This is a genomic window from Bradyrhizobium lablabi (genome assembly GCF_001440475.1).
In the GTDB taxonomy this organism is placed as follows: Bacteria; Pseudomonadota; Alphaproteobacteria; order Rhizobiales; family Xanthobacteraceae; genus Bradyrhizobium; species Bradyrhizobium lablabi.
In genome coordinates this window covers 121268-175539 of sequence record NZ_LLYB01000101.1, presented here as the reverse complement: position 1 = coordinate 175539, position 54272 = coordinate 121268, and the positions used below count along the sequence as shown (strand labels likewise).

Annotated in this window: 60 protein-coding genes (2 of these 60 running past the window's edge); 13 read left to right on the top strand and 47 right to left on the bottom strand. The window is 64.0% G+C overall.

Annotated elements, in window-relative coordinates:
• The 4 genes in view from CQ14_RS29865 to CQ14_RS29850 are tightly spaced (at most 52 nt apart) and all read right to left on the bottom strand, a layout consistent with a single transcriptional unit that may run on beyond the window.
• Window positions 1-421, bottom strand: the 5' end (the start) of a protein-coding gene (locus CQ14_RS29865) for an ABC transporter ATP-binding protein (protein ID WP_057861385.1). It extends 593 nt beyond the left edge of the window; 421 of the gene's 1014 nt are visible here — the first part of the coding sequence; it begins with the start codon at window positions 419-421; its stop codon lies off the left edge, out of view.
• A gap of 2 nt (window positions 422-423) precedes the next feature.
• Window positions 424-1320 carry an ABC transporter permease gene (locus tag CQ14_RS29860; protein ID WP_057861384.1) on the bottom strand — a complete coding sequence of 299 codons (897 nt, stop codon included), beginning with the start codon at window positions 1318-1320 and terminating at the stop codon, window positions 424-426.
• Window positions 1317-2267 (bottom strand): ABC transporter permease, encoded by a 951-nt coding sequence (locus CQ14_RS29855; protein WP_057861383.1) that lies wholly within the window; start codon window positions 2265-2267, stop codon window positions 1317-1319. The genes CQ14_RS29860 and CQ14_RS29855 overlap by 4 nt, the downstream gene beginning before the upstream one ends.
• A 52-nt stretch (window positions 2268-2319) precedes the next feature.
• Window positions 2320-3750 carry an amidase gene (locus tag CQ14_RS29850; RefSeq protein ID WP_057861382.1) on the bottom strand — a complete coding sequence of 477 codons (1431 nt, stop codon included), beginning with the start codon at window positions 3748-3750 and terminating at the stop codon, window positions 2320-2322.
• Between the two features lie 106 nt (window positions 3751-3856).
• On the opposite strand from CQ14_RS29850, the gene CQ14_RS29845 reads away from it, so the two are divergent.
• Entirely contained in the window at window positions 3857-4744 is an 888-nt protein-coding gene (locus CQ14_RS29845) for a LysR family transcriptional regulator (protein WP_057861381.1), read from the top strand.
• A 17-nt stretch (window positions 4745-4761) separates the two neighbouring features.
• Here the strand turns inward: CQ14_RS29845 and CQ14_RS29840 are convergent, their stop codons facing one another.
• From CQ14_RS29840 to phnG, 9 genes are read right to left on the bottom strand one after another with little or no spacing between them, the layout of a single operon-like run.
• The gene (locus tag CQ14_RS29840) at window positions 4762-5373 is read right to left on the bottom strand and encodes a pyridoxamine 5'-phosphate oxidase family protein (protein WP_057861380.1); all 612 of its coding nucleotides are present in this window, start codon (window positions 5371-5373) and stop codon (window positions 4762-4764) included.
• A 13-nt stretch (window positions 5374-5386) separates the two neighbouring features.
• The gene (gene phnN, locus CQ14_RS29835) at window positions 5387-5986 is read right to left on the bottom strand and encodes a phosphonate metabolism protein/1,5-bisphosphokinase (PRPP-forming) PhnN (RefSeq protein WP_057861379.1); all 600 of its coding nucleotides are present in this window, start codon (window positions 5984-5986) and stop codon (window positions 5387-5389) included.
• Window positions 5983-7137 (bottom strand): alpha-D-ribose 1-methylphosphonate 5-triphosphate diphosphatase, encoded by a 1155-nt coding sequence (locus CQ14_RS29830; RefSeq protein WP_057861378.1) that lies wholly within the window; start codon window positions 7135-7137, stop codon window positions 5983-5985. Before CQ14_RS29830 ends, phnN begins: the two co-directional genes overlap by 4 nt.
• Before the next feature lie 13 nt (window positions 7138-7150).
• Window positions 7151-7849 (bottom strand): phosphonate C-P lyase system protein PhnL, encoded by a 699-nt coding sequence (phnL, locus tag CQ14_RS29825; protein ID WP_057861403.1) that lies wholly within the window; start codon window positions 7847-7849, stop codon window positions 7151-7153.
• Between the two features lie 8 nt (window positions 7850-7857).
• Window positions 7858-8658, bottom strand: coding sequence for a phosphonate C-P lyase system protein PhnK (gene phnK / locus CQ14_RS29820; RefSeq protein ID WP_057861377.1), 801 nt, complete (start codon window positions 8656-8658; stop codon window positions 7858-7860).
• A complete protein-coding gene (locus tag CQ14_RS29815; protein ID WP_057861376.1) occupies window positions 8651-9535 on the bottom strand; it encodes an alpha-D-ribose 1-methylphosphonate 5-phosphate C-P-lyase PhnJ in 885 nt (294 codons plus the stop codon). Before CQ14_RS29815 ends, phnK begins: the two co-directional genes overlap by 8 nt.
• Window positions 9532-10635: a carbon-phosphorus lyase complex subunit gene (locus tag CQ14_RS29810; protein WP_057861375.1), complete on the bottom strand. Its 1104-nt coding sequence runs from the start codon at window positions 10633-10635 to the stop codon at window positions 9532-9534. Before CQ14_RS29810 ends, CQ14_RS29815 begins: the two co-directional genes overlap by 4 nt.
• A gap of 2 nt (window positions 10636-10637) precedes the next feature.
• Window positions 10638-11243, bottom strand: coding sequence for a phosphonate C-P lyase system protein PhnH (gene phnH, locus CQ14_RS29805; protein WP_057861374.1), 606 nt, complete (start codon window positions 11241-11243; stop codon window positions 10638-10640).
• Between the two features lies 1 nt (window position 11244).
• Window positions 11245-11658 (bottom strand): phosphonate C-P lyase system protein PhnG, encoded by a 414-nt coding sequence (gene phnG / locus CQ14_RS29800; RefSeq protein ID WP_057861402.1) that lies wholly within the window; start codon window positions 11656-11658, stop codon window positions 11245-11247.
• A gap of 174 nt (window positions 11659-11832) precedes the next feature.
• Here phnG and phnF point away from each other — a divergent pair, with 174 nt between their 5' ends.
• Window positions 11833-12561, top strand: coding sequence for a phosphonate metabolism transcriptional regulator PhnF (phnF, locus tag CQ14_RS29795; protein ID WP_057861373.1), 729 nt, complete (start codon window positions 11833-11835; stop codon window positions 12559-12561).
• Between the two features lie 111 nt (window positions 12562-12672).
• Here phnF and phnE (CQ14_RS29790) read toward each other — a convergent pair whose 3' ends face one another.
• The 4 genes from phnE (CQ14_RS29790) to phnC all read right to left on the bottom strand — a co-directional run bounded on the left by phnE (CQ14_RS29790) (window position 12673) and on the right by phnC (window position 16300).
• Window positions 12673-13521, bottom strand: a complete 849-nt coding sequence (phnE, locus tag CQ14_RS29790; RefSeq protein WP_057861372.1) for a phosphonate ABC transporter, permease protein PhnE — start codon at window positions 13519-13521, stop codon at window positions 12673-12675.
• A complete protein-coding gene (gene phnE / locus CQ14_RS29785; protein ID WP_057861371.1) occupies window positions 13518-14402 on the bottom strand; it encodes a phosphonate ABC transporter, permease protein PhnE in 885 nt (294 codons plus the stop codon). The genes phnE (CQ14_RS29790) and phnE (CQ14_RS29785) overlap by 4 nt, the downstream gene beginning before the upstream one ends.
• A gap of 76 nt (window positions 14403-14478) precedes the next feature.
• On the bottom strand, window positions 14479-15414 hold the full coding sequence (gene phnD / locus CQ14_RS29780) for a phosphonate ABC transporter substrate-binding protein (protein ID WP_057861370.1): 936 nt from the start codon (window positions 15412-15414) through the stop codon (window positions 14479-14481).
• 79 nt (window positions 15415-15493) lie between these two features.
• Entirely contained in the window at window positions 15494-16300 is an 807-nt protein-coding gene (phnC, locus tag CQ14_RS29775; RefSeq protein ID WP_057861369.1) for a phosphonate ABC transporter ATP-binding protein, read from the bottom strand.
• A 188-nt stretch (window positions 16301-16488) separates the two neighbouring features.
• Here phnC and CQ14_RS29770 point away from each other — a divergent pair, with 188 nt between their 5' ends.
• The 3 genes from CQ14_RS29770 to CQ14_RS29760 are packed head-to-tail and all read left to right on the top strand — an operon-like array spanning window position 16489 to window position 19048.
• Window positions 16489-17154, top strand: coding sequence for a transferase hexapeptide repeat family protein (locus tag CQ14_RS29770; protein WP_057861368.1), 666 nt, complete (start codon window positions 16489-16491; stop codon window positions 17152-17154).
• Window positions 17151-18338, top strand: a complete 1188-nt coding sequence (locus tag CQ14_RS29765; RefSeq protein ID WP_057861367.1) for an alpha-D-ribose 1-methylphosphonate 5-triphosphate diphosphatase — start codon at window positions 17151-17153, stop codon at window positions 18336-18338. Before CQ14_RS29770 ends, CQ14_RS29765 begins: the two co-directional genes overlap by 4 nt.
• A 20-nt stretch (window positions 18339-18358) precedes the next feature.
• The gene (locus tag CQ14_RS29760) at window positions 18359-19048 is read left to right on the top strand and encodes a DUF1045 domain-containing protein (protein ID WP_057861366.1); all 690 of its coding nucleotides are present in this window, start codon (window positions 18359-18361) and stop codon (window positions 19046-19048) included.
• Window positions 19049-19060: 12 nt separating this feature from the next.
• Here CQ14_RS29760 and CQ14_RS29755 read toward each other — a convergent pair whose 3' ends face one another.
• Genes CQ14_RS29755 through CQ14_RS29745 form a run of 3 tightly spaced genes read right to left on the bottom strand, consistent with a single transcriptional unit; the run spans window position 19061 to window position 22031 of the window.
• Window positions 19061-20560: a tripartite tricarboxylate transporter permease gene (locus tag CQ14_RS29755; RefSeq protein WP_057861365.1), complete on the bottom strand. Its 1500-nt coding sequence runs from the start codon at window positions 20558-20560 to the stop codon at window positions 19061-19063.
• A gap of 25 nt (window positions 20561-20585) precedes the next feature.
• Window positions 20586-21035 (bottom strand): tripartite tricarboxylate transporter TctB family protein, encoded by a 450-nt coding sequence (locus CQ14_RS29750; protein WP_057861364.1) that lies wholly within the window; start codon window positions 21033-21035, stop codon window positions 20586-20588.
• A 9-nt stretch (window positions 21036-21044) separates the two neighbouring features.
• The gene (locus CQ14_RS29745; protein WP_057861363.1) at window positions 21045-22031 is read right to left on the bottom strand and encodes a Bug family tripartite tricarboxylate transporter substrate binding protein; all 987 of its coding nucleotides are present in this window, start codon (window positions 22029-22031) and stop codon (window positions 21045-21047) included.
• 233 nt (window positions 22032-22264) lie between these two features.
• On the opposite strand from CQ14_RS29745, the gene CQ14_RS29740 reads away from it, so the two are divergent.
• Together CQ14_RS29740 and kdgD are read left to right on the top strand one after the other, a co-directional pair.
• Window positions 22265-23191 (top strand): LysR substrate-binding domain-containing protein, encoded by a 927-nt coding sequence (locus CQ14_RS29740; RefSeq protein WP_057861401.1) that lies wholly within the window; start codon window positions 22265-22267, stop codon window positions 23189-23191.
• 63 nt (window positions 23192-23254) lie between these two features.
• A complete protein-coding gene (kdgD, locus tag CQ14_RS29735) occupies window positions 23255-24205 on the top strand; it encodes a 5-dehydro-4-deoxyglucarate dehydratase (RefSeq protein ID WP_057861362.1) in 951 nt (316 codons plus the stop codon).
• Window positions 24206-24216: 11 nt separating this feature from the next.
• On the opposite strand, the gene mmsB is transcribed toward kdgD, so the two are convergent.
• The 11 genes from mmsB to ytfQ all read right to left on the bottom strand — a co-directional run bounded on the left by mmsB (window position 24217) and on the right by ytfQ (window position 36580).
• The gene (gene mmsB, locus CQ14_RS29730; protein ID WP_057861361.1) at window positions 24217-25398 is read right to left on the bottom strand and encodes a multiple monosaccharide ABC transporter permease; all 1182 of its coding nucleotides are present in this window, start codon (window positions 25396-25398) and stop codon (window positions 24217-24219) included.
• Window positions 25395-26957: a multiple monosaccharide ABC transporter ATP-binding protein gene (gene mmsA, locus CQ14_RS29725; RefSeq protein WP_057861360.1), complete on the bottom strand. Its 1563-nt coding sequence runs from the start codon at window positions 26955-26957 to the stop codon at window positions 25395-25397. Before mmsA ends, mmsB begins: the two co-directional genes overlap by 4 nt.
• An 87-nt stretch (window positions 26958-27044) precedes the next feature.
• Entirely contained in the window at window positions 27045-28118 is a 1074-nt protein-coding gene (chvE, locus tag CQ14_RS29720; protein WP_057861359.1) for a multiple monosaccharide ABC transporter substrate-binding protein, read from the bottom strand.
• A gap of 109 nt (window positions 28119-28227) precedes the next feature.
• Window positions 28228-29112, bottom strand: a complete 885-nt coding sequence (locus CQ14_RS29715) for an SMP-30/gluconolactonase/LRE family protein (protein WP_057861358.1) — start codon at window positions 29110-29112, stop codon at window positions 28228-28230.
• Between the two features lie 14 nt (window positions 29113-29126).
• On the bottom strand, window positions 29127-30263 hold the full coding sequence (locus tag CQ14_RS29710; protein WP_057861357.1) for an aldose epimerase family protein: 1137 nt from the start codon (window positions 30261-30263) through the stop codon (window positions 29127-29129).
• Window positions 30260-31192 carry a Gfo/Idh/MocA family protein gene (locus CQ14_RS29705; protein ID WP_057861356.1) on the bottom strand — a complete coding sequence of 311 codons (933 nt, stop codon included), beginning with the start codon at window positions 31190-31192 and terminating at the stop codon, window positions 30260-30262. Before CQ14_RS29705 ends, CQ14_RS29710 begins: the two co-directional genes overlap by 4 nt.
• Window positions 31189-31968 carry a FadR/GntR family transcriptional regulator gene (locus CQ14_RS29700; RefSeq protein WP_057861355.1) on the bottom strand — a complete coding sequence of 260 codons (780 nt, stop codon included), beginning with the start codon at window positions 31966-31968 and terminating at the stop codon, window positions 31189-31191. Before CQ14_RS29700 ends, CQ14_RS29705 begins: the two co-directional genes overlap by 4 nt.
• On the bottom strand, window positions 31965-32945 hold the full coding sequence (gene yjfF, locus CQ14_RS29695) for a galactofuranose ABC transporter, permease protein YjfF (protein ID WP_057861354.1): 981 nt from the start codon (window positions 32943-32945) through the stop codon (window positions 31965-31967). The genes CQ14_RS29700 and yjfF overlap by 4 nt, the downstream gene beginning before the upstream one ends.
• Entirely contained in the window at window positions 32942-33925 is a 984-nt protein-coding gene (locus tag CQ14_RS29690; RefSeq protein ID WP_057861353.1) for an ABC transporter permease, read from the bottom strand. Before CQ14_RS29690 ends, yjfF begins: the two co-directional genes overlap by 4 nt.
• A gap of 11 nt (window positions 33926-33936) precedes the next feature.
• Complete coding sequence (locus CQ14_RS29685; protein ID WP_057861352.1) at window positions 33937-35478, bottom strand: sugar ABC transporter ATP-binding protein; 1542 nt, start codon at window positions 35476-35478, stop codon at window positions 33937-33939.
• Window positions 35479-35614: 136 nt separating this feature from the next.
• Window positions 35615-36580 carry a galactofuranose ABC transporter, galactofuranose-binding protein YtfQ gene (ytfQ, locus tag CQ14_RS29680; RefSeq protein ID WP_057861351.1) on the bottom strand — a complete coding sequence of 322 codons (966 nt, stop codon included), beginning with the start codon at window positions 36578-36580 and terminating at the stop codon, window positions 35615-35617.
• 301 nt (window positions 36581-36881) lie between these two features.
• Here ytfQ and garD point away from each other — a divergent pair, with 301 nt between their 5' ends.
• Complete coding sequence (garD, locus tag CQ14_RS29675; protein WP_057861350.1) at window positions 36882-38417, top strand: galactarate dehydratase; 1536 nt, start codon at window positions 36882-36884, stop codon at window positions 38415-38417.
• A 36-nt stretch (window positions 38418-38453) separates the two neighbouring features.
• On the opposite strand, the gene CQ14_RS29670 is transcribed toward garD, so the two are convergent.
• The gene (locus CQ14_RS29670; RefSeq protein WP_347337163.1) at window positions 38454-38909 is read right to left on the bottom strand and encodes a host attachment family protein; all 456 of its coding nucleotides are present in this window, start codon (window positions 38907-38909) and stop codon (window positions 38454-38456) included.
• Between the two features lie 130 nt (window positions 38910-39039).
• Window positions 39040-40164, bottom strand: a complete 1125-nt coding sequence (locus CQ14_RS29665) for a DUF1236 domain-containing protein (RefSeq protein ID WP_057861349.1) — start codon at window positions 40162-40164, stop codon at window positions 39040-39042.
• A gap of 191 nt (window positions 40165-40355) precedes the next feature.
• On the opposite strand from CQ14_RS29665, the gene CQ14_RS29660 reads away from it, so the two are divergent.
• Together CQ14_RS29660 and CQ14_RS29655 are read left to right on the top strand one after the other, a co-directional pair.
• Complete coding sequence (locus CQ14_RS29660; RefSeq protein WP_057861348.1) at window positions 40356-40679, top strand: hypothetical protein; 324 nt, start codon at window positions 40356-40358, stop codon at window positions 40677-40679.
• Between the two features lie 155 nt (window positions 40680-40834).
• Window positions 40835-41266 carry a CBS domain-containing protein gene (locus tag CQ14_RS29655; protein ID WP_057861347.1) on the top strand — a complete coding sequence of 144 codons (432 nt, stop codon included), beginning with the start codon at window positions 40835-40837 and terminating at the stop codon, window positions 41264-41266.
• 334 nt (window positions 41267-41600) lie between these two features.
• On the opposite strand, the gene CQ14_RS29650 is transcribed toward CQ14_RS29655, so the two are convergent.
• The gene (locus CQ14_RS29650) at window positions 41601-41819 is read right to left on the bottom strand and encodes a DUF6496 domain-containing protein (RefSeq protein WP_057861346.1); all 219 of its coding nucleotides are present in this window, start codon (window positions 41817-41819) and stop codon (window positions 41601-41603) included.
• 75 nt (window positions 41820-41894) lie between these two features.
• Entirely contained in the window at window positions 41895-42443 is a 549-nt protein-coding gene (locus tag CQ14_RS29645; protein WP_057861345.1) for a DUF4142 domain-containing protein, read from the bottom strand.
• A gap of 425 nt (window positions 42444-42868) precedes the next feature.
• Between CQ14_RS29645 and CQ14_RS29640 the strand changes: the two genes are divergently transcribed.
• On the top strand, window positions 42869-43180 hold the full coding sequence (locus CQ14_RS29640; RefSeq protein WP_057861344.1) for a hypothetical protein: 312 nt from the start codon (window positions 42869-42871) through the stop codon (window positions 43178-43180).
• A 108-nt stretch (window positions 43181-43288) separates the two neighbouring features.
• Here CQ14_RS29640 and CQ14_RS29635 read toward each other — a convergent pair whose 3' ends face one another.
• Together CQ14_RS29635 and CQ14_RS44865 are read right to left on the bottom strand one after the other, a co-directional pair.
• Window positions 43289-43525, bottom strand: a complete 237-nt coding sequence (locus CQ14_RS29635) for a hypothetical protein (RefSeq protein WP_057861343.1) — start codon at window positions 43523-43525, stop codon at window positions 43289-43291.
• A gap of 80 nt (window positions 43526-43605) precedes the next feature.
• Window positions 43606-43776, bottom strand: a complete 171-nt coding sequence (locus CQ14_RS44865; protein WP_199805642.1) for a hypothetical protein — start codon at window positions 43774-43776, stop codon at window positions 43606-43608.
• Between the two features lie 499 nt (window positions 43777-44275).
• Between CQ14_RS44865 and CQ14_RS29625 the strand changes: the two genes are divergently transcribed.
• Window positions 44276-44503: a hypothetical protein gene (locus CQ14_RS29625; RefSeq protein WP_057861341.1), complete on the top strand. Its 228-nt coding sequence runs from the start codon at window positions 44276-44278 to the stop codon at window positions 44501-44503.
• A gap of 554 nt (window positions 44504-45057) precedes the next feature.
• Window positions 45058-45273 carry a hypothetical protein gene (locus CQ14_RS29620; RefSeq protein ID WP_156435571.1) on the top strand — a complete coding sequence of 72 codons (216 nt, stop codon included), beginning with the start codon at window positions 45058-45060 and terminating at the stop codon, window positions 45271-45273.
• 32 nt (window positions 45274-45305) lie between these two features.
• Here CQ14_RS29620 and CQ14_RS29615 read toward each other — a convergent pair whose 3' ends face one another.
• The 10 genes from CQ14_RS29615 to CQ14_RS29575 form a co-directional block, all read right to left on the bottom strand.
• Window positions 45306-46640 carry a c-type cytochrome gene (locus CQ14_RS29615; RefSeq protein ID WP_063800444.1) on the bottom strand — a complete coding sequence of 445 codons (1335 nt, stop codon included), beginning with the start codon at window positions 46638-46640 and terminating at the stop codon, window positions 45306-45308.
• Between the two features lie 12 nt (window positions 46641-46652).
• Entirely contained in the window at window positions 46653-47033 is a 381-nt protein-coding gene (locus tag CQ14_RS29610; RefSeq protein ID WP_057861398.1) for a gamma-butyrobetaine hydroxylase family protein, read from the bottom strand.
• A 14-nt stretch (window positions 47034-47047) separates the two neighbouring features.
• Entirely contained in the window at window positions 47048-47203 is a 156-nt protein-coding gene (locus CQ14_RS44860) for a hypothetical protein (RefSeq protein ID WP_199805641.1), read from the bottom strand.
• Window positions 47204-47237: 34 nt separating this feature from the next.
• Window positions 47238-48260 carry a formate dehydrogenase subunit gamma gene (locus CQ14_RS29605; RefSeq protein ID WP_057861339.1) on the bottom strand — a complete coding sequence of 341 codons (1023 nt, stop codon included), beginning with the start codon at window positions 48258-48260 and terminating at the stop codon, window positions 47238-47240.
• Window positions 48261-48329: 69 nt separating this feature from the next.
• Complete coding sequence (gene fdh3B / locus CQ14_RS29600; RefSeq protein ID WP_028348819.1) at window positions 48330-48926, bottom strand: formate dehydrogenase FDH3 subunit beta; 597 nt, start codon at window positions 48924-48926, stop codon at window positions 48330-48332.
• Between the two features lie 14 nt (window positions 48927-48940).
• Window positions 48941-51907, bottom strand: coding sequence for a formate dehydrogenase subunit alpha (locus tag CQ14_RS29595; RefSeq protein WP_057861338.1), 2967 nt, complete (start codon window positions 51905-51907; stop codon window positions 48941-48943).
• A gap of 13 nt (window positions 51908-51920) precedes the next feature.
• Window positions 51921-52136: a hypothetical protein gene (locus CQ14_RS29590; RefSeq protein ID WP_057861337.1), complete on the bottom strand. Its 216-nt coding sequence runs from the start codon at window positions 52134-52136 to the stop codon at window positions 51921-51923.
• 34 nt (window positions 52137-52170) lie between these two features.
• Entirely contained in the window at window positions 52171-52956 is a 786-nt protein-coding gene (locus tag CQ14_RS29585) for a molecular chaperone TorD family protein (RefSeq protein WP_057861336.1), read from the bottom strand.
• A gap of 127 nt (window positions 52957-53083) precedes the next feature.
• The gene (locus CQ14_RS29580) at window positions 53084-53770 is read right to left on the bottom strand and encodes a DUF3306 domain-containing protein (RefSeq protein WP_057861335.1); all 687 of its coding nucleotides are present in this window, start codon (window positions 53768-53770) and stop codon (window positions 53084-53086) included.
• Window positions 53767-54272, bottom strand: partial view of a DUF3305 domain-containing protein gene (locus tag CQ14_RS29575; RefSeq protein WP_057861334.1) — the 3' portion only. 7 nt of this gene lie beyond the right edge of the window; 506 of the gene's 513 nt are visible here — the last part of the coding sequence; the start codon falls outside the window, past its right edge; its stop codon occupies window positions 53767-53769. The genes CQ14_RS29580 and CQ14_RS29575 overlap by 4 nt, the downstream gene beginning before the upstream one ends.

Genomic DNA, 54272 nt, shown 5'->3' with positions numbered 1-54272 from the left:
CGAGCAAGGCGATGGCTTCCTTGCGTGCCGCTGCGGCCGAGCAATTGGTGTGGCGGCGCAGCGGCTCGGCAACCTGGCGCCCGATCGTGTGCATCGGATTGAGCGCGGTCATCGGCTCCTGGAAGATCATGCTGATGCGATTGCCGCGCAGCTTGCAGTAGTTCGCATCAGACAGGCCGACCAGCTCGCTGCCGTCGAGGCGGATGCTGCCGCTGACGACGGCGCTCTCAGGCAAGAGGCCCATCAGCGCCATCGCGGTGACGGATTTGCCGCATCCGGATTCGCCGACGAGACCCAGGGTCTCGCCGCGCTTGAGCGAGAAACTGACGCCGCGAACGGCTTGCGCGGGACCGCGGCTGGTGTTGAGCCTGATACCGAGATCCCTGACTTCGATCAAAGGCGCGTTGGTAGAGCCGCTCATGTTCAACGCTCCCGCGACAGCCGGGGATCGAGCAGATCGCGCAATCCATCGCCAAGCAGATTGAGGCCGAGCACGGCAACCGCGATCGCAGCGCCCGGATAGACCGCGAGCATCGGTGACTGGAACAGCAGCGTCTGCGCGTCGTTCAGCATGCGTCCCCAGGAGGGTTGCGGCGGCTGCGTGCCGAGCCCGAGATAGGACAGCGCCGCTTCGGCCAGGATCGCGAGTGCGAACTGGATCGTCGCCTGCACGATCAGGATCGGCAGGACGTTCGGCAGCACATGCTCGATCGTGATGCGGAAACCGCCCTTGCCCGAGGCGCGCGCGGCAAGCACGAACTCCCGCGCCCAGATCGCATTGGCCGATCCGCGGGTCACCCGCACCAGCGTTGGAATCTGGAAGATGCCGATGGCGGTGATCGAGGTCACCATGCCGGGGCCCGCAACGGCAGCCAGCATGATCGCCGAGAGAACGGCAGGAAACGCGAAAGTGAAGTCGCTCATCCGCATGATGAGCTCTTCGGTCCAACCCCTGCGCGCGGCGGCGAGCAGCCCAAGAGACACCCCAAAAGTGATACCGATCCCGACAGCGATGATGCCGACCATGATGGTGGAGCGGGCGCCAACCAGCAGCAACGAGACGATATCGCGGCCGAGCACATCGGTGCCGAGCCAGTGGGCAGCAGACGGCGGCCGCAGCTTGGAGGCCACGTCGATTTCATAGGCCGACCATGGCGTCCATACCAGCGACAGCAAGGCGGCGCCAAGCACCATCAGGCTGAGCGTGCCGCCGATGACAAAGCTGCGATGGCGCAGCGCGCGGCGCCAGAAGCCGGTCGGGACCTGCGGACGCACGGTGGCGGCCCCCACGTCGACCGAAGCGCTGATCGGAGTGCTCATAGGTTATGCACCTTGATGCGCGGATCGATGAAGGCATAGAGCACATCGACCACGAAGTTGACGATGACGACCACGCCTGCCAGCAGCATCACGCAGTTGCGCACCACGATCAGGTCGCGATTGGCGATCGACTGGAAGATCAGCCGGCCGAGACCCGGCAGATAGAACACGTTCTCGATCACGATCGTGCCCGCCAGCAAATTGGCGAACTGAAGGCCCATAATCGTCATGACAGGGATCATCGCGTTGCGCAGCACATGCCGCCACAAGACGTCGCGCTTGCTCAAGCCCTTGGCGCGCGCGGTGCGCACGAAATCCTCGCGCAGCACCTCGAGCACGGCGGAACGCGTGACCCGCGCCAGGATCGCCGCCTGCACCACCGATAGCGAGATCGCAGGCAGCAGCAGCGATTTGATGCCGGCGAGTATGCTTTCGTCCCACCCTGCGAATCCGCCGGCCGAGAGCCATTGCAGCTTCACCGAGAACAGCAGGATGAGCAGGATGGCGAACCAGAAATTAGGAAGCGCGATCCCGAACTGCGTCAGCGACATCACGCCGACATCGCCGAGCTTGTTGTGATTTGCCGCCGTGTAGATGCCGGCAGAGAGCGCCAGCACGACCGTCATGGACATGGACATGATCGCCAATGGAATGGTGAGCGTGAGGCGCTCCGCAATCAATCCTGCAACAGGCGTGCCATAGACATAGCTATTGCCGAGATCGCCCGTCAGCAGTCCCATGACCCAGTGGACGTATCGATAGTATAGCGGTTGATCGAGCCCGAGCTTGATCGTGAGCGCCCGCACCGCATCGGGCGAGGCATCGGCGCCCATCAGCATCTGCGCGGCGTTGCCGGGCAAGGCATCCAGAACGAGGAAGATGATCAGCGACGCGCCGAGCAGCGTCGCAATCAGCGTCAGAAAGCGGCGGAAAATGAAGACGCTCAAGTCCCTATTCCCCTGTGTTGACTATCAGGTGTAACGGCAGCCGCATTGTCACTTATCCTGCCAGGCTCGGCCACTGGCCGAGCAGATCTTGCGAGGCCTCGAAAAGCGCGCTGACGCGCAGCAATTCGATGTCTCCACGGAATTTCCCGACCAACTGGATGCCGATCGGCAGGCCATCCGCATCGAAGCCGCAGGGCAGACTGACGGCGGGATGCCCGGTCATGTTGAACGGCATGGTCCAGGGAAACCAGTTCGGCCGCACGTCGCTGAACACGCGTCCGTCGATTTCGATCGTGCCGAACAGATCCTGGTCGATCGGAAGCGCGGTGCGGTTGATGGTCGGCATCGCGAGTATGTCGGCCCGTTGCAGCAGGGTCTGGATCCGGCGGAACAGCGCCGTACGGTCAAACATCGCTCGCTGATAGTCAACACCGCTGACCTTCGTGGCCAGCGCCAGTTGCTTCATGAAGGTCTCGCTCAGCACCTCGCCATGATCGGCCGCGAGCTTCTCGAACCGCGCGCGCCACGCGGTATGATTGATGGCGCGCCAGATCGGCTCCACCTCAAACCCCTCGCCGGGCATTTCCTCGACCTCGGCCCCGAGCGCCTCCAGCCTTGCCAGCGCAACCTTGAATGCCGCGGCGACAGCGGCCGCAACCGGCCGGCCGGGCGGGGCGAGACAGAAGGCAATTTTGCGCCCGCGCAGATCGCCGTTTGGCGCCGATCCGTCGACAAAATTCCACTGCGGGAATCCGATCGACCACGGATCGGACGCGTCCTCTCCCGACATCGCCTGCATCATCAAGGCGGTATCCGCGACGGTGCGCGTCGTCGGCGTCACATAGGTCTGGTTGCCGAACGCGTCCTGCACCTGGCTGTGAGGAATGACGCCGCTGCTCTGCTTCAGCCCGACGACACCGTTGCAGGCTGCCGGAATCCGCGTCGAGCCGCCGCCATCGGTTGCGATGGCAAGCGGCGCGATGCCGCTGGCAACCGCAACCGCCGCGCCCCCGCTTGAGCCACCGCTCGAGTGCACGCCGCTCCAGGCATTGCGCGTGCGGCCGAACAACGGCGAGTCCGTCAGGCACTTGGTGCCGAACTCCGGCGTCGTGGTCTTGCCTATGAGGATGGCACCTGCTGCCCGCATTCGCGCCACAGCGACTGCATCATGATCAGGAACGTTATCCTTGTAGGGCACAGCGCCGAAGGTCGTGCGCACGCCCCTGGTGTTGACGAGGTCTTTCGCGGTGTACGGAATGCCGTGAAGCAGGCCCAACGGCTCCCCGGCCATGACGTCACGCTCCGCCTTCCGCGCCTCGGCCATCGCCTCGTCGCCGCATAGCGTGATGAAGCAGTTCAATTCCGGCTGCAGCCGCTCGGCACGCGCCAGCACGGCACGCGTAATCTCGACTGGTGAAACATCCTTGGCCGCGATCCGCGCGCGCAGGTCGGTCGCCGACAGGAAACACAGTTCGTCACTCATCGCGCCAAAGTCCTTAAGGGGTCGAATGACGTAAAGATGACATTCGGATTGACTTTCCGTCCAATACCATCGCACAACTGACCCATACGATTTCGGTATAGCAAAAATGGACCTCCGGCGTCTCCGCTATTTCGTGGCCGTAGCCGAAGAACGCAGCGTCGGCCGGGCGGCCGTGCGCCTGCGCATGGCGCAGCCGCCGCTGTCGGTGCAGATCCGCAAACTGGAATCGGAAGTAGGAACCGCGCTGTTCCGTCGGGGCGCGCGGGGAATGGAGCCGACGGCGGCCGGACGCGCCTTGCTGTCACGTGCGCGAGAAGCACTGGCCTTGACGGCTGAAGGCTTTGAGGCAGCCCGAGCGGTGGCGGCGGGGCGCCGGGGAAGATTGTCGGTCGGTTACATGTTCGCGCTTGCTCACGCGGTGTTGCCGAAGCTCATTCCGGAACTCCGTCGATCGCTTCCGAAAGTCGACCTGGAGTTCATAGAACTGAGCGCATCGACACGTGAGGCCCGGCTGCTGGATCACAGCGTGACGGTCGCACTGTGCATGCCTGCAATTCGCCACAATGAGATCGAGGCCTCCACCATCGGAACGCAGCGATTGATGCTTGCATTGCCTGCCAGCTCGTCGCTGGCGCGCGCCACGGCAGTGCCGGTGAAAAAACTGCAGGGGCGTCCACTGATCAGCCTGCCCTGGCCGGCCGAAGATCCCGCAACGTCTGTCGTGGCATCGCTCCTGAGGCGGCATCAGGTCAGCATGCCGGTTGCGAACCGGGTCGAGACGGTCCACTCCGCGCTCAGCCTCGTCCTTTCCGGAGAGGGCATGGCGATCGTTCCCGCCTGCGCCCAGCTCGGATGCCCGACCGGCGTCGTGTTCAGGCCCTTCCTCGACGCCGACGACGCCATCGACGTCGCGGTTTGCTGGCGCAGGGATTCTCTCAATCCGCTGGTCCGGAATTTTCTCAAATGCGCGGAAAAGGTGATCCGCCAGACGTGATCGCCGTCAGGCGTCCATTACCACATGGTCAGCCGCGCGCGCTCCGGCCATTCACGGTCGTATTTCTCGCCACCGACGGTGTTGTCGCTCATCTCGGCAAGGATCTGGCCGGGCGTCGGCAAGCTTTTGGGATCGACGCGCTTGTCGGGATTCCAGAGATCGGAACGCACGATGGCGCGCGCGCACTGGAAGTAAACTTCCTCCACCACCATGACGATGACGGTGCGCGGCGCCTTGCCTTCCATCTTGAACGAGGCGAGCAGATCCGGATCGGCCGAGACGTGCGCGCGGCCGTTGATGCGCAGCGTGCTGCCGGAGCCCGGGATCAGAAACAGAAGCGCCACCCGGGGATCGCGCACGATGTTGCGCAAGGAATCGCAGCGGTTGTTGCCGCGACGGTCCGGCATCATCAATGTCTTCTCGTCGTGAACGCGAACGAAGCCTGGCAGGTCGCCGCGCGGCGAACAGTCCAGCCCTTCCGGTCCGCAGGTCGCGAGCGCCGCAAAAGGTGACTTGTCCATCAAAGCGCGATAGGCCGGCGTGACCCTGTCCGCGACCTTGACCGTCGAGGCATCGTTGGGGAAACCGTAGATCGCCTCAAGCTGCTGGATGGTCGCGACAACGGTCATTTCCGGTTTCCTTTCAATCGTTCCATTTCTCGTCCTTGATCACGCGGACGAGTTGGCGGGCATGGTATTCGGCACTGCCGGTGTTGACGATGGTGACATCAGGCGCGGCCGCTTCATCCTCCACCGTACGACCCAGGCGGGCCTCGAGCTTGCCGTCGCTGCTTCGCCGGCGCATCGCAAGCCGTTCGGCCAGAACGTCCGGCGGGGCCGTGATAGAAACCACCACCACTTCGGCATAGGCGCAGCGCATCGCGCCAATCACGGTGCGCGACACGTTGGCAACGACCGTTCGTCCCGCACGGATTTCGTCGTTAATCGCGCGCGACAGCGCATAGCAGTGGCCATGGGCTTCCCAATGCATGGCGTATTCGCCGCGCGACAGCGCCTCCTGAAACGTGCCGAGGCTCACCTCGTCGTTTTCCTCCGACACTGACGCTTCACGCGTAATCGCGCGGCGCGGAAAGACGACATTGCCATCATCGGCACAGGCTGCCCTGGCAAGGCCGAGCAGCGTATCCTTGCCCGCGCCGCTCGGGCCGACCACGAGCACCAGCCGTCCCGGCCCGATCGCAGCGTTCTGACCCGTCGATGTGGTTGTCAGCGTCTCCGTCATGCGACCCGCCGCCCTTCCCGCCAGACGCTCCGCACCACCGGAATGTCGCGGGCGACATGCACCCGGATCAGATCGGCGCGCTTGCCGGGCGCGATCTCGCCGCGATCCGAAAGGCCAACGGCTTCGGCCGGCGTTTTCGTCACCGTACGAATAGCGGATGCCAGATCGATCGCGGGAACGTGCGTCGGCAATTGCAGCGCGGCCATCAAGAGGCTCGACGGGATATAGTCGGACGACAGGATATCCAGCAGTCCCTCGCGGGCGAGATCGACGGCGGCGATGTTGCCGGAATGCGAACCGCCGCGCACCACGTTGGGTGCCCCCATCAGGATGCCGATGCCCGCCTGATGCAGCCCGCGCGCGGCTTCAATCGTGGTCGGAAACTCCGCCACCGATACCCGATCCTTGATCGCGTCGGCGACGTTTTCCTCGGTGGTGTCGTCGTGGCTGGCGAGGGGTATCTCGTATTGATGGGCGAGCGCCACGATCTCGCGCATGTTGGTGGCGGCATAGGCCTTCTGATAGGCAAAACGCTTCTCGAACAGCGCATCGAGCTCGGCGTCGGTTTTCCCGCCTCCCTTGCCGCGATAATAGTCGCGCAGCTTGACCTCGTCGCGGAACTGACGCTGCCCCGGCGTGTGATCCATCAGCGACATCAGCCGCACGTCCGGCCGGTCGATCAGCTCCTTGGCTTCCTCGACCACGCTCGGCATCGGGATTTCGCAGCGCAGATGCAGGAAGTGATCGGCACGAAGCAGGTTCGCCTCGCGAGCCGATGTAATGGCTTGCGCCAGAACGCCCGCCCTGCCATCGACCTCCTCCGCCCCATCCTCGCGCCAGACCCGCAGCGAATCCAGAACCGTGGTGATCCCCGAGGTGGCCAGCTGTCCGTCGTAGGAAACCACCGCCGCGATGGGATCCCAGAATACCTTTGGACGCGGCACATAGTGCATTTCGAGATGGTCGGTGTGCAGCTCGATCAGGCCGGGCATGATCAGGTCGCCGCCGGCGTCCTCGCTGCCGGCCGGCGCACTGCCCTCGCCGAATTCGGCGATGCGGCCGTCGGCGAGAGCGACCCAGCCGCGCTCGATCACGCGGTCGGCCAGCACGATGCGGGCGTTTCCGAGGATGGTTTCGTGCTTCGAGGTCATCTCACTTCTTCCTTCATGCCGCGGCGGCAAATGACGTCACATCAACGATCCGGTCGGCGATCAGATGGCGAATTTCGTCGTCATGGACGATCGCCACCATCGCGACGCCCTGTCGCTTTTTCTCTTCAATCAATTCGACGACGACGGCGCGGTTGGCCGCGTCGAGCGAGGCGGTGGGCTCGTCCAGCAACAGGATCGGCAGGTCGGAAATGAACCCGCGCGCGATGTTGACCCGCTGCTGCTCACCGCCGGAGAATGTCGATGGCGGCAGGGCCCACAACCGCTCGGGGATGTTGAGGCGGCGGAGCAGTGCACCGGCCCTCTCGCGGGCTTCCGCGCGTGCGGTCCCGTTCGCAATCAGGGGTTCGGCTACCACATCTATGGTGGCCACCCGGGGCACCGCGCGCAGGAACTGGCTGACATAGCCGATGGTCGAGCGGCGCACGCTGAGCACCTGCCGCGGCTCGGCCGTGGCAAGATCGATCACCTTGCCCTGATGCCGGATACCGATCCGGCCGCCATCGCAGCGGTAATTGCCAAAGATCATTTTCAGGATCGAGGATTTGCCGGCGCCTGACGGCCCCGACAGCACCACGCATTCGCCCGGTTCGACATGGAACGAGACGCCGCGCACCACGGGCAGCTCGACACCGCCCTGCAGATGCATGGTAAAAGTCTTTTCGGCGTTGGTGATGTCGATCATCGCAGTCATTGGCGCGCTCATGCCGGCAGGATCGAGGAAACAAGCAGTTGGGTGTAGGGCTCGCGGGGATCGTCGAGCACTTGATCGGTCAGGCCGGTTTCGATGACGCGACCGCCCTTCATCACCATCACGCGATGCGACAGCAGCCGCGCCACCGCGAGGTCATGGGTGACGACGATCGCGGCAAGGCCCAGTTCGCTGACGAGATTGCGCATCAAATCCAGCAGGCGCGCCTGCACCGATACGTCGAGCCCGCCGGTCGGCTCGTCCATGAACACCAGCCGCGGCTCGGTGACGAGGTTGCGCGCGATCTGCAGCCGTTGCCGCATGCCACCCGAATAGGTCCGCGGCGCGTCGTCTATTCGGGCGGTATCGATCTCGACCCGCTCCAGCCAGGAGGATGCGCTATCGCGAATGCGGCCGTAATGATTCCAGCCCACCGCCATCAGCCGCTCGCCGACATTGGCGCCGGCGGAGACCGCCATACGCAGGCCCTGTGCGGGATCCTGGTGCACATAGCCCCAGTCAGTCCGAAACAGAAAGCGGCGCTCGGCCTCGCCTAACGCGGCCAGATCGCGCAATACCCCATCCCGCATCCGGTACGATACGTGGCCGGCGCTCGGCGCGAGCTGTGCCGACAATAGCTGCAAGAGCGTCGACTTGCCCGACCCGGACTCGCCGACGATGGCCAGCACCTCGCCGGGATAGAGCGCAAAGGAAACATCCCGGCAGGCGGTCAGCCGGCCGTAGTTCTTGCCGAGATGTTCGGCGATCAGCAACGGTTGGTCATCCTGCATGGTGTTGTGCGGCTCAGCCATGCGCCCTCTCCTTGTGCGGCGCTGCGCTTTCGCTGCCGCGATGCCCAGCCTGCTGACGAGACTCGCAATAATCGGTGTCGGAGCAGACGAACATCCGCCCGCCCTTGTCGTCAGTGACGATCTCGTCGAGATAGGAATCGCCGGCGCCGCACAACGCACAGGGCGCGTCGAACCGGTAGCGCGTGAACGGGTGATCCTCGAAGTCGAGCGAGACCACATCGGTATGCGGCGGGATCGCGTAGATGCGCTTTTCGCGGCCGGCGCCGAACAGTTGCAGCGCCGGGCAATTGTCCATTTTCGGATTGTCGAATTTCGGCGTCGGCGACGGGTCCATCACATAGCGCGCATTCACCTTCACCGGATAGGCGTAGGACGTCGCGATATGGCCGAACCGCGCAATGTCCTCGTACAGCTTGACGTGCATCAGGCCGTATTCGCCGAGCGCATGCATGCGCCGCGTCTCGGTTTCGCGCGGCTCCAAAAACCGCAGCGGCTCCGGGATCGGCACCTGATAGACCAGTACCTGCCCCGCATGCAGCGGCGCTTCGGGAATCCGGTGCCGGGTCTGGATCACCGTGGCATCCGCCGTAGCGGTGGTCGTCGCAACGCCCGCTGTCTTGCCGAAGAATTTCCGGATCGAGATCGCGTTGGTGGTGTCGTCCGAACCCTGGTCGATCACCTTCAGCACGTCGTCGGGCCCGAGGATCGCCGCCGTGACCTGCACGCCGCCGGTGCCCCAGCCATAGGGCATCGGCATTTCGCGGCTGGCGAACGGCACCTGATAGCCGGGGATCGCAATCGCCTTCAGGATCGCGCGGCGGATCATCCGCTTGGTCTGTTCGTCGAGATAGGCGAAATTGTAAGCCGGCGCGTTCATTCCGCGGCCTCCTGCATTTGCGGCGCCTCGTTCGCGTCGGCAAACTCCTGGCGCAATTTGCGCAAGAGGCCGAGCTCGGACTGGAAGTCGACGTAATGCGGCAGCTTGAGATGCTCGACGAAGCCGGTCGCCTGCACATTATCCGAGTGCGACATCACGAATTCCTCGTCCTGGCCCGGCGCGACCACCTCCTCGCCGAGCTCGCGGGCGCGCAGGCTGCGATCAACCAGCGCCATCGACATGGTCTTGCGCTCGCTCTGCCCGAAGGCCAGGCCATAGCCACGCGTAAAGCACGGCGCTTCGGTCGCCGAACCCTTGAACTGGTTCACCATCTGGCATTCGGTCAGTGCAATGGAGCCGAGCGGAATGGCAAAGCCGGCGTCCTCAGCGATGAACTCGACCTCCACTTCGCCGAAGCGAATCTCGCCGGCAAACGGATGGTTGCGGCCATAGCCGCGCTGCGAGGAATAGCCGAGCGCCAGCAGAAAACCCTCGTCGGCACGCGCCAGATTTTGCAGGCGCAGATCGCGATCAGCCGGGAAATTCAGCGGTTCGCGCGTCAAGTCTGCGACGGGAGCGTCAGCATCTGCCGCTGGCGAAGGCTCGATCAGGCCGTCACGGCCGAGAATGTCGGTCACGCGCGGCGTCGCCATGGCTGGCGCTTCACCTGTGGCGGGCTCATCGGGCGAGAATCCGTCTGCAAGCTGCGGGTCCAGCAGACGATGGGTGTAATCGAAAGTGGGCCCGAGAATCTGCCCGCCCGGGATATCCTTGAACGTCGAGGAAATCCGGCGGCGCACCTGCATGGTGCCGGTATCGACCGGCTCCGTCGCACCGAACCGCGGCAGCGTGGCGCGGAACGCGCGCACCAGGAAGATCGCCTCGATCAGGTCGCCCCGCGCCTGCTTGATGGCCAGCGCCGCCAGCTCGCGGTCGAACAGCGATCCTTCGGTCATGACGCGGTCGACGCCTAGCGAAAGCTGCTCGGCGATCTGGGCCAGTGACAACTCGGGAACATCACGGTCGCCGCGCCGCTCATGCGCCAGCAGGCGGTGGGCGTTCTCGATGGCGCGCTCGCCTCCCTTGACGGCAACATACATCGTCAGCCTCCCCTCACCAGCCGCGTCGTGCGCGGTATCGCAACAATGGCATCGTCATGAACCAGCACGACATCGATCCCGCGCGGAAACAGCGCGGCGTTGATGACGAGCCGCTCGAACAGATCCTGCGGCTGGATTGAAGCGCGCAGTGTCACGGTCCCGTCGATACCCGGGCCCCGCAACTCGGTTGTGGGGCCGTCGGTCAGGCTTTCGACCTGCAGAATCAGCGTCGTCGAACGGTCCGGATATTCATTGCTGCCGAACGCGAAGCGATCGAGCGCCGGCAGGCTTTGTGGGTCGCCTACCAGCGCGAAACCGGCGATCGACGAATCCGCAACGATCGGCGCGCTGGTGTGGAACTTGAGCCATTTGGCGATGTTGGCCGTTGCCGACATCCGGCCGTCGAGCCACACCGGCGTATCGTGGTCGAACAGCGTCAGCGCTATGGCGGCCGTGCCGCGCATCATCGTGTCAGGCGTGCCGGCCATTGACGCGATGCGCTGAATGCTGCCGGGGCGCGCCATGGCGTCCATCACGGACCGGAAGGTCGATTGCGCCGACAATACCTTGTCGGCAAATCCTGCGGGCAATTCGGCAACGGTCGTCATCTCAGCCCTCACCCCGCACCATCGTGTAGAAATCGACCCGCGTCGCCGCGGCCTCCGCGGCCTTGCGGCTGCGCTTTTCGATCATCGCCTCGCGCAGCGGCGCAATCACCTCGGCTTCAACCGCGGCGACAAACTCATCCGACTGCACCATCGCATCGCACAGCGCGATCAACTTCGCCTTGTGGCGGTCGCGACCGAGCGTGTAGCCGAAGCCGACTTCTCCGGTCGAAAGCCGCACCGCCGCGCGCGAAACCGTGGCCTCTCCGAGATTAAAGGGCGCGCCGTCTCCGCCGATCCGGCCGCGCACCATGACGAGCCCATTTTCCGGCTCGCGCAGGTCTTCGTGCGCCGGCAACGCAATCGCCTTGAGGTGACCAGCAATGTCGACGGCCTCGGAGTGCGCCAGCACCGCCATCGCAGCCTTGCGTCGCGCCTGACCGCCGTCTTCGTTTGCCAGCCTTTCATCGCCTGCCATCATATCGACCTTGCCTGAATCAAGTTGTCTATGATACTAGACAACTTGATAATGAAGCGCCATGACAGTTTCGTGACTATGAGGTGATTTTTCTCCGATGCCCGGTTTCGTTCCATGAGCATCCAGGATGCGCCCTCCGGCGTTGCGCTGTGGCGGCAGGTCGCCGACGGCATCGAGCGCGGCATCGCCGACGGCCGCTTTGCCGCGGGCGAAAAGCTGCCGGGCGAGATCGAGATCGCCGAAACCTATCGCGTCAACCGCCACACCGTGCGCCGGGCGCTGGCCACGCTGGCCGAGCGCGGGCTGGTGCGCGCCGAGCGCGGCAGCGGCACCTATGTCGAGACGGGACGCATCGCCTATCCGCTGCGTTCCCGGACACGGTTTTCCGAAATCGTCGGCGCTGGCGGTCGCGAACCGCGCGGCCAGTTCATAGACGCGTCGGAGCAAGAAGCCACCCGCGAGCTGGCGCGAGAACTTGGGCTAAAGACCGGAGCGCCCCTGGTCCGGATCGAATCGGTGCGGCTCGCCGACCGCGTACCGATCTGCGTCAGCACCACCTGGCTTTCGGCCGAGCGCTTCCCCGACGCCGGGAAAGTGTTCGCCAATGTCCGCTCGATGACCAAGCTGGTTGCGCACTACGGCATCCGGGATTTTCGCCGCGCGTCCACCCGGATCACCGCGGGCATCGTCGACGCAACCGACGCCACGCGGCTGGATCTCGCGCTCGGCCGTCCCGTGCTCGTGGTTGACAGCACCGACGTCGACACAATGGGCCAGCCACTGACGACCAAGCGCGCGCGCTTCGCCGCCGAGCGCGTCGAGTTTCTGGTGGAGAACGGTTAAGTGCCGTAGGGTGGGCAAAGGCGCGTTTTGCGCCGTGCCCACCATCTATCCACACGGCAAGAAAATGGTGGGCACGCTTCGCTTTGCCCACCCTACGAGATCTACGCCTGATCACGCAATCGCGCGCTGTCCGATGATGGCAAATCGCAGCTTGCCCGATATCCAGTCGATCGCGGCCACCGCGACCAAAATCATCAGGATCAGGAACGACACCTTCTGCCACTCCAGCACGCGGATCTGTTCGGCGAGCTGCAGGCCGATACCTCCGGCACCGACGATGCCGATAATGGTGGCTGAACGCGTATTGGATTCGATGAAATAGAGCACCTGTCCGGCGATAACCGGCAGCACCTGCGGCATCAGGCCAAAGCGTATTTCGTGCAGCGCCGTGCCGCCGGAGGCCCTGATGCCCTCGACCTGCTTCTTGTCGGCGGCTTCGATCGCTTCGGAGAACAATTTTCCGAATGCGCCGAAATCCGCCACCGCGATCGCCAGCACGCCGGCGAACGGCCCGAGCCCGACGACGTTGATCCACACGAGGGCCCAGATAAGCGTGTCGACGCCGCGAATGGAATCGAACGCACGGCGCACCGGAAAACGCAGAAGCTGCGAAGGAATGATGTTGCGCGCCGCCAGCAGGCTGACGGGCAGCGCCAGGACGGCGGCCGTGGTGGTGCCGAGCACTGCAATGGACAGCGTTTCGCCGAGCGCGGAGAGATAGGCCGGCAATGACGAGCCCGGATCAGGCGGGATCATCATCAAAGTGATCCAGCCGAGCTGGCTCAGGCCCGACCACAGCTTTGCCGGCGAAAAATCGAGATTGACGAGGCCGAACACGAATACGACACACGCACCGGCAATCATTGCCGGCATCGCCAGACGCGTCGCGGCCGGTCGATCGAACACGTCGGGATACTTCGCCCGCAACTGCTCCCGATCGGGCTTCGGCAACTGGCTCATGCGCTGATATCCTTGCCGAACAACCGGCCGCGCAGCCAGCCTGTGGCGATATCGATGATGAAGACCGTGACGATGATCGTCACCAGAATGGCGCTGACATCGGAGTAATAGAACTTCCGGATCGCGACCACGAGTTCCTGCCCGATGCCGCCGGCGCCCACAAAACCCATTACCGACGCCTCGCGGACGTTGATCTCGAAGCGAAGCAGGGCATAGCTCGCGTAACCCGCCGTGACCTGCGGCAGGACGGCGAAGCGCATGCAGGACATCCAGCCCGCGCCGGTCGAGCGAACGCCCTCGACAGGCTTCATGTCGGCGTTCTCGACGATCTCCGAGAACAGCTTGCCGAGCGCCCCCGTCGAATGGATGGCGATCGCCAGCACGCCCGCCATCGGACCGAGGCCGAAGGCAATGACGAAGATCAGCGCGAACACGATGCCGGGAACGGTACGGGCGAATTCCAGCAGACGACGCGTCGCAAAGCGCAGCCACGGCGCCGGCGAGGTGTTTTGGGCGGCGAAGAAATTCAATGCAAAGGCCAGCACCGCCCCGATCATGGTGCCGACATAGCTGATCAGGATGGTCTCGCCGAGCATCCACAGCCATTTGCGCCAGCCCCAGAACCATTCGGCGGGATTGGTCCACACTCTCGTCCCATCCTCCAGCGTGAGAATGCGGTCGAAATAGCTGACGAAGTTGCCGAAGAACGTGAACAGCGTGCGCAGGTTAACTTCCGCGCCGATGGCAGCGACGATCAGTACTGCGAAAAATGCGACGGCCGCCAGCGTCATTCGCAGCCGCTTGCGCGCTACCGCCTGACGATAGGCGTCGTTGAGCGCCGCCAGTTGCGGAGCCGGAAGAATGGAGACGGCGGTTGTCATCTGGGATGCCGATAGAAAGCTGAACCGAAAACGGCCGGGTCACACAGACCCGGCCCAGTTCGCATTCGCCAAGCGGTCAGGACGCCTTCTTCTTGCGAAGGTTATCCACGAACTTGATCAACTCGATCGTGCCGTCCCAATCCTTGGTCGTGGCCGGATTGAAGCCCTTCTTCTGGCCGTCGGACAGACGGTCGAACGCAGCCTTGTCCTTGGTCGGCGCTTCGGCAAAGGCCTTGGCAATCGCCGCCTTCAGATCGGCGGGAAGGTCCGAATTATAGGCGTAGGGTCCGTTGATGATCGGGGCCGACTTGTGAATGATCCGGAAGTCGTCCTTCTTCATCGGCGAGCCGTCGGCACTCTTCAGCATGCCCTTGAGCAGCATCTGGGCGAGCGTGGAATCATTGTCGTTGGTCCATTGATTGGCCGCAACCTCCACCGTGCCCTGCGACAGGGCCAGCATGGCGTTCTCGTGGCTGCCGGTGAAAACGACCTTGCCGAAATAGCCATCGGCATCGGAAATGCCGAGCTTGTCGAGCTCGAAGCGTGGCACGTTGTTGCCCGAGGTCGAGTTCGGATCGACCAGGCCGAGGTTCTTGCCCTTCAGTTGGTCGATGCTCTTGTAGGCGCTGGACGCCTTGACGAAGAACACCGAGTAATAGCCGGTCGAGCCGTCGGCATTGATGTCGTTGGCGAAGGCATCGGTCTTGACGCCGGTCAGCCGTGCCCGGGCAAACGATGCCGAGCCGTAGCTCGCGATATGGATGTTGCCGGCGCGCTGGCCTTCGATCACAGCGGCGTAGTCATTAGCGATGCGCAGCGTGACCTTGGTGCCGAGCTCCTTGGAGAGATAGGCAACGAACGGGGTCCAGCGCTCGGTGACGCCGGAAGCGTTTTCGGCCGGCACCACGGCAAACGTCAGTTCGGGATATTTGCTCTTCCAGTCCTGCGCCGAGGCCGAAGCCGTAAACGCCAGCGCAGCCGCGCCGGCCAGAACGATACGACGAGTGATCATGATGTGCCCTCTTGTTGTGGTTTAAGCCTTCGCCGATTGCAGGTTCTGCAGCGGCTACCCTGTACAGAAGTGAATGCACTCAGGCCGCGGCGGCGGCCGGAACGGTCGCTCCGTCGGGGGCCTGCGCAGGCGCCGTGCCCATGACGTCGTTGGCTTCGAGATCGTAGAGTTCACGCGCGATCCGATCGGTCAGCATCTCCGGCGCACCGTCGAACACCACGCGCCCAGCCGCCATGCCGATCAGCCGGTCGCAGTAGTTCCGCGCCAGATCGAGCGAATGCAGGTTGCAGATGACGGTGATGCCGAAATGCTTGTTGATGCGCAGCAGCGCGTCCATCACGATCCGGGTGTTGCGGGGATCGAGCGAAGCGATCGGCTCGTCGGCCAGAATGATGTCGGGCTCCTGCACCAATGCGCGGGCGATCGCGACGCGCTGCTGCTGGCCGCCGGAAAGCTGGTCCGCACGCTGGGCGGCGATCGTAGCCATGTCGAACTGCTCCAGCGCCGACATCGCCAGCGCCCTGTCCTCTTCAGGCCAGAGCTGCGTCAGCGAGCGCCAGGAGGGAATTTCGGCCAGCCGCCCCATCAATACGTTGGTGAGGACGTCGAGCCGGCCGACCAGATTGAACTGCTGAAAGATCATCGCCGAGCGCGCACGCCACTGCCGCAACTCCTTGCCGCGCAGCGCGGTCACGTCGACGCCTTCGAACAGGATGCGGCCCTCGGAAGGCTCGGCGAGGCGGTTGATCATCCGCAGCAGCGTGGACTTTCCGGCGCCGGATCTGCCAATCACGCCGACGAAGCTGCCGGGTTGAATCGAGAATGACGCATTGTCCACCGCGGCCTTGGTGCCGAACCGGCACGTCAAACCTTCCACAACCAGCATGCAATGCTCCAGAGTTCCTGTCGTGGAGCATCGCTAGCGGCTCGATCTTACAGTTGTGTGACACGACTGCTGCGGTGCGGCGTTCGTCCACAGTCACCCCTCGCGTCACGCATCCGTCATGATACCGTCATCAAGCGCATCGAAGAGGAGCAGACCGCTCCTGCCCCGATTGCTGATGGATTGTACCGATGGCCGGCAAGATGCTTTCCACCGAACCGATGATCGACCCCACTGCGTCGGTGCGCGACTGCCAGCTTGGCGCCTATACCGAGGTCGGCGCCCGAACCATCCTGCTCGAAGTCACGATGGCCGACTATTCCTATGTCGTGAACGACTCCCAGATCACCTACACCACGATCGGGAAATTCTGTTCGATCGCGGCCATGACGCGGATCAATCCGGGCAACCATCCGATGCACCGGGCCTCACAGGCGCATTTCACCTACCGCGCCAGCAGCTACTTTCCTGGCGAGAGCGACGATGCTGAGTTCTTTGCATGGCGGCGCGAGCATCACGTCCATATCGGCCATGATGTCTGGATCGGCCATTGCGCGGTGATTCTGCCCGGCCGTTCGATCGGCACCGGCGCGGTGGTCGCTGCCGGCGCCATCGTCACCAAGGACGTTCCTGCCTACACCATCGTTGCAGGCAACCCGGCGCGACCGGTCAGACGCCGGTTTCCGGAGTCCATTGCCGAGCGGCTCACGGCGCTCGCGTGGTGGGACTGGGACCACGAAACGCTTCGCTACGCCCTGCCCGATTTCCGCAAGCTTGACGTCGAAGGCTTTCTCGAAAAATACCACTCCGCCGGAGCGTCCGGCCGTCCGCAATTCAACCAGAGTGCCGCATCGTGACCGAACTGTTCATCGAAGGTGGCCGGGCCCTGCTCGGCAACGAAATCGTCGAAACCTCGCTGCGGATCGCCGGCCGCGAGATCGCCGCCGTGGACAATGGCCACGGCACAACGGGCATCGACGCCAGTCGGCTGCTGGTGCTGCCGGGCATCGTCGATCTGCATGGCGATGCCTTCGAACGGCAGATGATGCCGCGTCCCGGGGTCGACTTTCCGATTGATGTCGCACTGGTCGACAGTGACCGGCAGGCGGTCAGCAACGGCATCACGACGGTCTATCACGCCACGACCTGGTCGTGGGAGCCCGGCCTGCGCGGCGCAGACAATGCGCGGAAGTTGCTGGAGACGATCGAGCAGATGCGGCCGCAGCTCGCCGCCGATACCCGCTTCCACCTGCGCCACGAGACCTACAATCTCGACGCTGAAAGCGAAATCATCGACTGGCTGGGGCAAGGCCGTATCGACCTGTTCGCGTTCAACGATCATATGGACTCGACCGTCGCCAGCCTCGCCAAGCCACAGAAGCGCAGCCGGATGGTCGAGCGCACCGGTCTCACCAATGAGGCGTTCGATCGCCTGGTGGAGAGCGTGGTCTGCCGCGGCCACGACGTACCGGCGTCGATCAGCCGGCTGGCGCAGGCGGCGCGCGCGGCTGATGTGCGGATGCTCTCACATGACGATGAGAGCCCGGCGATGCGGCAGGCCTTTCGTGCCCGGGGTGTCGCCATTGCCGAATTTCCGGTCAACGAGGAAACCGCCCGCGATGCTGCCGAAGCCGGCGACTTCATCGTGTTCGGCGCGCCCAATGTCGTGCGCGGCGGCAGCCACACCGGCTGGACCAGAGCATCCGACATGATCGCCAAGGGCCTGTGCTCGGTGCTGGCGTCAGACTATTACTATCCGGCGCCGCTATTGGCGGCTTTCCGGCTTGCGGCTGACGGCGTGGTGCCGCTGGCCGCGGCCTGGCATTTGATCTCATCGGCGCCGGCGCGCGCCGCCGGCCTCGCCGATCGCGGCACGCTTGCGGCGGGACAGCGCGCTGACATCATTCTCGTCGATGACACGGTGCCGTCGCGACCGCGGGTAGTCGCGGTGATTGCCGCGGGACATCTGGTGCATCTGACAGAGGCTAACCGCCTCCTCCGTTCCTCCGCCATTCCACGCAAGGCAGTTGCAGCCGCGTAAGGCGGCTCTATTCTGGCGCAATGGCAAACTTTCCCCGTTACGCAATCTATTACACCTCGGCACCCGACAGCGCGCTCGACCGGTTCGGCGGCTCCCTGCTCGGCTACGACACCCATAGCGGCGAAGACCTTCCCTTTCCGGACGGTCTCCCACCGGACTGGCGCGACCTGACGCAGGATCCGCGCAAATACGGCTTTCACGCCACGTTGAAGGCGCCGATCGCGTTGGCCGACGGCAAGGGCGAGACGCGGCTTGCCGCGGCATGCGAATTGTTTGCCGATCTTGCCCGGCCGGTGCCGGTGATCCGGCCGATCGTCGATTCCATCAGCGGTTTCATCGCGGTCATTCCCGCCGAGCCGTCGGCAGATCTCGACCTGCTTGCCGCCGAGGCGACCAAGGCGTTCGATCCGTTCCGCGCTCCCCTCAATGGGGAAGATCGCGCGCGGCGAAATCCGGCAGCGTTGACGCCACGGCAACGCGATTATCTCGACCGCTGGGGTTACCCTTACGTCTTCGAAGAATTTCGTTTCCACATGACACTGACGGGGCGGTTGCCCGCGGAACGGCGCGAGCCGGTCGTGGCAATGCTGCGTGAGAGGTTTGCGGCAACCGGCATGGAGACGCTCGCAATCGACGCCATCGCGCTATGCCGTCAGGACGATGCGAATTCGCGGTTTCGGGTCATCGGCCGCTGGCAATTGCACGATTGACGCTGCCGGCCTTCACTCCGCCAACGCCTCCTTGCGCGTCTTCAGGATTGCCGGCGACAGCAGCGCCAGCAACAGAATGACAACGACGCCGAGAATGACCGCGCTGATCGGCCGCGAGACAAAGACGCTGAAATCGCCATCCGCGATCAGCATCGCGCGCCGGAAATTTTCCTCAAGCTGCGGACCAAGCACGAGGCCGAGCAGAAGCGGCGCCGGCTCGACGCCGATCTTGATGAAGAAATAGCCGAGCATGGCGCAGCCCATCATCAACCAAACGTTGAACAGGCTGTTGGCGATGCCATAGGTGCCGATGCAGCAGAACAGAACGATAGCAGGAAACAGCAATCTATAGGGAATCTTCAGCATCGAGACCCACAGGCCGATCAACGGGAGGTTGATCACCAGCAGCATCAGGTTGCCGACCCACATGCTGGCGATGACGCCCCAGACGAGCTTGGGCTGCTCGGTCATGATCTGCGGGCCGGGCTGGATGCCCTGCATCATCAGCGCCCCGATCATCAGCGCCATCAGCGCATTGGCGGGAATGCCCAGCGTGAGCAGCGGAATGAAACTGGTCTGCGCGCCGGCGTTGTTGGCGGCCTCGGGACCGGCGACGCCCTCGATGGCCCCTTTGCCGAACCGCGAGGGATCGCGCGCGAGCTTCTTCTCCAGCGCGTAGGAAGAGAACGGCGGAAGTGCGGCTCCGCCGCCGGGCAGCACGCCCAGCACGGAGCCCAGCGTCGTGCCCCGCACCATGGCCGGAAACGCCGCCCGCAAATCCTCCCGGCTCGGGATCAGGCTGCGGATCGACTGGCTGACGACGCGGCGCTCGGCGGGTCGCTCCAGATTGGCGATGATTTCGCCCAGCCCGAACAGGCCCATCGCGATCGGCACGAAATCAAGCCCGTCCGACAGCGCAGCGAAACCAAACGTCATGCGCGCAACGCCCGAGGAGACATCGATACCGACGAGGCCGAGCAACAGCCCCAGCAGCACCATCGCCAGCGATTTGGCGACCGAACCATGCGCGAGGACGACCGCAGCGATCAGGCCGAGCACGAGCAGGCTGAAATATTCAACCGCGGTGAATTTGAGCGCCAGCACCGACAACGGCACGCTGAGCACTGCGATCACGATCGTCGCCATCGTGCCGGCAAAAAACGAAGCGATGGCTGCAATGGCGAGCGCGGTACCGGCCTTACCCTGCTTGGCCATCTCGTGACCATCGATACAGGTGACGACCGACGACGTCTCGCCTGGCACATTGACCAGGATGGCGGTGGTCGAGCCGCCATATTGCGCGCCGTAGAAGATCCCGGCCAGCATGATCATGGCGCTCGCGGGCGACAGGCCGAAGGTGAAGGGCAACAGCAATGCCACCGTCGGAATCGGGCCGATGCCGGGCAGCACGCCGATCGCGGTGCCGATCACCACGCCGATCAGGCAGAACACCAGGTTGTTGAGTTCGAGGGCCGTCGAAAGGCCCATCAGCAAGTTGTTGAAGAGGTCCATATTTTTCTGCCTGCAAAGCGCGCTGCTAGCGCGGCCAGATCGGGATCGGCAGGCCCAGTAACTTGACGAACAGAAGCACCGCCGCACCTGAAAGCAGGATGGCAAACGCTATCGTTTCGACGAGCCGCCCTTCTCGCGTGGCGAGGCTGGCGAGGATCACGGTGATGACGGCGGCGATGGCGAGGCCGAGGCGCTCGGCCGTCAGCGCGAAAACGCCGACGGACGCCACGATCGCCAGCAGCGGCCTCAACTGGACCGGCGCGATGCCGACGCGCATGCGCCAGAGCCCGCGGCCGGTGAAGAACAGACCGAAGCCCATCAGCGCGAACGCGACGACACGGGGCATGTAGCCCGGTCCCATATCGGCAGCGTGCCCCACCGTCAGGTTGCGCGTGGCGACGAGCGTCCCCGTCGCCACGGCCACCAGAAACAGGCCGAACAGCAGATCCTGCAGGTCGATCCGGAGACGCGTCATTAGCCTGTCTCAGCTACCCTTGATGCCTGCCTCGCGGATGATGGTGCCCCAACGGCCCGTGGCGTCCTTGAGCCAATTGCGGAATTCTTCCGGCGATTGGGCGCGCACCACGCCACCCTGCTCGGCGACCTTCTGCTGAATCTCGGGCATCTCCAGGATCTTGCGGATTTCGGCGTTCAATCGCGCGACCATGGCGGGCGGCGTTCCGCCCGTCGTCAGGATACCCTGCCAGGTCCCGGCGTCGCCGCCGGGCAGGCCCGCCTCCTTGAAGGTCGGCAGATCCGGAGCCGACGCCAGCCGCTGCTCCCCGGTGACCGCAAGTCCGGTGAGCTGCTTGTTCAACACGAACGGCATGGTTGCGATGGCGCCGTTGATGATCACGCCACTCTCTCCGGATACGACGGCCCGCGAAGCGGCCGCGCCGCCCTTGTAGGGAACGTTCTTCCACTGAATCCCGAGTTGCTTCGCCATCGCCACCGCCGTGATGTGGGTGGCGCCACCAACGCCCGAATTGGCGATGGTAAGCTTGTTCGGGTTGGCCTTGCCGTATTCGATCAGTTCCTTCGTTGACTTCGCGGGCACCGATTCATGGACGGCCAGGACGTAGGGGCCGAACATCACCATGGAGATGGGCGCGAGGTCCTTCTCGACGTCGAACGTGAGATCGGAAAACAGGCTGGGGGCCGTCGCCAGCGATCCAACATCCATCAGCAACAGGGTGTGGCCGTCGGGCTGCGCCTTGGCGACGGCGTCGGCGCCGAGATTGCCTGCGGCGCCGGGCTTGTTCTCGACCACGACCGACTGCCCGATCGCAGCGGACAGCTTCGGGCTGATCAGGCGCGCCAGAATGTCCGAGGTGCCACCAGGAGCAAACGGCACGATCAGCCGCACCGGCCGCTCAAAATTCTGAGCCACGGCCTCGCCTGGCGCCAAGGCACATATCGACACCGAAAGGACGGCGGCGGCGATCGCCCGGGCGAGAGATGGCATGAACATCGTTCTTCCTCCGTTTCAAAGCGCAGTTCCGCGCGATCCCGCCGTTTCACCGGCCGGCTGCAGGCCTTCGAGGCTGCGTTGCACGAAATGATAGGTCATGGGCCAGGTCGCCCATGAATTAGACTGCGGATAGGTCGATACCTTTTTTGGATGGATCGGCCGTGCGCGAGCCGATAGAAGCAAGACATCCGGCACGTCGCCAGCCCTTGTTTCAGGTCGAAGATACAGATTTCATGTTTGAGTTGAGCCAGTTGCGTTGCTTCGTTGCAGTTGCAGAAGAACTGCATTTCGGGCGTGCCGCACTGCGGCTGAACATGACGCAGCCGCCGCTCAGCCGTCAGATCCAGATTCTCGAACGCGTCCTCGACGTGACGCTCCTGGAACGCAGCAACCGGGCCGTACGGCTGACGCCCGCAGGGCGGCGCTTTCTGGCGGACGCGCGACATCTGCTCAAACTGGCGGAAAGCGCCGCCGCGCTGGCTCGGCGGGTGGCAAGCGGCAAGGCCGGATCGATCAATATCGGCTTCACGGCGACATCAGCCTACAGCTACGTGCCGGCGCTGGTCGCGGCCTGCCGGCGTGAACTGCCCGATATCGAGATCTCGCTGAAGGAAATGGTCTCCAGCGACCAGCTCAAGCGGCTCGATTCCGGCGAGGTCGATATCGGCCTGCTCCGCCCGCCGATTCCGCGTGGCGGCCTCGGCGCCTTCCGTGTCACGGCGGAGCCGCTGGTCGCGGCGTTGCCGGGCGGCCACCCGCTGGCGCAGGCAGACCAACCACGCCTGGAGGATCTCGCGAGCGAGCCCTTCATCATGTACGAGCCCTATGAAGCCCGCTATTTCCACGATCTCCTGGTCGAGCTGTTCTCGCGCGCAAGCCTGGTGCCGAACTACGTGCAGCATCTTGCCCAGATCCATTCGATCCTCGCCATGGTGCATTCCGGGGTCGGCGTGGCATTGGTCCCCGAGGCCGCGTCGAATCTGCGTTTCAGCGGCGTGGTGCTGCGGCCCGTCCTGATGCAGTGGGAGCGGCCGGCCGAGTTGTTCTTTGTCTGGCGCAGCGACAATGACAATCCGCTTCTCCCCGTCATTGCCGGCATCGCCCGAGACCTTGCCGCTCAAGCGGGCTCGATCCAATCAATGGATCGATCGATACAGTGATTGGTCTCCATCTGTGACCATCTTGCATTAGTCCTTCAGCGTAAGCCGCTGAAGGATCAAAGCATGAGCAGAATGACCCCCAAGGAGATGGCCAGCCGGATCGGCGATGGCCTGCTGTCGTTCCCCGTCACACCGTTTCGGCCCGACAACGCCTTCGACGAAACCCGCTACCGCTCCAATCTGGAATGGCTGTGCGGCTATGAGGTGGCGGGTCTCTTCGCCGCCGGCGGCACCGGCGAATTCTTCTCGCTGAGTCCGGCCGAGGTCCTGAAGGTGGTGGCGACGGCGGTGGACGAGACCAGGGGACGCGTGCCGGTGCTCGCCGGGATCGGTTACGGTACGGCAATGGCGACGCAACTTGCCATTGGGGCCGAGGCGGCCGGCGCCGACGGCTTGCTGCTGCTGCCGCCCTATCTGGTCTTCTCCGAACAGGAGGGACTGGCGGCCCATGTCGAGGCGGTGTGTAACGCCACCAAGCTCGGCGTCATCGTCTACAACCGCGATAATGCGATCCTGAACGAGGACACGCTCGAAAAGCTGTGCCAGCGCTGCCCCAATTTGGTCGGCTACAAGGACGGCATCGGCGACATCGAGCTGATGACCCGAATCCATCTGCGCATGGGCGACCGGCTGACCTATATCGGTGGGCTGCCGACCGCCGAGACCTTTGCGCTGCCCTATCTGGAAATGGGCGTTACCACCTATTCCTCGGCGGTATTCAATTTCGTCCCTGAGTTCTCGACCAAGTTCTACGCCGCCGTGCGGCGGCGCGACCGCGAGACGGTGCAGGCGGGGCTGCGCGACTTCATCCTTCCATTGATCGCAATCCGCAACCGCAAGCGCGGCTATGCCGTCTCGATCATCAAGGCGGGCATGAAGGTGATCGGCCGCGACAGCGGCCACGTCCGTTCGCCCCTGACGGACCTGACGCCGGCCGAGACCGAGGAGCTGACAGCACTCGTCGCACTTCTTGAAACCAGCGAGTTCGCGAAACGAGAGCTGGCCGCCGCGTAGCGGCTACGGCCCTAGCGCCGCTGGTTGTAGACGTCGAGGCAGACGGCGCCGAGCAGCACCAGGCCCTTGATCACCTGCTGGTAGTCGATGCCGACGCCGAGAATGGACATGCCGTTGTTCATGACGCCCATGATCATGGCCCCGATCACGGCGCCTCCGACCTTGCCGACGCCGCCATAGGCCGACGCGCCGCCGATGAAGCAGGCCGCGATGACGTCAAGCTCGAAGCCGGCGCCGGCCTTCGGCGTCGCGGTATTGAGTCGCGCGGCGAACACGAGGCCGGCGAGCGCCGCCAGCACGCCCATGTTGACGAAGGTCAGAAACGTGAGCCGTTCGGTCTTGATGCCGGACAGGCTCGCGGCCCTGGCGTTGCCGCCGATGGCGTAGATGTGACGGCCAATCACGGTGCGGGTGGTGACGAAGCCATAGAGCGCGATCAGCGCCGTCATGATGACGAGCACGTTGGGCAGGCCGCGATGCGAGGCGATCAGCCCGGCGAAAAACACGATCACCGCGAACAGCACCGCGCTCTTGGCGACGAAGAACCCAAAGGGCTCGACCTCGATACCGTGCGAGGCCTGCCGCGCCCGGCTCTTGGCGCTGGTATAGACCAGCGCCACCGCGAGCACGGCCCCGATCAACAGCGAGGTCGGATAAAGCGTGCCGGCGCCGGGAAACAGTTCGGGAATGAAGCCGGACGACAGTTTCTGGAAGGTCGGCGGAAACGGCCCGACCGATTGCCCCGCCAGGATCGCGAGCGCCAGGCCCTTGAACACCAGCATGCCGGCCAGCGTCACGATGAAGGACGGGATCTTGAAATAGGCAACCCAATAGCCCTGCGCGGCGCCGATCAACGCGCCCACCAGGAGGCAGGCAATGAAGGCCAGCGGATAGGCCACGTGGTAGCGCACCATCAGCACGGCAGCTACGGCGCCGACGAAGCCCGCCACCGAGCCGACCGACAGGTCGATATGGCCGGTGACGATGATCAGGAGCATGCCGAGCGCCATGATCACGATGTAACTGTTCTGCAGCACCAGATTGGTCAAATTGAGCGGCTGCAGCAGCGTGCCGTCGGTCATGACCTGGAAGAACAGCATGATCGCAAACAGCGACAGCAGCATGCCGTAGTTGCGCAGGTTGTTCTTGATGAAGCCGGCGTGCCCGGGCAGCGCAACCGTCTTGTCGGTCATAGCTGCAATTCTCCCTGTAGTGCCTTCTTGTCCATTTCCTTGTTACGCATGATGGCGCGCATGATCCTTTCCTGGGTGGCCTCGGCGGCGGCGAATTCACCGACGAAGGCGCCGTCATTCATCACCAGGATGCGGTCGCAGACGCCGAGCAGTTCCGGCATTTCCGACGAGATCATCACCACCCCCTTGCCCGCCTCGGCAAGCTCATTGATGATACAATAGATTTCGTACTTTGCCCCGACATCGATGCCGCGCGTCGGCTCGTCGAGGAATAATACTTTCGGATCGGTCATCAGCCATTTCGACAACACCACTTTCTGCTGGTTGCCGCCGGAGAGCTGGCCGGTCTGCTGATAGACGTCGGAACACCTGATCCGCATCCGGTTGCGGTAGTCGCTCGCAACGCGCAGTTCGGACATGTCGTCGATTACGCCCTGCCGCGCCACCCGGCCAAGGCTCGCCAGCGTGATGTTCTTGCGGACATCCGCGTCCAGGATCAGGCCGAGCTCCTTGCGATCCTCGGTGACGTAAGCAAGGCCGGCATCGATCGCCGCCGCCACGCTGGATAGATTGACTTCCCTTCCATCGAGCCATACGCGCCCGCTGACCCGCTCGCCCCAGGCGCGGCCGAACAGGCTCATGGCGAATTCGGTGCGGCCGGCGCCCATCAGCCCGGCGATCCCGACCACCTCGCCGCGCCGGACCTCGAAATCCACGCTCTTGATCACGCGACGATCCCTGTGCAGCGGATGATGCACGGTCCAGTCCTTGACGGTGAAGACCGGCGCACCGATCTTGGCCGTGCGCTGCGGAAAGCGATGGGCCAAGTCACGATTGACCATGCTGCGGATGATCCGGTCCTCTTCCACCGTCTCAGCCCGGCAATCGATGCTGTCGACCGTGCGGCCGTCGCGCAGCACCGTGATCCGGTCGGCGACGCGAGCGACTTCGGATAATTTGTGCGAGATCAGGATCGAGGCGATGCCCTGGGCGCGGAACGCCAGCAGGCGATCCAGTAGCGCCGCGCTGTCGTTCTCGTTCAGGCTGGCGGTCGGCTCGTCGAGAATGAGCAGTCGCACCCGCTTGGACAGGGCTTTGGCGATTTCGACCAATTGCTGCTTGCCGACGCCGAGGTCCGTCACCAGCGTATCCGGCATCTCGGTGAGGCCGACCTGGGCGAGCAATTCCTGGGTCCGGCGGTAGACCGTGTCGCGGTCGATCACGCCGAGACTCGACGGCGGATGCGACAGAAAAATGTTCTCCGCGATCGACATCAGCGGAATCAGCGCCAATTCCTGGTGGATGATGATGATGCCGAGCGCCTCGGAATCATTGATGTCGCGAAAGCGTCGTTCCTCGCCGTCGAATATGATGCTGCCCTCATAATCGCCGTGGGGATAGACGCCGCTCAGAACCTTCATCAGGGTCGACTTCCCGGCGCCGTTCTCGCCGACCAGCGCGTGGATCTGCCCTGCCTCCACCGTGAAGTTGACGTCGCGCAGCGCCTGCACGCCGGCAAAGCTCTTGCTTACGCCGCGCATTTCGAGAATTGCGGTCATCGCGTCATCGCGTCCTTTATCTGTCTACCCGCAACAAGCTGTTGCAGGCGGTGGCGGCGCCGGCCATCGCCGGCGCCGCTGTCCCGCTCAGTCGATCTGCGACTTCTTGTAATAGCCGCTCTCGACCAGAACCTTCTCCCAGTTGCTCTTGTCGACGACGACAGGCTTCAGGAGATAGGAAGGTACCACCTTGACGCCGTTGTTGTAGGTCTTGGTGTCGTTGACGGTCACTTCCTTGCCGCTGAGCGCGGCGTCGACCATGTCGGCGGTAACCTTGGCGAGGTCGCGGGTATCCTTGAAGATGGTCGAGTATTGCTCGCCGCGCAGCATCGACTTGATCGACGGCACCTCTGCGTCCTGGCCGCTGACAACGGGCATCGCCATGTTGCCGCTGCCATAGCCGACGCCCTTCAGCGACGACAGAATGCCGATCGAGAGGCCGTCATAGGGCGAGAGCACCGCATCGACCCGCTTGCGGCCGTAGAACGCGCTCAGGAGGTTGTCCATGCGGGCCTGGGCGGTGGCGCCGTCCCAGCGAAGGGTCGAGACCTTGTCCATGCCCTTCTGGCCGCTGCCGATCACCAGCTTGCCGCTGTCGATATAGGGCTGCAGCACCGACATCGAGCCGTTGTAGAAGAAGTAGGCGTTGTTGTCGTCCGGCGAGCCGCCGAACAGTTCGATGTTGAAGGGCCCCTTGCCGTCCTTCAAGCCCAGCGCCTGCTCGATCGATTGGGCCTGCAGCACGCCGACCTGGAAATTGTCGAAGGTCGCGTAGTAATCGACATTGGGCGTGTCGCGGATCAGGCGGTCATAGGCGATCACGATGATCCCCTTGGCCTTGGCCTGCTTGAGCACGTCGGACAGCGTGGTGCCGTCGATCGCCGCGATCACCAGCACCTTGGCGCCCTTGGTGACCATGTTCTCGACCTGCGAGAGCTGGTTTGGAATGTCGTCCTCGGCATATTGCAGGTCGGTGCCGTAGCCGCGCTCTTTCAGGATCTTGACGATGTTGTTGCCGTCGTCGATCCAGCGTGCCGAGGATTTGGTCGGCATGGCGATGCCGACGGTTCCCTTGCTCTGGGCGAAAGCGCCGGTCACCGCCGCTGCGGCCATGATTGCTGCCAGCGCCAGCGCCGACAATGTGGTCTTCAGACTAGTCATGCTTCACTCCCTTATCGAGGATCTGTAGTTCCCGGATTGTCGGACCGCTGAATGCGGTTCTTGAAATTCATCTGCTCTTTCGCGTTTGTGCCCCGCCTCGTCTCCCTCATCAACCCGTTGCAAGTTTGACGTCTGGTTCGCGGCGGCCGCGCACGGCGACATCGAGCACGAAGGTGCGGCCATGGTCGGGGTCGGCGCGTTTGGCGTCCTCAGCCATGCCCTGCCAGGCCGAGGTAACCAGCAGGCGCGAAAAATCCTGGCCGATGAAAGCGGGGCAGCTCGATTGCCGTGCCGGAACGCGGATCGTGCGCAGGTGCACGCCTTCCGGGCTGTAGACGTCAATGCACCCGCCGCCCCAGCGCGCGTTCCAGATCAGCCCATCGGCATCGACCACGGCGCCGTCGATGCCGCCGCCGTTCCGGCGCGTGACCAGCGCCGCGGGCTCGCCGCGCGGCAGGCCGGTCGCCGCATCAAGCTCAACGCGGAACAGCACGTTCTTCCCGGTGTCGGCGAAATAGCCGATCGTCCCGTCCGGCGAGAAGCAGATCGCATTCGGGATCGTGATCTGGTCATAGAGCCGCGACAGCTCGCCGCGATGCAGCGCATAGATGGCGCCCAGTCCCCGCTCGGCTTGGCGGCCCATGGTACCGATCCAGAAGGTACCGGACGGATGCACCCTTGCATCGTTCGAACGCGTGGCCGCAATGTCGGCTTCGAGCGGACGGTACAGCGCCATTCGCCCATCCGCCGTATCGCGGATATAGAGTCCGTCATCGGCAACGAGCAACTGGCGATGCGCGTCAATCCGCCCAAGCGCACTGCCCATCACACCGAGCGCATGGATGGTAACCTGCCCGGTGTCGAGCTGCGCCTCGAACAGGCGGCGACCGACGATGTCGAACCACCAGGCCGTATCGGTGGCAGCATCGTAGGTCGGTCCCTCGCCAAGATGGCACCGCTCGCCGCAGAGAACGGTCGTCGGCACCTCTTCCATCCTGTGACCACCAATCATTGCCCGCTCCTGGGTCGCTCTACCTCGGATTGTGTCCCGATAGCGCCCTGGATCGCGTGCGTAAAGCGGTACGATGTGGTGTGGCGATAGACCTCGCCCGGGGCAAGCCGCGCCGTCGGAAAGTCCGGCCGATTTGGCGTATCGGGCCAGGCGTGCGGCTCAAGGCATATGGCGTCGGATTGGCGATACAGGCGGCCACCCTTTCCGCCGGTGGTGCCGTCGAGAAAGTTTCCGGAATAGACCTGCAATCCCGGCTGGTTGGTGAACAGTTCGAGCACGCGGCCGGAGGTTGGCTCAGCCAGCCGCGCGGCGAAGCGAGGCTCGCCAGTTGCTGGCGCAAGGCAGAAATTGTGATCGTAGCCGCGGCCCACGCGCAATTGCGGATGTTCGTTACGGATCCGCGCGCCGACCTCGAAGCCTTCGCGGAAGTCGAACGGCGTTCCGGCGACCTCGCTGGGCGGCTGCGGCAGCGGGATCGCGCCGGCATCGATCGCGAGGAAATGATCCGCCGCCACGGTGAGATGATGATCGAGAATTTGCCGCCCCGAACGCGCGCCGGACAGATTGAAGAAACTGTGGTTGGTGAGATTGACCACGGTGGGGCGATCGGTCCGCGCAGTCATGTCGAGGGAGAGTTCCATCGGCCCGGTCAGACGCCAGGTCACCTCCACGTCCAGCGTGCCGGGATATCCCTCCTCACCATCGGCGCTGGTATACGCGAGCGTCACGCCGGGATGTTCGCCGTCCTCAATCCGGACAACCCGCCAGTTGCGGCGATCGAAACCCTCCAATCCGCCATGCAGCGCATTGGCCCCATTATTCGCCGCGAGTTGTACTGCGGTGCCGTCGAGCATGAAACGTCCGCCCGCGATGCGGTTCGCATAGCGGCCGACGGTCGCGCCGAAATACTGCCGCCGGGCGAGATAGCCATCGAAAACGTCATGACCGAGCACGATGTCGTCGTGACGTCCGGCGACGTCAGGCACCAGCAAAGCCTGCAGGCTCGCGCCATAGGTGATGATGCTGGCTTCCAGTCCGGCGTCGTATTGCAAGACAATGCGCTCGACTTCGCTGCCGTCAGGCAGGACGCCGAAGCGGGAACGCGTGACGCGAGAGACGGATGGAGCGTTCATGTCGCGTCCTCGAATGGCTCGACCGTGCGGCGCCGCCCCAGCAGAAACGCGTCGGCGACGAGCTGCATCGGCGCGAGATCGACGTCGCTCTCGCCGCTTGCGGTGAGTTCGCGGAAGCGGCGGTAGAGGCCGGCATACTCGGCGTCCGCGGCATCGACGAGCTGCGCGCCCCCTGCCCGCAACCTTGCCCCGCCCATGGACAGCGTGACCGGGCCGCCATCGGTTTCGAGATCGATGTCCCAGCTCTGCGGGCCGGTCTGGAGGAAGTCGAATTCGGCCGCGATCTTCAGTCCCTCTGCATCGCTGAGCGCAAGGTTGGCCGCAATCGGCGCGTCGCGGTTGGCGGGAAACGCGAGATCGGCCGAGGTTACGAACAATGGCTGCGGCAGAATTCGCGTCAGGATCGATAGCGCGTTGATGCCGGGATCGAACACGCCGAGCCCGCCCGCCTCGAAGATCCATGCCTGTCCCGGATGCCAGACCCGCACGTCTTCCTTCCACGTGATCTTCACTGAAATGACCTTCCGGCCGGCCAGCAATTGCCGCGCCGGCTCGACGGCTGAGGCGAACCGCGAGTGCCATGTGGCAAACAGCGTGCGTTGCGCTGCGGTAGCCGCGGTCGTCAGCGGCCTGATTTCGGCAACTGTGGCGCCTGGCGGCTTTTCCAGCATCACGTGCTGGCCGGCAGCAAGCGCCGTCGCCGCCTGGGCGTGGCGAACCTGCGGCGGCGTGCACAGCGCCACCGCGTCGATCGGCGGACCATTGCGCAGGAGTTCATCGAGCGTTGCCGCATGCGGCACGCCGGGTAGCGAAGCATTGCGGCTGGCGATGGCAACCAGTTCCACGCCTTCGGTCGCAGCAATCGCCGGGACGTGCTGGTCACGCGCGATCTTGCCAAAGCCGACGATGGCGACGCGAAGCGGGCTCATGATTGCTCTCCAGGCTCGGCCGCGGCCGGGATCGCGGGCGCGGCGGTGGGCGATGCCGCAGTCCCCTCATGGCGCCGCAATCCATTATGGATCACCTCGGCCATGGCCGCCGTCGCCGCCTCGGCATCGCCGCCGGCGATCGCATCGACAATGCGCTGGTGCCACAACAGCACCGTCTCGCGGTCCTGCGTCTCGACCGGCGCGCTGAGCAGGAACGAGGCCCGCAACGCCGCCTCGATGACGTTGCCGATCGAGCGCATGAACAAATTGCCGGAGGCGTTGGCGACGGCCAGATGCAGGGCAAGATCGCCGTCAGCAAAACCAACGGAGTCCGAGGCCTCGCGTCGCATCCGCTCCATGCTCCGGTTCAGTTCGGCGATATCGGCCTCCGAGCGCCGGGCCGCCGCCAGCGCGGCGGCGCGCGGCTCGACTGCCAGCCTGATTTCGGCGAGATCGTTGAGAAAGCGCCGGTCGATGCCAGCGTCGAGATGCCAGGCCAGCACGTCGGCGTCGAACATGTTCCAGGCGCCGCGCTCGCGCACCACGGTGCCCACGCGTGCCTTGGTCGTGAGCAGCCCCTTGGCTACCAACGTTTTAACGCTCTCGCGCAAGACCGGCCGCGACACGCCGAACATCGCCGTGAGTTCGGCATCGCCCGGCAGCCGGACACCCTCGGCGTAACGGCCGGCGATGATGTCGACGCCGATGCTGCGGGCAACCTCGGCGTGGTTGGAGTGCGCGCGCCGCGTCGGGATGACGACAAGCCGGGAGGTCATGATTTGAGGACTCCTGCCTTGCGGGGGCCGGCGCGGCGGGCGATGCCGAGCATGGCCTGCTGCAAGGCGATGAAAGCGAAAAGCAGGATACCGGTCACGATCTTGGTCCACCAGCTCGACAGGGTTCCATCGAAATTGATGTAGGTCTGGATCAGGCCCTGAATCAGCACGCCGAGCAACGTGCCGACCACCGAGCCCTGGCCGCCGGTCAGCAGGGTGCCACCGATCACCACGGCCGCGATGGAATCGAGCTCGACGCCGACGGCGGACAGCGAATAACCGGCTGCGGTGTAGAAGGAGAACACGATGCCGGCGAGCCCGGCAAGAACGCTCGACAGCATATAGATGCGCACCGTCATGGATCCGACCGGAATGCCCATCAGCGCGGTGGTCGCGCGGCTGCCGCCGAGCGCATAGACATTGGCCCCGAACCGGGTGAAATGCAGCAGCACCGCGCCGGCCGCGACCACCGCGAGCATGATCAGCGCGATGGCGGTGAGCCGACCTCCCCCGGGCAGCCGCAGCGCGAAATCCGACACCGTCGAATAGAGCGGCGCCGTGATCGGCGTCGATTCCGTCGACATCAGGAAGCTGGCGCCACGGGCGAGGAACATGCCCGCCAGCGTGACGATGAAAGGCGGCATGTCGAAGACATGAATGATGGCGCCCATCGCCGCGCCAAAGGCGGCGCATAGCAGCAGGATCGCTGCGAAGGCGACCAGTGGCGGCACACCCAGGCGCTCGATCGCCAGTGCGACGAACACCGTGGTGAAGCCGATCACCGAGCCGACCGACAGGTCAATGCCTCCGGAAATGATCACAAAGGTCATGCCGGTGGCGACGATGCCGAGAAAGGCATTGTCGGTCAGCAGATTGGCCGCCACGCGGGTGGAGGCGAAATTGGGGAATTGCACGGTGCAGAGCGCAAATCCGACGACGAAGACGATGGCCGTGATCGCAACCGGCGGCAGCCTCATTGGCGCGCCCTCCCCAGCACGGCCCCGGCATTGGCGAAGCGCGGCGACTGCAGCAGCAGGACGACCAGCACGACGGCCGCCTTCACCAGGAGGTTGAACTCCGGCGGATAACCCGAGAGAAGAATGCCGGTGTTCATCGCCTGGATGATCAGCGCGCCGACCATCGCCAGCACCAGGCTGAAGCGCCCGCCGAACAGCGAGGTGCCGCCGATCACGACGGCCAGAATGGCGTCGAGTTCGAGCCAGAGCCCGGCATTGTTGGCGTCCGCGCCCATGATATCGGCGGCGGCGATGACACCGGCCAGCGCCGCGCACAGGCCGCACCAGACATAGACTGCAAGAATCATCGCGCGGGTGCCGATCCCGGCGAGTTCACTCGCCCTTGCATTGCCGCCGGTCGCCTCGATCAACAGGCCAAGCGCCGAGCCGCGGACCACCGCGCCGGTGATGATGAGCATGCCGATGACGACCGCCACCGGCGTCGGCACGCCAAGCACCGCGCCATTGCCGAGCCAGACCAGGTCGGGCGCGGTGAAGGTGACGATGCGGCCCTCGGTAATGAGCTGCGCAACGCCGCGTCCCGCCACCATCAGGATCAGGGTCGCGACGATCGGCTGGATGCCGAGCACCGCAACAAGGAAGCCGTTCCACAGCCCGCACAACAGCCCGGCGCCGAGCGCGGCGGCGAGCGCGACTGGCAGGCCGTATGCGTCGGCGAGACTCGCGGCAATGGCGCCTGATATCGCCATCACCGCGCCGACCGACAGGTCGATGCCGCGCGTGGCGATAACCAGCACCATCCCCAGCGAAAGCAGCGCGACCGGCGCGCCGCGGTTCAGGACGTCGATCAGGCTGCCGAACAGCCGCCCGTCCTGCATCCTGAGATCGAAGAATTGCGGCGAGACCGCGCGATCGATCGCGAGGATCGCCAGCAAGGCGATGATCTGGGCAAGGCCTCGGGTTTGCAGCAGTCGTTGCATTATGCTTGGCATCATGCTTGCCCGGCTTCCGCACCGGTGGTGCCGGCGGCAATCGCCGCCAGAATATTGGAGACGTCGACGGCTTCCCCTTCCAATTCGTCGATGTGGCTGCGATCGCGCAGCACGATCACCCGGTCGGAATAGGTCACGATCTCGTCGAGCTCCGAAGAGATGACGAGTAGCGCGAGGCCGTTGTCGCAGAGTTCGCGGATCAGTCGGATGATCTCGGCATGCGCGCCGACATCGATGCCGCGGGTCGGCTCGTCCAGCACCAGAAGCCGCGGCGCGGTGGCGAGCCAGCGGGCCAGCAGCACCTTCTGCTGGTTGCCGCCGGACAACAATCCGATCGGCCGCTCCGGCTCCGGCGGACGGATGTCGAGCATCCGGATGAAACGCATGGCGATCTCATCCTGCTCGGCGCGCGACAGCGGTTTTGAGAGGCCGCGCTTGGCCTGCAGCGCCAGCACGATGTTTTCGCGCACGGTCAGATCGGCAATGATGCCATCGGTCTTGCGCTCTTCCGGGCAGTAGCCGAAGCCATGCGCGACGGCGTCACGCGGCGATTGCAGCCGGACCGGCCTGCCTTCGACCGCAGCACTGCCGCTGTCGGCGCGCTCGGCGCCGAACACCAGCCGCGCGGTCTCGGAGCGCCCCGACCCGAGCAGGCCCGCCAGCCCAACCACCTCGCCGCGGCGAAGCGCCAGATTGAACGGCGCGACATAGCCGGCCTTGCCGTAATCCTCGAACCGCGCGCAGATCTCCCCTACCTGTCGCGCCTGCGCTGCCGCGCGCTCACTCGTCGTCTCGGCGAGTTCGCGGCCGAGCATCATGCGGATCAATTCGATCCGAGGCAGCTCGGCAGTGGTCCGCTCGCCGATCAGCCGACCGTTGCGCAGGACCGTGATGCGGTCGCAGATCTCGTAGACCTGATCGAGGAAATGGGTGACGAAGATGACGCCGATCCCGCGGGCGGCGAGCTTGCGCATCACGGCGAACAGGATCTCGACCTCATGGCGGTCGAGACTCGCGGTCGGCTCATCGAGGATCAGCACGCGCGCGGACTGGTCGACAGCTCGCGCAATTGCCGCGATATGCTGTACCGCGACCGAATAATTGCCGAGCGGCTCGGCGACGTCGATATGCAGATCGAACTCGGCGAGCAGTTCGGTGGCGCGACGGCGCATCTCGGCCTCGCGCACCAGGCCGAACCGCGTCGGCTGCCTGCCAAGATAGAGGTTCTGCGCCACCGACAGATTCTGTAGCAGATTGACCTCCTGATAGACGGTCGCAATTCCCGCATCGACCGCGGCCTTGGCCGAGCGCGGCGCGACCTCGGCACCGCCGAGCCTGACAATGCCGGCGTCGCGCGGGAAGACACCGGTCACCGCCTTGATCAGGGTGGACTTGCCTGCGCCGTTCTCGCCGAGCAGCGCGTGGATTTCGCCGTGCCGCAGGGTAAAATCCACCTCCTGCAGGGCGCGCAGCGTGCCAAAACTCTTGCTCAGGCCCCGCACTTCCAGCAGAGCCGGGCCAGGATCGGAAGCTGCATTCATGCCGGCATCACTCCCACCGACGTTCGCATCGCGCGCGAACGCCTGGCATGTTCGCCTCGTGAGGCGGATTCGTCGAGAAGGCCTTTGCCGCCGGGCCCGGGGCTGGCTTGAGACCCGGCGGCGTAGCGTCGGCCGATCAGTAGCCGAGGCCTTTCTTGCTGTCGTAGATCTTCTGCGGATCGTCGGCCGCCGTATAGAGCTTCGATTCCGTCTGGATCCACTTCGGCGGCACCGTTCCCTTCACCTTGTAGGCCATGATGGCGTCAAGCGCCGGACCCGCCATGTTCGGCGTCAGCTCGACCGTCGCATTGGCCTCGCCGGCCGCGATCGCCTTGAAGATGTCGGGCACCGCATCGATCGACACCGTCAGGATGTCCTTGCCCGGCTTGAGGCCAGCTTCCTTCATCGCCTGGATCGCCCCGACCATCATGTCGTCGTTGTGGGCATAGACCGCGCAGATATTCTTGCCGCCGCCCTCGGCCTTGATGAAGCTTTCCATCACTTCCTTGCCCTTGGCGCGGGTGAAGTCGCCGGTCTGGCTGCGTACCACCTTGAGGTTGGCGTTCTTGGCAACGACGCCGTCAAAGCCCTTCTTGCGGTTGGTCGCGACGCTGGCGCCGACCGTGCCCTGCAGTTCGACGACGTTGCACGGCTTACCGGCCACCGTCTTCGCCAGCCATTCGCCGGCGACCGCGCCTTCGTGCACGCTGTCCGAGGTGACGGCGGTGAGATAGAGTTCCTTGCCCGACGGATCGATGTCGCGGTCGAGCAGCACGACCGGAATCTTGGCTTCCTTGGCCTCCTTCAACACCGCATCCCAGCCGCTCGAGACGACAGGCGCGAGGAAGATCGCGTCGACGCCCTGGGCGATGAAGGAGCGGATCGCCTTGATCTGGTTCTCCTGCTTCTGCTGCGCGTCGGCGATCTTGAGCGTGACCTTGCGCTTGGTCGCCTCCGATTTGGAGACCGAGGTTTCCGCCGCCCGCCAGCCGGATTCGGATCCGATCTGGGAAAAGCCGACGGTGAGTTCGGCGGCGGTTGCGGGAAGTGCGAGGGTGAGAGCGGCCAGCGCGGTGGCCGCAAGGAGGGCTTTGGAGGTCATGAGGCGCATTCTCCCAAATGTTTGTTCAGGGTGCCTGCATCCCCGAAATCGGTATTTCGGCACCTTATTCGCTGTCCGTTGACGGCAGCGCGGGGAATATTCCACGGAAGATCGGCGCTGACTAGTCATATTATTTTACTATTCGGTCCCGGCCGTCACTCCCTCGTGAGCCCAGCTCTGCTCCCTCCATGCGACGACTTCCAACCCGGCGGCCGCTTGATCACACCAGCGGTTTGACCTTGATTGCCCTGCGCATGCGGCGCAGTTACGCGTTACGCCGCCAGTAGCTTAAGGATTCGACATGCAGCCCGCCGCCGCGAAACCGCTCTACATCCGCATGCACGCGGACGACAACGTCGCGATTGTCGCGAACCGCGGCGGTCTGCAGCCGGGTGCCGAATTTGCCTGCGGCTTGCGGCTGATCGAACAGATTCCGCAGGGCCACAAGGTTGCCCTCGCCGATATCGGCAAGGACGAAGCCATTCGCCGCTATGGCGAAGTCATCGGCCATGCCGCAGCGCCGATCGCCAAAGGCAGCTGGGTCAAGGAATCGCTGGTGCAGATGCCGGATGCGCCCTCCTTCGACAATTTGCCACAGCCGAACGGCGGAGCGATCCGGCTACCGCCGCTGGAAGGCTACACATTCGAAGGCTATCGCAACGCCGACGGTTCGGTCGGAACCCGCAACATCCTCGCGATCTCGACCAGCGTGCAGTGCGTCGCCGGCACGGTCGAGTTCGCGCTGGACCGGATTCGCAAGGAGCTCTTGCCGAAATATCCCAACGTCGACGACGTGGTGGCGGTCACGCATGCCTATGGCTGCGGGGTTGCGATCAACGCGCCGGGCGCCGCGGTGCCGATCCGCACGCTGCAGAACCTTGCCCGCAATCCCAATTTCGGCGGCGAGGTGATGATCGTCGGCCTCGGCTGCGAGAAGCTGCAGCCCGAACTGCTGTTGCCCGAAGGCATGAGCGCCGACGACGAAATCATGCGGATGCAGGATGAAGGCCTCACCGGCTTCGGCGAGATCGTCGAGGACATCGTGCAGATGGCTGACGCGCGCCTCAAGATATTGGACCGGCGTCGCCGCGAAACCTGCCCGGCTTCGGCGCTGGTGGTCGGCATGCAATGCGGCGGCAGCGACGCCTTCTCCGGCGTCACCGCCAATCCCGCGCTCGGCTTCGCCGCAGATCTTCTGGTTCGTGCCGGCGCCACCGTCATGTTTTCCGAAGTCACGGAAGTGCGCGATGCCATCCATCTCCTGACGCCGCGTGCAGCGAACCAGGAGGTTGCAGATGCGCTGGTGCGCGAGATGGCCTGGTATGACCGCTATCTCGCCGGCGGCGAAGCCGATCGCAGCGCCAACACCACGCCGGGCAACAAGAAAGGCGGCCTCTCCAACATTGTCGAGAAGGCCATGGGATCGGTGATCAAGTCCGGCACCGGCCCGATCGCGGGCGTGCTGGCGCCGGGCGAACGTGTCCGTGAAAAAGGGCTGATTTTTGCAGCGACGCCGGCCAGCGATTTCGTCTGCGGCACGCTGCAGTTGGCCTCGGGCATGACGCTACACGTCTTCACCACCGGCCGCGGCACGCCGTATGGTCTTGCCGCCGTCCCCGTCATCAAGGTCTCGACGCGCAGCGAGCTCAAGCAGCGTTGGCACGATCTGATCGACGTCGACGCCGGCAGCATTGCCACCGGCGACGCCACGATCGAGGACGTCGGCTGGGAGATCTTCCGCCTCATGCTCGACGTGGCAAGCGGCCGCGAGACCTGGGCCGAGCATTGGAAACTGACCAACGCGCTGGCGCTGTTCAATCCCGGCCCCGTGACCTGACGCGATGAATGGGCCGGCAGCCGTGGCCGACGGCGGCTAGGCCGCCATCAGCCTCTCGATCTCGGGTATCGGATGAGAGGTCAGCTCCTTCGCAACCTCGGCAACTATCCGCTCCGCCACTTCGGCATGAAAGGCCTGCCGGAGATTGCCCAGCACCTTTGCCGGCGCAACGACGACCAGCTTGTCGAAGCGATTGCCATGAGCCAGCCGATAGAGCGCTTCGGCAATGGTGGCGGCGAACCGCTCCTCTGCGAGGTAATGCCAGTCGGCCTGCTCCATTGCGCTTCGGGCGGCGCCGACGCTCTGGATGGAACGGCCGGGACGATCCGTCCCCTGTTCGCGTGTTGCCGGATTATCCTGTTCGAGGACCTGCTCGACTTCCAGATTGAGTCGCTGCGGGGTACCTTTGTTGCGGAGAAAAAGCGCCTTTCGTCCATCGCCGATAAGCATGAGGGTGTTGTGGGAAATCTGTGGTTTTTGACCAGCCATCATCGTCCTTGCTCCATGCGTGCCTAACGCATGAAGTACCGGGTTGGTTGCCTACCGGACAATGCCTGCGGCAAGGAAGACAAGCGGCCGTCGGGCCGCTTCTCTCCTCGACATATTTAGACGTATTTATATGTCAGTCTTCGATTTCCTCGATGATCCGGCGTGCGCCAGGCTCGATGATGTAGGTCCGATCGTCGCGCTCGATATATCGATACTCGCGCAGCCGCGGCGATTCCCGATATACCCCATCCGGGAATGACCGGATCACGACCGAGTCCGGCAGGCGATCGCCGACGCGAATGCGCGTGGAGGCCGCGCTGCCCGTGGTGCGCGGCTCGGTCCGGTTCGAATGCTGCTCCATCCTCGACGAACGCGCATGCTTGCGAACGGCGTCGCGTTCGCTGTCCGAGAACGTCGACTTGCGCGGCGCCGGGGCAGCCGCGGTCGATCGGCCGCCGCGCGGCAACACGTCGACGATCTTGTAGGTCGAGGGCTCGATGATCACGATGTCCTCGCGGACCACGATGAAGTTGTAGCCGCGATATTGCGGCATCACCTCGACCACGTCGGCCGGCAGCGGCTGGAAGCGCACATTGCGGGGCACGACGGTACCCACCGACAATGAGAAGTTGACGTTGGTCACCGGCCTGGCGTTGAGCCGGCTGATGGATGTGCTCACGCGGGTACGCTGGCTCTCCGTCAGATTGGCCGAGACGTTGACATTCGTCCGCGGCTGCGCGGCGCTGGTCTGCGTGTTCGAAGGCTGAGCCGCCGTATTGGTCGAAGGCTGGGCTGCCCCGGTATTCGCAGCATTGTTGGTCGCATTGGCCGGGCCCGACGTTGGCTGCGTGCGGGTCGACTGGTTGTTGGCCGGCGGCGCTGTATTTGTCTGCGCCTGCGAAGGCTGCGAAGACGAACCCGGTTGTTGAGCCGACTGCGCTTGTGACGGTTGCTGCGAAGGCTGCTGCGCCTGCGGGTTGGCTGTATTGCCATCGGATCTCGGCTGCGGTGCCGCGGCGGGCTGATTTGACTGGGCCTGCGGACGTGGCGAGTCGGCCGTGGCATTGGTCGGCAGTTGCTGCGCGTTCGAACTGCCGCCTTGCGTATTTTGTGTGGTCGAAGGCGATGGCGACGCCTTAGGCGACGAGCTCTGCGCTGATGGCGCATTGGTTCTTTGTTGATCGCTCGGCGATTGTGCGAATGCGCTCGTACCGAGCATCAGGCCAGTAATGGCGCCGGCCAACAGACGATGTTTCATATTCCGCTCCTTGTTCCGTTCTTGGAAGTTTTGTGTCAGCGCCGGAATAACTCGGCGCGGCTCAGCGCCGTTCCGCTCAACTCGCGGGCGCCAATCTTCCGGAACCGCTGGTCGTTCCATTCCACTCTCGGAACCAAAGCGGGAGCGATGCTTTGAGCCTCGTAGGGCAGCATTCGAATGAGGAGGAACTTATGAGGAAGATTGCAATCGGCCTCTTGGCCGGCGCGGGCGCGCTGCTGGCCGGCAGTGCAAATGCGACTGACGTCTACACCGAGAGCGAATACACGAACTCCGACCTGATACAGCAGGTCCGCATGGTCTGTGATGAAGACGGACGCTGCTATCGCACCCGTGGCGGCAGCCGCGTGATCGTGCGCGATTCCTACGCCTATGCACCGCGTGAACGCTATATTGAGCACCGTCGCTATCGCGACTGGGATGAACCGCGAGCCGGCGTCGGCATCCGGACACCCGGCGTAAGCGTGGGCGTCGGCATCGACAGCAACCGTTGGTAGGACCATCCAGGGGAGGCTTCGGGTGCGGTTCGAAGTCTCTCCACCTGCCTGATTAGTTCATGTGCCCCAATATTTTCATATGCCCGCTGGAACAGCGATCTGCGGTCGCCTGTTAGCGGGTTAGCGGGTGAAGCAACCGGCAAACGGAGAGGCACATGAAAGTTTCCGATGCGATGACGTCAGAGGTCCAACTCTGCACTCCCGATGACACCTTGAAGGACGCCGCGCAGGCGATGGCGGCGCTCGGTGTCGGGTTGCTGCCCGTGACCGACAACGACCGTCTGGTCGGCATGATTTCCGACCGCGACATCGCGATCCGCGGCATCGGCATGGGCCGGGGCCCCGAGGGACGGGTCGGCGACGTGATGACGGCCGACGTCAAATATTGCTACGAGGATCAGGATCTCGACCAGGTGAGCGCGATCATGGGCGACATTCAGGTCCGTCGACTGCCGGTGCTCAATCGGAACAAGCGGCTGGTCGGCATCATTGCGCTGGGCGACATCGCCCTGGTGCAATGCGGCAATGGCACGGGCGCGGCTTTGAGCAGGATTTCGCGGCCCGGCGGGCAGCACGCACAGCTTTGATCCGTGCGGCCCGGCCCGCTGCGGTGCTGACATCGCCGTGGATGGTGGTTTTCCCGCCTGCATTGGTCAGCCGCCGATGGCGTAGCCGTTTTTCATGAGATCGTAGGAACCTCGGTCAGCCATTAGCGGTTCTAATGCCCATCACACCGTGGGGGAACGCCGGCGGAGCGGCCAAAACCGATGGCACCGACATCCAGACCAACGTTCCCTCGAAACCGCAAAACCTCGCCGCGAAATCTCGAGCGCTATCGAATTCGAGCACTCGATGATTTCGGAGACGAATTGCTTGATGACTGGATGGTGGCCTATCCGGCCGCCGATCTGGCGCGGTCGCTCAAGACTTCTTAGCGCGCTTCTTCGAACCCTTCTTGGGCACCTTGGCGCCCTTCTTTCGCGCTTCCGATAGGCCGATCGCGATCGCCTGCTTCCTGCTCTTCACCTTCTTGCCGGACCGGCCGCTCTTCAGCGTGCCGGATTTGCGCTTCTTCATAGCGCGGCCGACCTTCTTCGCCGCCCCCCTTGAATATCTTCGCTTCTTTGCTTTCTTCGCCATCTTGCTCCTCACCGTTCAATTAGTCCGCACGGACGCGGCTCTGGCGGCCTTCTGCGCGCCCATTCCTTCCGCCTCCTAATGCTTGCCGACCGTCTGTCCCGCAGCCAGCTCCTCCGCCATTTGCAGATGATGACGCAGCGTCGGAAGCGTCGTGTCCGCCCACTCCTTCAGTTTTGGATGGTCGCCGCCCTTGGCGTATCGCTCGAACAGCGACACGGCGTCCTTGTGACCGCTGACCTGCTGGATCTGATAGCGGGAGCTGAAGTCGCCACCTCTGAGCGATTTCAACTTGTCGATCTTGCTCTGGTGGGTGCTGTCGAGCTGGGTCGGGAGCGCCACCTTCAGATCCCCGCCTGACACCATCGACTTCAAATCGTTGCTCGTCTTCTCGTGATCCCTGATCATGGCAGCGGCAAAGGTCTTCTCCGCAGCATTGCCCCGCTCCTGCGCGAGCTGGCTGGACTGGATCTCGAACATGTCGCTGATGGCGGCCTGCTTCACGAAATCGTCCGTCGCAGGCGTGATGCCAAGCGTCGAATTGACTCCGGTCTTCTCTCCGATCGACTGGGCCATGGCAGGCGTCGCCAGGAGAAACACGGCGAGGCACGCGGCAAGGTATTTCATTTTCTCATTCCTTCCGCCGCCGGGGTTTGGCCCGGCATCTGCCGTATCAAGCAGCAATCCTCCTCTATCGTTCCCCTTTGCGCGCCGGTTGCCGCGAATCCGGTGTGGAGTCCGTTCGGGCTTTGCCCCGTTTCGGGACGCTATTTCCCGAAACCGTGTGTCAGGGATCGGACAGACGAGAATCGGCTCACAGGATAGGTTGACGCGAGGGAGCCAGATGCCCGCCTTGCCGGCCGATCGGCGAGTGCGGCACGACCGAACCAGTAAGGCGGATCGGGGAAGCTGAACCGTTCAACAGAACGTCAGGCCGGTGGCATGAACCTAACTGTCATTCGGATTGCGATGCAGATCGCGATGCCTTGCGCGCTCATTGCCGTCGGCGCCGCCGGTCTCTTCATTGTGGTCAGACATGTGACGTGGGTCGGATGATGTTGCTGCCCGCAATTTTCACCCTGGACATCGATGGAAGACCCACGCTTGCGTTCGAAGCCAAAAACTTGCGCGAATCCCAGCAACTTTGTCATGAGCATTGGCTGCGTCAGGACATCGCCGGCTTGATGTCGAACGGCGAACCTCTATGGGATGGCAAGGCGCGGCTCCGGTCCCGGCGTTCGACCGAGAACGAAATTGCCGCCTATCGAAAAGCGGCGCGGGATTCCAAACAGACGGAAGGAGACCTGCTGCTCGCTTACCTCGTCGTGCTCGACGATCTCCAAGATGCGTCTGACAAGGCCTGATGCTCACGCACGTGCCGTGGTCGAACGGGTATGCATGAGAGTCTCCTCTAGCCGCTGATGTCTCGTCGCGTGCGAACGACACGAATGCAGCTGCTGAGCAAACAATCATCAGGCCGATGCGAGCACCGGAGGTCTGGATTGCTGGTGCAGAAATTGCTGATAGGCCGTGATGGCCTTGTTGGCGAGCATCAACCGCCGCCGTTCGCCACGGCGCACCATCAATTCGATCGTGTCACTGAGGAAGCGGCCGGCCGCCATCGCGTCACCCAACTCTCCCGTACGCTCGAGATAATCCCAGGCAATCGCAATCGAACTCTCGATCAGCAGTGGCAATGGTTCCGTCATGTTGCATTCAATCCGTTTGTGGGAAAACGTCCGGCGACCCGCTCCGTTCCTGATACGGCTTGCCGGCTCACGGCAGGCCGTTACGGCCCTCCGGCAACGGCGCCCGCAATCACCATCACCAGATCGTCCAGATCGATCTTGCCCTTGACGATGAGACCATCGGAGCTCTCGATGCTGAGCGATTTCGGATCATTCGCGGCCTGCCTTTTCAGTTCCGCGACAATCGACTCCTTCAGTTTCTCTTCGAGCATTCGCAAGTCTCCATCCGTCGCGGCCGCGCCTGGCTTATGGCGCCGTTCTTGCGCCCAGAAGATCCGAAGGTGGAAGCAGCAAGCTCACGATTTGGTTCCTGGGGATTACCCCTTCCGCCGCTGGTTCCAAGGTCCGCAACCGTACAGACAGGCAGAGGCCCCGCACCTACTGTTTTCGCATGGACAAAAGGAAGGACGAGGTCCGGCCCCAACACGAATTGCAAACCGAGGCGCTGGCAGCCTTGGAGCAAGCGCGTGCGATGCCCCATGGTCCTGCCCGAAGCGAGGCGCTGAAACGCGCAGGCCTTCTCCAGAAGGCCGCTGACATGCAAGGGCTTCTGTTCGCGAAACGCGGGCGTCCACCAAAGACCTGATCTGTCCTTCGACAGGACGCGCCGTCGATGCAAGCCCCCGCGCGCCTGAACGCCGCCGCGCGACAAGCGATCGGAACCGGCGAACGGGCTTCCACGTTGCCCATGCGAACAGCAAGGAGGCTTCGATGGGATTGGCCGAATACATGATCATCGCCAAACCGGACGGCTGGACAGTCCTCCACGACGGAAGTGCGCCGCACAGCTACGACACCAAGGAAGCGGCGTTCGAAGCGGCCGTTGCGGCCGCCTCACTCGCGATCCGGCAGGGTCACGAGGTTCATGTCAGCGTCCCCGGCCGCGACGCCGGCAACAAGACCGCACTCGGCGCCAAGGACTCCCAAAGCGTGCCGTGAATGGGGATCAGTCCGTAGCCCGGATGAGCGCGGCGATATCCGGGCTGCACAGCCGTCACTTCTCCACCGTTCTCCAGCTCGCGTTGGCGAGCATGCAGACCGGTAAGCGCTCAGGAGGATTTCATGGGCGACTTCAGAGACATTCAGCATGGCGTCAACGATCCCGTTGACGGCGTCGACGTGAAGCGAAGATTCAAGGACAACCAAACTCCGCATGAACGGGCCCAGTCCGCAGCGGACGTCCGCTCTAGCGCCGTGCCCGACCGAGATGAGGAGTTTTTGCCGGAAGCCTTGCGGCGGCGACCGACGGGTCCGCTCAACCCACGCACCGGCCGTAGGCCTGCGCCGTAGCTTCGCCGGGGACACCGCTGCCGCGACAATCACCGGCTCGGCAACCAACGGTGGCGGTTCAAAGTTTCACTCAGTGCGAGGAAACCGATTCAATTGCCGAAAACAAGATCGTGATAGGTGACGCAGACCACATTCAGGCGTGACCGTTGGCCGTAAATGCGGTGGTGCAAGCCACACTGCATTTCGAACCAACGGGGTTTTTCATGAAGCGTCTGTTGATTTCCGGATTCGTGGCAGTCGCCCTGCTCGCTGTCGCAACCACGATGCGCTCGTACTCAATTTCCCATGAACCTTCTACCGTAACCACTGGCGTAGCGTTGTCGAAGAAATCCCCGGCCTCCGCGGGCACAACCAGGCTTCCGATCGAGGAGTTCGAGGATATGTCGCTGGTCTTCTCGGCGCCGCCGGCGAAACATTGACGAAGCCGGAATAGTCGCCGCGCCGCTCGATATTATTGCCTGGTCGCACGCTCGAGGAATTGCACCAGCGCGGCGCGGTCCTGCTCCGAACCAATACGCTGCTCCGGCATCTTGGTGCCGGGCGTGTAGGCCTGCGGCCCGACCTCGAACAATTTGGAAACCGTCTCCGGCGTCCAGACAATATCGAGTTGCTTGAGCGCCTCGGAAAAATTATAGCCCGGTGCGGTCGCGATACGCCGGCCGAAAATTCCGGCAAGCGTCGGGCCTGCGCGGTTGGCCTGATCGGCGCCAAGCGTATGGCACGCGACACAGGCGCGAAAAATCTCCGCGCCGCGATCGCCGGCATAGGCCGCGAGCGGATCTCCCGCCGTCTCCATGAGAATCGGATCGACGGACTCGCCGGTCGCCGCGTTCCAGCGCCGGATGATGTTATCGGCGCCGCCGGTGAGCAACGTGCGGCTGTCCGGCGAGAAGGCCACCGACCAGACCGGCAGCCCCGGACCGACCAGCGTGCGCGCCAGCGCGCGCGTCTTGCGATCGATCACCGCGACCGTGCCACCGATGCCAGCGGCGGCCACATGCGCGCCGTCAGGCGAAATCGCAATCGAGATCACCGGCCTTGGCCCTGCCGCAACCTCACCGGCGCGGGCGCCGCTTGCGGTCAGGAAGTAGACGTTGCCATCGGCACCTCCCACCGCGATTTCACCATCGGTGCCAACGGCCACGGCGTTGAGCGGGGTCGGCATTGCAACGACGGTCGGCGGCTGCGCACCCGACAGCGGCCAGATACGAACGCTGAGGTCGTAGCTGACGCTGACCAGCGCGCGGCCATCGGGCGTAAACGCCACGCCGTTGACGTTCTGCGTATGCTCATCGAGCACGCGCGGAGCCCCGCCCGCGAGCGGCCAGAGCCGCACCGAGCGATCCCAAGAGGCCGATGCCAGCGTTGCGCCATCGGGGGACACCGCCAGCGCGACAATTGGCGCCGTGTGACCTTCGAACACCGCGTCGGGCTCGGTCTTGCCAAACGTCCAGATCGCAATGCGTCCGTCGGCGCCGGCGGTCGCCGCACGCTTATCCCCGATCAGCGCAACCGCGTTGACGGCGTCGGAATGGAAACGAAGCACCTGCTCGGCCGCATTGCGCGTCAGCGACCAGCGGATCGCGGTCGAATCGAAGCTGCCGGAGATCGCGCTTTGCCCGTCGGCCGAGATCGCCAGCGCCCGCACCGGCCCGCCATGTCCGCGCATCTGCGCCAGGGCAGCCGTTGTACAGATCGGCAACGCGATCAATCCGGCTATAAGCGCCAAAAGCGCTGACCGGCCTTTGTTGCGATGGGGGGCTTTCGCCGAATCCCTGGCTGCCATTCCCGCCGGCCCTCAGCGTATGCCCGGCCTGTCGCGGTCGAGCCCCTTGGCCTTGAGGTCGTCGAGATAATCCTGAAAGCGCCGATCGGCGTTCTCGCCGAGATCGCGCAGGAACGCCCAGGAGTAGATGCCGGTCGAGTGCATGTCGTCGAACCCTAGCCTGACGGCATAATTACCGACCGGATCGACCGAAAGAATGGCGACGTTGCGTTTTCCGCCGACCGTCTTGCGCTCGGCCTCCGAATGCCCCTGCACCTCCGCGGACGGACTGGTCACCCGGAGCAATTCGGCGGAAAGATCGAAGATACGGCCATCGTCAAAGGCTACACGCAAGGAGCGGCGATCCTTCGGCAGCCGGATTTCGACCGGCCACGCCAGCGTGACGTCAGGCACGCCCACCGCCGGGGTCAGCTCGGGCCGATCAGATTATGGCCGGGATCGCCAACCCTGGCGCCGCTGGTCGTAAAGGCGACCGAGCTTGGCTCCTGAATGGTGTTGAGCACCATCGCGACGCCGACCGCGGCGACGACCGCGAATGCTACAGCCGCAACAAAGGATTTCATGTCACTTCCTCACCTTTGACTTTAAGCCGCCGCATCACTCGGCCGGCACGGCCCGGGCGCTATTGGCGGGCGCATTGGCCTTGCGCTGCTGTTCCTCGACCCAGAGCGCGTGATGTTCCTTGGCCCAGTTGACGTCGACCTCACCGCTCCCCATGGCGTCGAAGGCGCCTTCCATCCCGATCGAGCCGATATAGATGTGCGCCAGCATCGCGGCGATGAAGAGCATCGCAATGATGGCATGGATCACCGTCCAGAACTGGAGCGCGGTGACGTTGCCGGGAAGATAGGGGAACAACAGGAACCAGCCGGACACCGACATCAGCGCGCCGCCGATGACCACGATCCAGAAGATGCCTTTCTGGCCGGCGTTGAAACGCTTGGCCGGCGGATGCTTACCGTTGGACAGCAGCCCGCCGCCCTGCTTGATCCACTCCAGATCGAGCTTGCCCGGGATGTTATTCTTGATCCAGATCAGGAACATGATCAGGACACCAAACATGAACGGGAACGCCAGATAGTTATGCGCAAGCTTGGCCCAGGCCGACATGGCGGCAAAGGCGTCCGGACCGAACAGGGGCAGGACCAGGGTGCGGCCGAAGCTGACGTTCAAGCCTGAAAGCGCCAGAACGACGAAGCAGCTTGCCGTAAGCCAGTGGACGAAGCGCTCGAAGCTGTTGAAGCGCAGCATCGTCCTCCCCGAGAATCCCTGCTGCACGCGAATTCGCCCGCGCACCATCAGGAAAATCGCCAGCACGACGAGCATGCCCAGAATGGCAATGCCGCCGATCCACGGCAGCTTGCTGCGCTGGAAGTCGCGCCAGTCACGCCCGGCGGGCTGGATCAGATTGGCCGCATTTCCGTCAGGGATCGATACGCGCCCGGAGATCTTGTCGCCCTCCTTCAGCGCGTTCAGGAGCTTGTCTTCCTGAACAGCCTCGGCGGTCGGCTTGAACGAGATCTGCGCGGCCGCCGGATGCGCGAGCACGAACAGCAGAGCGAACGCGGCGAATAGCGGTTTGAAGGCCGCGAACCTGAGAATTGAAATTGAGCCTGGCATTTGCACAACGCCTTTCGATTATCGGAATTACGCTTGTGGCGCCGCGCCGTGGCGCGGCGATCGAAAGCATCAGCCGGTCGGTGAATCGCTGTAGGCGGTCTTCCAGCCCCACATGCCCGAGCCGTAACCGCGCTTCATCACCCGCTCCTTGTAGATCTCGGCGATGATCGCGCCGTCGCCGGCCAGCAGCGACTTGGTCGAGCACATCTCGGCGCAGATCGGCAGCTTGCCCTCGGCCAGACGGTTGGCGCCGTATTTGGCGTATTCGGCCGGCGTCGAGTCGGCTTCCGGCCCACCCGCGCAATAGGTGCACTTGTCCATCTTGCCGCGCGATCCGAAGTTGCCGACCTTCGGATATTGCGGCGCGCCGAACGGACAGGCGTAGAAGCAGTAACCGCAGCCGATGCACAGGTCCTTGGAGTGCAGCACCACGCCGTCGGCGGTGGTGTAGAAGCACGACACCGGGCAGACCGCGGCGCAGGGCGCATCGGTACAGTGCATGCAGGCCATCGAGACCGAACGTTCGCCGGGCTTGCCGTCATTGATCGTGACGACGCGGCGGCGGTTGATGCCCCACGGCACTTCATGTTCGTTCTTGCAGGCCGTCACGCAGGCGTTGCACTCGATGCAACGGTCGGCATCACAAAGAAATTTGACGCGAGCCATGATCTATTCTCCTCTCACGCCGCTTGAATCTGGCACAGGGTCACCTTGCCCTCGTGCATGCCGGTGACCGGGTCGTAGCCGTAGGACGTGATCGTGTTGACGCTTTCGCCGAGCACGATCGGGTCGGCCCCCTTCGGATACTTGCCGCGCTGGTCGACGCCCTGGAACCAGCCGGAGAAGTGGAACGGCATGAACGCCACGCCCTTCCCGACCCGGTCGGTGACCAGCGCCTTGACGCGGGCCTTCGAGCTGTTTTCGGGGCCATAGACCCAGACCCAGCCGCCATCCTTGATGCCGCGCTCGGCGGCGTCAGAGGTGTTGACCTCGACGAACATGTCCTGCTGCAACTCGGCGAGCCACTTGTTCGACCGGGTTTCTTCGCCGCCGCCCTCGTATTCGACGAGGCGTCCCGAGGTCAGGATGATCGGGAATTGCTTGGCCAGTCCCTTCTCCACCGCAGCCTTCTGGATCGAGAAGCCGAGATTGGCCATGCGGAACTGACGCCCGTCGGGACGCGTCGGATATTTCGCGACCAGATCAGGGCGCGCCGTGTAGATCGGCTCGCGATGGACCGGCACGGGATCGGGCAGATTCCACGCCACCGCGCGGGCCTTGCCGTTGCCGTAGGCCATCACGCCATGCTCCAGCGTGACGCGGATGATGCCGCCGGACAGGTCGACCGCCCAGCCAACGCCATCGGGATTGTTGCCGCCGATCTTGTTGATGGTGGCCAGTTCGTCCGCGGTGAGGTCCTTGTCCCAGCCGAGCTTCTTGAGCACGCCGTAGGTGAACTCGGGATAGCCGTCGGTCAGTTCGGAGCCCTTGCTGTAGGAGCCCTCGGACAACAGGTTGACATTCTTCACCGAGCCGTCCGGTTGCTTCTCTTCATAGACCACGCCGAAGCGGGCGCGGAACGTGCCTCCGCCATCCTTGGCATGAAGGTTGGTGTTGTAGAGCGTATGCGTGCCCGGGTGCTTGATCTGCGGCGTGCCCCAGCACGGCCACGGCAGGCCGTAATAGTCGCCGCCGATCTCCGGCTCGTCCGCCTTGGCGCGCAGGGTCACCAGGTCGAACTTGCCCTGGTTCTTCATGTGCGCCTTCAGCCGCTCCGGCGACTGGCCGGAATAGCCGGTCGAGAAGCCGCCGCGATTGATTTCGCGGAGCAGGTCTTCGGGCGACGGCCGGTTGTTCTCGACCTTGATGTTCTTGAACATCTTGTCGGCGAAGCCGAGCTTGGTCGAGAGACGGTAGATGATCTCGTAGTCGTCCTTGGATTCGAAGATCGGCTTGACGATCTGCTCGCCCCACTGCAGCGAGCGGTTGGAGGCCGTGCGCGAGCCCGAGGTCTCGAACTGAGTGCAGGCCGGCAGCAGATAGGTGCCGTTCTTGCGTTCGGAGATTGCGGCGAAGGTGGTGGGATGGGGATCCGCGACCACGAGCAGCTCGAGCTTCTCGAGGCCCTTCACCATCTCCGTCATGCGCGGCACGGTGTTGCCGCCGTGCCCCATGATGACCACGCCCTTCACGGCATCGCGCTGATCGACGTCATCAGGGTTGGAAAGCGTCGCATCGAACCAGCGGGTCCACGGGATGCCCGGCAGCTCCATGTTCTGCTTGCGGGTGCGCGCCGGACGGCCCGCCTTGGCCGGAACTTCGTCGAAACGCGACTGCAGATAATCGTATTCGACTTCCCAGACCCGTCCCCAGTGCTTCCAGGCGCCTTCGACCAGGCCGTAATAGAGCGGCAGCGACGTGATATCGAGACCGATATCGGTCGCGCCCTGCACGTTGCAGTGGCCGCGGAAGATGTTGGCGCCGCCGCCGAAGGAACCGACATTGCCGGTCGCCAGCAGCAGGTTGCAATAGGCCCGCACGTTGGCGGTGCCGACCGTGTGCTGGGTGCCGCCCATGCACCAGACAAAGGCCGACGGCTTCTGCTTGGCAAAGGTCTCGGCGACCTTCTTCAACTGCTCGCCGGGAATGCCGGTGACACGTTCGACCTCCTCCGGCGTCCACTTCGCGACTTCGGCGCGGATCTGGTCCATGCCGTAGACGCGCTGCTTGATGAATTCCTTGTCTTCCCAGCCATTGTTGAAGATGTGGTGCAGCATGCCCCAGATCACCGCGATATCGGTACCGCCGCGGAAGCGGACATATTCGGTGGCGTGCGCCGCGGTGCGGGTGAAGCGTGGGTCGAGCACGAACACGTTGGCGCGGTTGAGCTCCTTGCCGGAAAGAATGTGCTGCAGCGAAACCGGATGCGCTTCCGCCGCGTTCGAGCCCATGAAGACGATGGTCTTCGAATTGCGCATGTCATTGTAGGAATTCGTCATCGCGCCGTAGCCCCAGGTATTGGCGACGCCGGCGACGGTGGTCGAATGGCAGATGCGGGCCTGGTGATCGATCGAGTTGGTGCCCCAGAACGCCGCGAACTTGCGGAACAGATAGCCGCCCTCGTTGGAGAACTTCGCCGAGCCGAGCAGATAGACGGAATCGGCGCCCGACTTGGCGCGGATTTCCAGCATCTTGTCGCCGATCTCGTTGATGGCCTGGTCCCACGAGACCTTCTGCCACTCGCCGTTGACCAGCTTCATCGGATATTTCAGACGGCGGTCGCCGTGGACGAGCTCGCGCACGGCTGCGCCCTTGGCGCAATGCGAACCGCGATTGATCGGGCTGTCCCACGCCGGCTCCTGGCCGACCCAGACGCCGTTCTGCACCTCGGCGATCACGGTGCAGCCGACCGAGCAGTGCGTGCAGATGTTCTTTCTGATTTCGGTCGGCGCACCGACCTTCTCAGGCCCGGCCTGCGCCTTGCGCACCGAGCCGAGCGGCATCAGGCCGATGGCGGCGCCTGCACCGGCCGCCAGACCGGACCGCCTGAGGAACGTACGGCGGTCGAGAACTCCTGACGCGAGGCTGGCAGCGATACCCTGCAAACGCGCCTTGCCCGCGGATCCATCTTTTCGCTTCATCAACATGTGCGTGGTCCCATCAATAGCGGTTGACGCGATAGTAGTTCTTGACGTGATCGGTTTCCTTGTAGCGCGCCTTGACGCGCTCGGCCTGCGACTCGTCCGCGACCGCCTCAGTGCCGGCGAGCGGCACAACGGCTGCTGCAGCGACCGCCGAACCGCCCATCAGAAACAGGCTGCGCCGATCCACCCCGGCGGCCCGTGACTTGTCCTTGCTGTCAGATGGCTTGCTCATTGCGATCTCCCATTTCGTTGCCTCATCGCCATTGTCAGGACAGCGTGAAGGCTTCGGATTCCAATTCCATGAAGACACGGCCGGCACGGCCGACGGCGCGGTAGAAGCGCGCCGATTGCGACATCTCCAGATCGGCGAACATCCGTGCCGCCCACGGTTTGAGATGTCGCTCGAAGAAACTTGCCTGTTCGGCGAATTCGGCCTCGAAGTCGCCGCGCGCGAGCCCGGCCATGACTTCGAGCAGAATTGCGATGTGATCTTCCGGCTCGCGCGAGGTGCCTGCGCGCTCGATCCCGAGTGCGCGCAGATCCTCGCGCACCCGCGCCAGCGGACGCTCGTGAAGGAAGCCGGTCAGATAATAGGAGGCATAGGGCAGCAGTTCGCCGCGGCCGAGCCCGATGAAGAGGTCGAAGAACTCCTTGCTGACGGCGCGATCATCTGTCGCCGCCGCGGCGGATGCGAGTTCGACATGCGCCATGCCGAGATCGGAGCCGTCGCCCTTCAGCGTGGCAACCCGCTTCAGGGTGTCCGCGTCGGGCGCCTTGCCGAGCAATAGCGACAACAGGCCGTATTCCGCGGCGCGCAGCCGGTCGATTTCGTCGACGTCAGCCTTCGATGTCGCCTGATCTTCAGGTGATCCATAAAGATCGGGACGCAGGACGAAACGGTCCACCTGCGTCAGCGCCTCGACGGCAAGAACCCGTTCGGCGGGAATGCGCGCCCACGCGGACACCGACGGCTGGGCAATTCCCAGTCCCCGCGCCAGTGACCCGACGCCACCTGCTGCTTTGATAGCTAGTTCCAGTCCGGCATCACGCATGGTGCTACCGTTTCTCCCCGCCCACTCGCGCCCACCCGTGTCCCCGGGCAAACAAACTTAGAACTGGAATTATTCCAAGTGAGGAATCTGTAACATAGGCTCGACCTATGTCCGCAAAAACTTTTGTCTAAACAATCGGTTTCGCGGTGCCATGACGTCGCACTGGTTGCTGCGGCGCAACAGTCCTTGGCAGTTCGGACTCGTCCGCCCGCGCGGTTCCATCAACCGCTTCCTCGACCATTGGAGCGGCTTCCGCCGCCACGACCGCTTCTTCAGCCCGTCTCACGGGCTGCATCGGGGGTTCCGGCTGCGATTCTGGCGGTAGATCAGGTGGCGGGGAACCGGGCGCCTCTTTCCCGGCATTTGCATCGGATTTTACACTTTCCGTTGCGGGCTCACCCATGATCTGCGCGACCATCCGCGCTACATCGACACCCGGACCGAGTTCGCCGCCGCCGGGCACCCCGCCCGGTGCATTCCAGTCATAGGCATAGTCGAGTGCGGGGCTGACATAATTGCGGATCGCGGGATCGAGCGCCCAGGATTTTCGTAAAGCCGCATTCCGCAGATGTTCGGGAACGCCTTTGCGAAGAAAGGCAGTGATATCGGTGGTCTCCGTCAGCTCTTCGAGCTTTGGCAGGGACGAGAGATCGAACTCGGGCTCCTCGGGTTGCGCTGCCGGCGGATCTGACGATTCGATCGCTTGTGCTGCCGGCGTGTCCAGCTTCGGCTCGGCCTGCTTCGCTTCCTGCTTGCGCTGCGACCATCGCGCCAGAAAGCCCTTCTCCCGGTCGGTCTCGTCCGCACCACTCATTTGCGACCCGTCCTCTCATCCGGCCCGCCGCCGGGCACGCGCGGCCGATCGCCGCTGGCGCGATCCCGCTTGCGCTTGTGGAACACGCGCTCGACATGGAATTGATCGACGAAGGCGGCAATCCAGGCGGCGATTTCCGGCGGCATCGGCACTGTGCCGATCACGTCGCAGCCGCTTTCGAACATCGCCTCCCCTTCGGTCGGGTCGGCGGTAACTTTCGTCAGCTCAAGCTCAGCGCCGCCGTCCTGGCGCCGCAACGCGACCCAGATGCGCGGCTCGCCGTCGGCGAGATTGTCGCGATAATTCGCCGTCTCCGCACTGAACAGATCGATGCTGGCCGCGCCGGCGTAATACGTCGTCGCGTCGGCCTCGGTGGACAGCGCGGTCCACGGCGCGGTCGCGGGCACCTCGTCCAGGATCATCGCCGGCGACCACAACTGGTCGACCCAGGGATTGTCGATCGAACGGCATCGCACCACCACACCGACTTCCCGCGATGCTT

Bases quoted from the DNA above. Each gene is read 5' to 3' on its own strand.
- CQ14_RS29625 (WP_057861341.1), top strand. From the start codon at position 44,276: ATGGGATTGGCCGAATACATGATCATCGCCAAACCGGACGGCTGGACA.
- ytfQ (WP_057861351.1), bottom strand. From the start codon at position 36,580: ATGACCTCCAAAGCCCTCCTTGCGGCCACCGCGCTGGCCGCTCTCACC.
- CQ14_RS29705 (WP_057861356.1), bottom strand. From the start codon at position 31,192: ATGAGCCCGCTTCGCGTCGCCATCGTCGGCTTTGGCAAGATCGCGCGT.
- CQ14_RS29670 (WP_347337163.1), bottom strand. From the start codon at position 38,909: ATGATGGCTGGTCAAAAACCACAGATTTCCCACAACACCCTCATGCTT.
- CQ14_RS29830 (WP_057861378.1), bottom strand. From the start codon at position 7,137: ATGACCTCGAAGCACGAAACCATCCTCGGAAACGCCCGCATCGTGCTG.
- CQ14_RS29650 (WP_057861346.1), bottom strand. From the start codon at position 41,819: ATGGCGAAGAAAGCAAAGAAGCGAAGATATTCAAGGGGGGCGGCGAAG.
- CQ14_RS29810 (WP_057861375.1), bottom strand. From the start codon at position 10,635: ATGTATGTTGCCGTCAAGGGAGGCGAGCGCGCCATCGAGAACGCCCAC.
- mmsB (WP_057861361.1), bottom strand. From the start codon at position 25,398: ATGACCGACAAGACGGTTGCGCTGCCCGGGCACGCCGGCTTCATCAAG.
- CQ14_RS29690 (WP_057861353.1), bottom strand. From the start codon at position 33,925: ATGCAACGACTGCTGCAAACCCGAGGCCTTGCCCAGATCATCGCCTTG.
- CQ14_RS29580 (WP_057861335.1), bottom strand. From the start codon at position 53,770: ATGAGTGGTGCGGACGAGACCGACCGGGAGAAGGGCTTTCTGGCGCGA.
- phnK (WP_057861377.1), bottom strand. From the start codon at position 8,658: ATGGCTGAGCCGCACAACACCATGCAGGATGACCAACCGTTGCTGATC.
- CQ14_RS29845 (WP_057861381.1), top strand. From the start codon at position 3,857: ATGGACCTCCGGCGTCTCCGCTATTTCGTGGCCGTAGCCGAAGAACGC.
- CQ14_RS29655 (WP_057861347.1), top strand. From the start codon at position 40,835: ATGAAAGTTTCCGATGCGATGACGTCAGAGGTCCAACTCTGCACTCCC.
- CQ14_RS29605 (WP_057861339.1), bottom strand. From the start codon at position 48,260: ATGCCAGGCTCAATTTCAATTCTCAGGTTCGCGGCCTTCAAACCGCTA.
- CQ14_RS29815 (WP_057861376.1), bottom strand. From the start codon at position 9,535: ATGAACGCGCCGGCTTACAATTTCGCCTATCTCGACGAACAGACCAAG.
- CQ14_RS29715 (WP_057861358.1), bottom strand. From the start codon at position 29,112: ATGGAAGAGGTGCCGACGACCGTTCTCTGCGGCGAGCGGTGCCATCTT.
- garD (WP_057861350.1), top strand. From the start codon at position 36,882: ATGCAGCCCGCCGCCGCGAAACCGCTCTACATCCGCATGCACGCGGAC.
- CQ14_RS29745 (WP_057861363.1), bottom strand. From the start codon at position 22,031: ATGTTCATGCCATCTCTCGCCCGGGCGATCGCCGCCGCCGTCCTTTCG.
- CQ14_RS29760 (WP_057861366.1), top strand. From the start codon at position 18,359: ATGGCAAACTTTCCCCGTTACGCAATCTATTACACCTCGGCACCCGAC.
- CQ14_RS29645 (WP_057861345.1), bottom strand. From the start codon at position 42,443: ATGAAATACCTTGCCGCGTGCCTCGCCGTGTTTCTCCTGGCGACGCCT.
- fdh3B (WP_028348819.1), bottom strand. From the start codon at position 48,926: ATGGCTCGCGTCAAATTTCTTTGTGATGCCGACCGTTGCATCGAGTGC.
- kdgD (WP_057861362.1), top strand. From the start codon at position 23,255: ATGAGCAGAATGACCCCCAAGGAGATGGCCAGCCGGATCGGCGATGGC.
- CQ14_RS29665 (WP_057861349.1), bottom strand. From the start codon at position 40,164: ATGAAACATCGTCTGTTGGCCGGCGCCATTACTGGCCTGATGCTCGGT.
- CQ14_RS29615 (WP_063800444.1), bottom strand. From the start codon at position 46,640: ATGGCAGCCAGGGATTCGGCGAAAGCCCCCCATCGCAACAAAGGCCGG.
- phnE (WP_057861371.1), bottom strand. From the start codon at position 14,402: ATGACAACCGCCGTCTCCATTCTTCCGGCTCCGCAACTGGCGGCGCTC.
- phnE (WP_057861372.1), bottom strand. From the start codon at position 13,521: ATGAGCCAGTTGCCGAAGCCCGATCGGGAGCAGTTGCGGGCGAAGTAT.
- CQ14_RS29585 (WP_057861336.1), bottom strand. From the start codon at position 52,956: ATGCGTGATGCCGGACTGGAACTAGCTATCAAAGCAGCAGGTGGCGTC.
- phnD (WP_057861370.1), bottom strand. From the start codon at position 15,414: ATGATCACTCGTCGTATCGTTCTGGCCGGCGCGGCTGCGCTGGCGTTT.
- CQ14_RS29620 (WP_156435571.1), top strand. From the start codon at position 45,058: ATGAAGCGTCTGTTGATTTCCGGATTCGTGGCAGTCGCCCTGCTCGCT.
- CQ14_RS29750 (WP_057861364.1), bottom strand. From the start codon at position 21,035: ATGACGCGTCTCCGGATCGACCTGCAGGATCTGCTGTTCGGCCTGTTT.
- phnC (WP_057861369.1), bottom strand. From the start codon at position 16,300: ATGCTGGTTGTGGAAGGTTTGACGTGCCGGTTCGGCACCAAGGCCGCG.
- CQ14_RS29850 (WP_057861382.1), bottom strand. From the start codon at position 3,750: ATGAGTGACGAACTGTGTTTCCTGTCGGCGACCGACCTGCGCGCGCGG.
- CQ14_RS29635 (WP_057861343.1), bottom strand. From the start codon at position 43,525: ATGACGGAACCATTGCCACTGCTGATCGAGAGTTCGATTGCGATTGCC.
- CQ14_RS29840 (WP_057861380.1), bottom strand. From the start codon at position 5,373: ATGACCGTTGTCGCGACCATCCAGCAGCTTGAGGCGATCTACGGTTTC.
- mmsA (WP_057861360.1), bottom strand. From the start codon at position 26,957: ATGACCGCAATTCTCGAAATGCGCGGCGTAAGCAAGAGCTTTGCCGGC.
- CQ14_RS29740 (WP_057861401.1), top strand. From the start codon at position 22,265: ATGTTTGAGTTGAGCCAGTTGCGTTGCTTCGTTGCAGTTGCAGAAGAA.
- phnG (WP_057861402.1), bottom strand. From the start codon at position 11,658: ATGGCGGTGCTGGCGCACTCCGAGGCCGTCGACATTGCTGGTCACCTC.
- phnF (WP_057861373.1), top strand. From the start codon at position 11,833: ATGAGCATCCAGGATGCGCCCTCCGGCGTTGCGCTGTGGCGGCAGGTC.
- CQ14_RS29685 (WP_057861352.1), bottom strand. From the start codon at position 35,478: ATGAATGCAGCTTCCGATCCTGGCCCGGCTCTGCTGGAAGTGCGGGGC.
- CQ14_RS29590 (WP_057861337.1), bottom strand. From the start codon at position 52,136: ATGAGCAAGCCATCTGACAGCAAGGACAAGTCACGGGCCGCCGGGGTG.
- phnH (WP_057861374.1), bottom strand. From the start codon at position 11,243: ATGACGACCGTTGCCGAATTGCCCGCAGGATTTGCCGACAAGGTATTG.
- CQ14_RS29860 (WP_057861384.1), bottom strand. From the start codon at position 1,320: ATGAGCACTCCGATCAGCGCTTCGGTCGACGTGGGGGCCGCCACCGTG.
- CQ14_RS29700 (WP_057861355.1), bottom strand. From the start codon at position 31,968: ATGACCTCCCGGCTTGTCGTCATCCCGACGCGGCGCGCGCACTCCAAC.
- CQ14_RS29770 (WP_057861368.1), top strand. From the start codon at position 16,489: ATGGCCGGCAAGATGCTTTCCACCGAACCGATGATCGACCCCACTGCG.
- CQ14_RS29710 (WP_057861357.1), bottom strand. From the start codon at position 30,263: ATGAACGCTCCATCCGTCTCTCGCGTCACGCGTTCCCGCTTCGGCGTC.
- CQ14_RS29755 (WP_057861365.1), bottom strand. From the start codon at position 20,560: ATGGACCTCTTCAACAACTTGCTGATGGGCCTTTCGACGGCCCTCGAA.
- yjfF (WP_057861354.1), bottom strand. From the start codon at position 32,945: ATGAGGCTGCCGCCGGTTGCGATCACGGCCATCGTCTTCGTCGTCGGA.
- CQ14_RS44860 (WP_199805641.1), bottom strand. From the start codon at position 47,203: ATGAAATCCTTTGTTGCGGCTGTAGCATTCGCGGTCGTCGCCGCGGTC.
- CQ14_RS29660 (WP_057861348.1), top strand. From the start codon at position 40,356: ATGAGGAAGATTGCAATCGGCCTCTTGGCCGGCGCGGGCGCGCTGCTG.
- CQ14_RS29640 (WP_057861344.1), top strand. From the start codon at position 42,869: ATGATGTTGCTGCCCGCAATTTTCACCCTGGACATCGATGGAAGACCC.
- phnN (WP_057861379.1), bottom strand. From the start codon at position 5,986: ATGACGGAGACGCTGACAACCACATCGACGGGTCAGAACGCTGCGATC.
- chvE (WP_057861359.1), bottom strand. From the start codon at position 28,118: ATGACTAGTCTGAAGACCACATTGTCGGCGCTGGCGCTGGCAGCAATC.
- CQ14_RS44865 (WP_199805642.1), bottom strand. From the start codon at position 43,776: ATGCTCGAAGAGAAACTGAAGGAGTCGATTGTCGCGGAACTGAAAAGG.
- CQ14_RS29595 (WP_057861338.1), bottom strand. From the start codon at position 51,907: ATGTTGATGAAGCGAAAAGATGGATCCGCGGGCAAGGCGCGTTTGCAG.
- phnL (WP_057861403.1), bottom strand. From the start codon at position 7,849: ATGACTGCGATGATCGACATCACCAACGCCGAAAAGACTTTTACCATG.